The 56,086-nt window shown below is 69.3% G+C and carries 56 protein-coding genes, 1 tRNA gene and 1 pseudogene (1 of these 58 cut by a window edge); 28 read left to right on the top strand and 30 right to left on the bottom strand.

The annotated features are described in order from the left end of the window. Window positions 1–66: 66 nt before the first annotated feature. Window positions 67–360 (top strand): hypothetical protein, encoded by a 294-nt coding sequence (locus NRB56_RS31405; protein ID WP_153347923.1) that lies wholly within the window; start codon window positions 67–69, stop codon window positions 358–360. Here NRB56_RS31405 and NRB56_RS31400 read toward each other — a convergent pair. Both NRB56_RS31400 and mihF read right to left on the bottom strand, forming a co-directional pair. Then, window positions 326–410, bottom strand: a tRNA-Leu gene (locus NRB56_RS31400). The genes NRB56_RS31405 and NRB56_RS31400 overlap by 35 nt on opposite strands. A gap of 76 nt (window positions 411–486) precedes the next feature. Further along, window positions 487–801: an integration host factor, actinobacterial type gene (gene mihF / locus NRB56_RS31395; RefSeq protein WP_026342753.1), complete on the bottom strand. Its 315-nt coding sequence runs from the start codon at window positions 799–801 to the stop codon at window positions 487–489. 230 nt (window positions 802–1,031) lie between these two features. On the opposite strand from mihF, the gene NRB56_RS31390 reads away from it, so the two are divergent. Further along, the gene (locus tag NRB56_RS31390; RefSeq protein WP_153347922.1) at window positions 1,032–1,964 is read left to right on the top strand and encodes an LLM class flavin-dependent oxidoreductase; all 933 of its coding nucleotides are present in this window, start codon (window positions 1,032–1,034) and stop codon (window positions 1,962–1,964) included. Window positions 1,965–2,009: 45 nt separating this feature from the next. Beyond that, on the top strand, window positions 2,010–2,996 hold the full coding sequence (locus NRB56_RS31385; RefSeq protein WP_153347921.1) for a DUF2889 domain-containing protein: 987 nt from the start codon (window positions 2,010–2,012) through the stop codon (window positions 2,994–2,996). Window positions 2,997–3,033: 37 nt separating this feature from the next. Here the strand turns inward: NRB56_RS31385 and NRB56_RS31380 are convergent, their stop codons facing one another. Both NRB56_RS31380 and NRB56_RS31375 read right to left on the bottom strand, forming a co-directional pair. Then, complete coding sequence (locus NRB56_RS31380) at window positions 3,034–4,464, bottom strand: acyl-CoA reductase (protein ID WP_319943805.1); 1,431 nt, start codon at window positions 4,462–4,464, stop codon at window positions 3,034–3,036. Beyond that, window positions 4,461–5,810 (bottom strand): hypothetical protein, encoded by a 1,350-nt coding sequence (locus tag NRB56_RS31375; protein ID WP_319943804.1) that lies wholly within the window; start codon window positions 5,808–5,810, stop codon window positions 4,461–4,463. Before NRB56_RS31375 ends, NRB56_RS31380 begins: the two co-directional genes overlap by 4 nt. Before the next feature lie 117 nt (window positions 5,811–5,927). Here NRB56_RS31375 and NRB56_RS31370 point away from each other — a divergent pair, with 117 nt between their 5' ends. From NRB56_RS31370 to NRB56_RS31360, 3 genes are all read left to right on the top strand, one after another. Continuing rightward, window positions 5,928–6,581, top strand: a complete 654-nt coding sequence (locus tag NRB56_RS31370; RefSeq protein WP_153347918.1) for a TetR/AcrR family transcriptional regulator — start codon at window positions 5,928–5,930, stop codon at window positions 6,579–6,581. Window positions 6,582–6,613: 32 nt separating this feature from the next. Continuing rightward, the gene (locus tag NRB56_RS31365; protein WP_153347917.1) at window positions 6,614–7,492 is read left to right on the top strand and encodes an SDR family NAD(P)-dependent oxidoreductase; all 879 of its coding nucleotides are present in this window, start codon (window positions 6,614–6,616) and stop codon (window positions 7,490–7,492) included. Window positions 7,493–7,715: 223 nt separating this feature from the next. Beyond that, on the top strand, window positions 7,716–10,109 hold the full coding sequence (locus tag NRB56_RS31360) for an ATP-binding protein (protein WP_153347916.1): 2,394 nt from the start codon (window positions 7,716–7,718) through the stop codon (window positions 10,107–10,109). Here the strand turns inward: NRB56_RS31360 and NRB56_RS31355 are convergent. From NRB56_RS31355 to NRB56_RS31335, 5 genes are all read right to left on the bottom strand, one after another. After that, window positions 10,022–10,948 carry a CPBP family intramembrane glutamic endopeptidase gene (locus NRB56_RS31355; protein WP_194291055.1) on the bottom strand — a complete coding sequence of 309 codons (927 nt, stop codon included), beginning with the start codon at window positions 10,946–10,948 and terminating at the stop codon, window positions 10,022–10,024. The two genes, NRB56_RS31360 and NRB56_RS31355, sit on opposite strands and share 88 nt — an antisense overlap. Window positions 10,949–11,113: 165 nt before the next feature. After that, the gene (locus NRB56_RS31350; protein ID WP_319943803.1) at window positions 11,114–11,923 is read right to left on the bottom strand and encodes a thioesterase family protein; all 810 of its coding nucleotides are present in this window, start codon (window positions 11,921–11,923) and stop codon (window positions 11,114–11,116) included. Window positions 11,924–12,044: 121 nt separating this feature from the next. Next, entirely contained in the window at window positions 12,045–12,785 is a 741-nt protein-coding gene (locus NRB56_RS31345) for a class I SAM-dependent methyltransferase (RefSeq protein ID WP_153347914.1), read from the bottom strand. Window positions 12,786–13,016: 231 nt separating this feature from the next. After that, window positions 13,017–14,213 (bottom strand): ABC transporter substrate-binding protein, encoded by a 1,197-nt coding sequence (locus tag NRB56_RS31340; RefSeq protein WP_153347913.1) that lies wholly within the window; start codon window positions 14,211–14,213, stop codon window positions 13,017–13,019. Window positions 14,214–14,251: 38 nt separating this feature from the next. Next, window positions 14,252–14,986, bottom strand: coding sequence for an ABC transporter ATP-binding protein (locus NRB56_RS31335; protein WP_153347912.1), 735 nt, complete (start codon window positions 14,984–14,986; stop codon window positions 14,252–14,254). 130 nt (window positions 14,987–15,116) lie between these two features. Between NRB56_RS31335 and NRB56_RS31330 the strand changes: the two genes are divergently transcribed. After that, window positions 15,117–17,738, top strand: a complete 2,622-nt coding sequence (locus tag NRB56_RS31330; protein WP_153347911.1) for an ABC transporter permease subunit — start codon at window positions 15,117–15,119, stop codon at window positions 17,736–17,738. Between the two features lie 4 nt (window positions 17,739–17,742). Here the strand turns inward: NRB56_RS31330 and NRB56_RS31325 are convergent, their stop codons facing one another. Beyond that, window positions 17,743–18,432, bottom strand: coding sequence for a nucleotidyltransferase domain-containing protein (locus NRB56_RS31325; protein WP_319943802.1), 690 nt, complete (start codon window positions 18,430–18,432; stop codon window positions 17,743–17,745). 417 nt (window positions 18,433–18,849) lie between these two features. Here NRB56_RS31325 and NRB56_RS40575 point away from each other — a divergent pair, with 417 nt between their 5' ends. Continuing rightward, the gene (locus tag NRB56_RS40575; protein WP_153347909.1) at window positions 18,850–19,119 is read left to right on the top strand and encodes a DUF3761 domain-containing protein; all 270 of its coding nucleotides are present in this window, start codon (window positions 18,850–18,852) and stop codon (window positions 19,117–19,119) included. Between the two features lie 47 nt (window positions 19,120–19,166). Here NRB56_RS40575 and NRB56_RS31315 read toward each other — a convergent pair. Next, window positions 19,167–19,334 (bottom strand): annotated as a pseudogene (locus NRB56_RS31315) (UTP--glucose-1-phosphate uridylyltransferase); the annotation flags it as partial. A gap of 126 nt (window positions 19,335–19,460) precedes the next feature. On the opposite strand from NRB56_RS31315, the gene NRB56_RS31310 reads away from it, so the two are divergent. Next, on the top strand, window positions 19,461–19,997 hold the full coding sequence (locus NRB56_RS31310) for a TetR/AcrR family transcriptional regulator (protein WP_194291054.1): 537 nt from the start codon (window positions 19,461–19,463) through the stop codon (window positions 19,995–19,997). A 5-nt stretch (window positions 19,998–20,002) separates the two neighbouring features. Here NRB56_RS31310 and NRB56_RS31305 read toward each other — a convergent pair whose 3' ends face one another. The 4 genes from NRB56_RS31305 to NRB56_RS31290 all read right to left on the bottom strand — a co-directional run bounded on the left by NRB56_RS31305 (window position 20,003) and on the right by NRB56_RS31290 (window position 23,760). Next, window positions 20,003–21,619 carry an MFS transporter gene (locus NRB56_RS31305; RefSeq protein WP_153347907.1) on the bottom strand — a complete coding sequence of 539 codons (1,617 nt, stop codon included), beginning with the start codon at window positions 21,617–21,619 and terminating at the stop codon, window positions 20,003–20,005. A gap of 174 nt (window positions 21,620–21,793) precedes the next feature. Beyond that, entirely contained in the window at window positions 21,794–22,216 is a 423-nt protein-coding gene (locus tag NRB56_RS31300; protein ID WP_153347906.1) for an organic hydroperoxide resistance protein, read from the bottom strand. A gap of 2 nt (window positions 22,217–22,218) precedes the next feature. Continuing rightward, window positions 22,219–22,668, bottom strand: a complete 450-nt coding sequence (locus NRB56_RS31295) for a MarR family winged helix-turn-helix transcriptional regulator (RefSeq protein ID WP_319943801.1) — start codon at window positions 22,666–22,668, stop codon at window positions 22,219–22,221. Between the two features lie 84 nt (window positions 22,669–22,752). Next, entirely contained in the window at window positions 22,753–23,760 is a 1,008-nt protein-coding gene (locus NRB56_RS31290; RefSeq protein WP_153347905.1) for a LacI family DNA-binding transcriptional regulator, read from the bottom strand. A gap of 208 nt (window positions 23,761–23,968) precedes the next feature. Between NRB56_RS31290 and NRB56_RS31285 the strand changes: the two genes are divergently transcribed. After that, window positions 23,969–25,153, top strand: a complete 1,185-nt coding sequence (locus tag NRB56_RS31285) for an acyl-CoA dehydrogenase family protein (protein WP_153347904.1) — start codon at window positions 23,969–23,971, stop codon at window positions 25,151–25,153. A 123-nt stretch (window positions 25,154–25,276) separates the two neighbouring features. After that, window positions 25,277–26,272 carry an LLM class F420-dependent oxidoreductase gene (locus NRB56_RS31280; protein WP_319943800.1) on the top strand — a complete coding sequence of 332 codons (996 nt, stop codon included), beginning with the start codon at window positions 25,277–25,279 and terminating at the stop codon, window positions 26,270–26,272. Between the two features lies 1 nt (window position 26,273). Here the strand turns inward: NRB56_RS31280 and NRB56_RS31275 are convergent, their stop codons facing one another. Continuing rightward, complete coding sequence (locus NRB56_RS31275; RefSeq protein WP_319943799.1) at window positions 26,274–27,116, bottom strand: methyltransferase domain-containing protein; 843 nt, start codon at window positions 27,114–27,116, stop codon at window positions 26,274–26,276. A gap of 615 nt (window positions 27,117–27,731) precedes the next feature. Here NRB56_RS31275 and NRB56_RS31270 point away from each other — a divergent pair. Together NRB56_RS31270 and NRB56_RS31265 are read left to right on the top strand one after the other, a co-directional pair. After that, window positions 27,732–28,694, top strand: a complete 963-nt coding sequence (locus NRB56_RS31270) for a DUF4232 domain-containing protein (protein ID WP_153347902.1) — start codon at window positions 27,732–27,734, stop codon at window positions 28,692–28,694. Window positions 28,695–28,871: 177 nt separating this feature from the next. Then, window positions 28,872–29,672, top strand: coding sequence for a tetratricopeptide repeat protein (locus tag NRB56_RS31265; RefSeq protein ID WP_153347901.1), 801 nt, complete (start codon window positions 28,872–28,874; stop codon window positions 29,670–29,672). Here NRB56_RS31265 and NRB56_RS31260 read toward each other — a convergent pair. Next, window positions 29,669–30,406, bottom strand: coding sequence for a M50 family metallopeptidase (locus NRB56_RS31260; RefSeq protein WP_319943798.1), 738 nt, complete (start codon window positions 30,404–30,406; stop codon window positions 29,669–29,671). The two genes, NRB56_RS31265 and NRB56_RS31260, sit on opposite strands and share 4 nt — an antisense overlap. A gap of 130 nt (window positions 30,407–30,536) precedes the next feature. Here NRB56_RS31260 and NRB56_RS31255 point away from each other — a divergent pair, with 130 nt between their 5' ends. Further along, window positions 30,537–30,857, top strand: a complete 321-nt coding sequence (locus NRB56_RS31255; protein WP_153347900.1) for a hypothetical protein — start codon at window positions 30,537–30,539, stop codon at window positions 30,855–30,857. A gap of 6 nt (window positions 30,858–30,863) precedes the next feature. Here the strand turns inward: NRB56_RS31255 and NRB56_RS31250 are convergent, their stop codons facing one another. Both NRB56_RS31250 and NRB56_RS31245 read right to left on the bottom strand, forming a co-directional pair. Continuing rightward, window positions 30,864–32,417, bottom strand: a complete 1,554-nt coding sequence (locus tag NRB56_RS31250) for a succinic semialdehyde dehydrogenase (protein ID WP_319943797.1) — start codon at window positions 32,415–32,417, stop codon at window positions 30,864–30,866. A gap of 140 nt (window positions 32,418–32,557) precedes the next feature. Further along, window positions 32,558–33,184 carry a LysE family translocator gene (locus tag NRB56_RS31245; RefSeq protein WP_153347993.1) on the bottom strand — a complete coding sequence of 209 codons (627 nt, stop codon included), beginning with the start codon at window positions 33,182–33,184 and terminating at the stop codon, window positions 32,558–32,560. Window positions 33,185–33,299: 115 nt separating this feature from the next. Between NRB56_RS31245 and NRB56_RS31240 the strand changes: the two genes are divergently transcribed. The 8 genes from NRB56_RS31240 to NRB56_RS31205 all read left to right on the top strand — a co-directional run bounded on the left by NRB56_RS31240 (window position 33,300) and on the right by NRB56_RS31205 (window position 41,212). Then, window positions 33,300–35,936: a sensor histidine kinase gene (locus tag NRB56_RS31240; protein ID WP_319943796.1), complete on the top strand. Its 2,637-nt coding sequence runs from the start codon at window positions 33,300–33,302 to the stop codon at window positions 35,934–35,936. Further along, window positions 35,914–36,342 carry a roadblock/LC7 domain-containing protein gene (locus NRB56_RS31235; RefSeq protein ID WP_319943795.1) on the top strand — a complete coding sequence of 143 codons (429 nt, stop codon included), beginning with the start codon at window positions 35,914–35,916 and terminating at the stop codon, window positions 36,340–36,342. Before NRB56_RS31240 ends, NRB56_RS31235 begins: the two co-directional genes overlap by 23 nt. Window positions 36,343–36,355: 13 nt before the next feature. After that, on the top strand, window positions 36,356–36,727 hold the full coding sequence (locus NRB56_RS31230; protein ID WP_153347898.1) for a DUF742 domain-containing protein: 372 nt from the start codon (window positions 36,356–36,358) through the stop codon (window positions 36,725–36,727). Next, the gene (locus tag NRB56_RS31225) at window positions 36,708–37,307 is read left to right on the top strand and encodes a GTP-binding protein (protein WP_153347897.1); all 600 of its coding nucleotides are present in this window, start codon (window positions 36,708–36,710) and stop codon (window positions 37,305–37,307) included. Before NRB56_RS31230 ends, NRB56_RS31225 begins: the two co-directional genes overlap by 20 nt. Window positions 37,308–37,477: 170 nt before the next feature. Next, entirely contained in the window at window positions 37,478–39,850 is a 2,373-nt protein-coding gene (locus tag NRB56_RS31220) for a sensor histidine kinase (RefSeq protein WP_153347896.1), read from the top strand. Continuing rightward, window positions 39,828–40,253 carry a roadblock/LC7 domain-containing protein gene (locus tag NRB56_RS31215; RefSeq protein WP_319943794.1) on the top strand — a complete coding sequence of 142 codons (426 nt, stop codon included), beginning with the start codon at window positions 39,828–39,830 and terminating at the stop codon, window positions 40,251–40,253. The genes NRB56_RS31220 and NRB56_RS31215 overlap by 23 nt, the downstream gene beginning before the upstream one ends. Beyond that, on the top strand, window positions 40,250–40,624 hold the full coding sequence (locus NRB56_RS31210) for a DUF742 domain-containing protein (protein WP_153347895.1): 375 nt from the start codon (window positions 40,250–40,252) through the stop codon (window positions 40,622–40,624). The genes NRB56_RS31215 and NRB56_RS31210 overlap by 4 nt, the downstream gene beginning before the upstream one ends. Before the next feature lie 9 nt (window positions 40,625–40,633). Further along, window positions 40,634–41,212 (top strand): GTP-binding protein, encoded by a 579-nt coding sequence (locus tag NRB56_RS31205; RefSeq protein WP_319943793.1) that lies wholly within the window; start codon window positions 40,634–40,636, stop codon window positions 41,210–41,212. A gap of 4 nt (window positions 41,213–41,216) precedes the next feature. Here NRB56_RS31205 and mtnC read toward each other — a convergent pair whose 3' ends face one another. The 5 genes from mtnC to NRB56_RS31180 form a co-directional block, all read right to left on the bottom strand. Continuing rightward, entirely contained in the window at window positions 41,217–41,906 is a 690-nt protein-coding gene (mtnC, locus tag NRB56_RS31200) for an acireductone synthase (protein ID WP_153347894.1), read from the bottom strand. Further along, window positions 41,903–42,493, bottom strand: a complete 591-nt coding sequence (locus NRB56_RS31195; protein ID WP_153347893.1) for a 1,2-dihydroxy-3-keto-5-methylthiopentene dioxygenase — start codon at window positions 42,491–42,493, stop codon at window positions 41,903–41,905. The genes mtnC and NRB56_RS31195 overlap by 4 nt, the downstream gene beginning before the upstream one ends. A 30-nt stretch (window positions 42,494–42,523) precedes the next feature. After that, complete coding sequence (gene mtnA, locus NRB56_RS31190) at window positions 42,524–44,173, bottom strand: S-methyl-5-thioribose-1-phosphate isomerase (RefSeq protein WP_153347892.1); 1,650 nt, start codon at window positions 44,171–44,173, stop codon at window positions 42,524–42,526. Window positions 44,174–44,288: 115 nt separating this feature from the next. Further along, window positions 44,289–45,530: a KasA/KasB family beta-ketoacyl-ACP synthase gene (locus NRB56_RS31185; RefSeq protein ID WP_153347891.1), complete on the bottom strand. Its 1,242-nt coding sequence runs from the start codon at window positions 45,528–45,530 to the stop codon at window positions 44,289–44,291. A gap of 80 nt (window positions 45,531–45,610) precedes the next feature. Then, complete coding sequence (locus NRB56_RS31180) at window positions 45,611–46,462, bottom strand: glycoside hydrolase domain-containing protein (RefSeq protein ID WP_153347890.1); 852 nt, start codon at window positions 46,460–46,462, stop codon at window positions 45,611–45,613. Window positions 46,463–46,709: 247 nt separating this feature from the next. On the opposite strand from NRB56_RS31180, the gene NRB56_RS31175 reads away from it, so the two are divergent. From NRB56_RS31175 to NRB56_RS31165, 3 genes are all read left to right on the top strand, one after another. Then, window positions 46,710–47,282 (top strand): TetR/AcrR family transcriptional regulator, encoded by a 573-nt coding sequence (locus NRB56_RS31175; RefSeq protein ID WP_319943792.1) that lies wholly within the window; start codon window positions 46,710–46,712, stop codon window positions 47,280–47,282. Between the two features lie 112 nt (window positions 47,283–47,394). Further along, entirely contained in the window at window positions 47,395–48,246 is an 852-nt protein-coding gene (locus NRB56_RS31170) for a hypothetical protein (protein WP_153347889.1), read from the top strand. Window positions 48,247–48,281: 35 nt separating this feature from the next. After that, complete coding sequence (locus NRB56_RS31165) at window positions 48,282–48,722, top strand: SRPBCC domain-containing protein (RefSeq protein WP_153347888.1); 441 nt, start codon at window positions 48,282–48,284, stop codon at window positions 48,720–48,722. A 3-nt stretch (window positions 48,723–48,725) separates the two neighbouring features. On the opposite strand, the gene NRB56_RS31160 is transcribed toward NRB56_RS31165, so the two are convergent. Further along, window positions 48,726–49,490, bottom strand: a complete 765-nt coding sequence (locus tag NRB56_RS31160) for an ArsR/SmtB family transcription factor (RefSeq protein ID WP_153347887.1) — start codon at window positions 49,488–49,490, stop codon at window positions 48,726–48,728. A 92-nt stretch (window positions 49,491–49,582) separates the two neighbouring features. Next, complete coding sequence (locus NRB56_RS31155; RefSeq protein ID WP_319943791.1) at window positions 49,583–50,011, bottom strand: MarR family winged helix-turn-helix transcriptional regulator; 429 nt, start codon at window positions 50,009–50,011, stop codon at window positions 49,583–49,585. Window positions 50,012–50,098: 87 nt separating this feature from the next. Here NRB56_RS31155 and NRB56_RS31150 point away from each other — a divergent pair, with 87 nt between their 5' ends. After that, window positions 50,099–50,740 carry an MBL fold metallo-hydrolase gene (locus NRB56_RS31150; protein WP_153347886.1) on the top strand — a complete coding sequence of 214 codons (642 nt, stop codon included), beginning with the start codon at window positions 50,099–50,101 and terminating at the stop codon, window positions 50,738–50,740. Window positions 50,741–50,903: 163 nt separating this feature from the next. Here NRB56_RS31150 and NRB56_RS31145 read toward each other — a convergent pair whose 3' ends face one another. Both NRB56_RS31145 and NRB56_RS31140 read right to left on the bottom strand, forming a co-directional pair. Beyond that, a complete protein-coding gene (locus NRB56_RS31145) occupies window positions 50,904–51,896 on the bottom strand; it encodes an alcohol dehydrogenase catalytic domain-containing protein (RefSeq protein WP_227838462.1) in 993 nt (330 codons plus the stop codon). A gap of 3 nt (window positions 51,897–51,899) precedes the next feature. Then, window positions 51,900–52,646 carry an MmcQ/YjbR family DNA-binding protein gene (locus NRB56_RS31140; RefSeq protein ID WP_153347885.1) on the bottom strand — a complete coding sequence of 249 codons (747 nt, stop codon included), beginning with the start codon at window positions 52,644–52,646 and terminating at the stop codon, window positions 51,900–51,902. 154 nt (window positions 52,647–52,800) lie between these two features. On the opposite strand from NRB56_RS31140, the gene NRB56_RS31135 reads away from it, so the two are divergent. Further along, window positions 52,801–54,222: an MFS transporter gene (locus tag NRB56_RS31135; protein ID WP_227838461.1), complete on the top strand. Its 1,422-nt coding sequence runs from the start codon at window positions 52,801–52,803 to the stop codon at window positions 54,220–54,222. Between the two features lie 51 nt (window positions 54,223–54,273). On the opposite strand, the gene NRB56_RS31130 is transcribed toward NRB56_RS31135, so the two are convergent. Next, window positions 54,274–54,855, bottom strand: a complete 582-nt coding sequence (locus NRB56_RS31130; protein ID WP_194291053.1) for a TetR/AcrR family transcriptional regulator — start codon at window positions 54,853–54,855, stop codon at window positions 54,274–54,276. Window positions 54,856–54,948: 93 nt separating this feature from the next. Between NRB56_RS31130 and NRB56_RS31125 the strand changes: the two genes are divergently transcribed. Beyond that, a complete protein-coding gene (locus tag NRB56_RS31125) occupies window positions 54,949–55,758 on the top strand; it encodes an SDR family NAD(P)-dependent oxidoreductase (RefSeq protein WP_153347883.1) in 810 nt (269 codons plus the stop codon). On the opposite strand, the gene NRB56_RS31120 is transcribed toward NRB56_RS31125, so the two are convergent. Next, window positions 55,748–56,086, bottom strand: partial view of an amidase gene (locus NRB56_RS31120; protein ID WP_153347882.1) — the final stretch only. The gene runs 1,128 nt beyond the window's last position; 339 of the gene's 1,467 nt are visible here — the last part of the coding sequence; its start codon lies off the right edge, out of view; its stop codon occupies window positions 55,748–55,750. The genes NRB56_RS31125 and NRB56_RS31120 overlap by 11 nt on opposite strands.

Here is a 56,086-nt window from a genome sequence, read left to right as displayed (position 1 = left end):
GCGGATTCGCGACCTCGAATATCCAGCGGCCAGGTCGAGGCACTGATCGCGACCTGGACCGCACAGGTGCAACGCGAGAAGCAAGACATCGACGCCAGGATCGACGCCCTCCGCGCCGCCGACACGAGCAGACACCGGATGACCGCCGACGAGATCCAGAAAACAGTGGCGTCGCTGGGCGAGCTGATCGGCATCCTCCGGAAGGCCGACCCCGCTGACAAGCTGGAACTGTACCGCCGCCTGGGTTTGAAACTGACCTACCAAAACAGGACACGGGCGGCCGTGGCAGATTTCCTGCCACAACCGCCCGTGAGTGTCCCGATTGTGTCCGAGGGGGGACTTGAACCCCCACGCCCTTAAACGGGCACTAGCACCTCAAGCTAGCGCGTCTGCCATTCCGCCACCCGGACCGGTGATGCTCAGAAAGATTATCCGATTGATCGATGAGGACCAAATCGCTGGCATTGGGGCCGGTCCGGGTGGTTTTCAGGCGTTCAGCGCCTCCAGCAGGGCGGCGCGCTGGCGCGAGCCGAGGCCGCCGATGCGACGGTCTACCGGGATCTCCGCCTCGTCCATCAATTTCGCTGCCTTGACCGGGCCGATGCCGGGCAGGGCCTTGATGACGGCTGCGACCTTCGTCTTCTTGACCAAGTCCTCCTTGTCGGCGCGCTTGAGCACCTCGGCCAGTGAGACCGAGCCCTTGCGGATCTGCTCGATCAGCTCCGACCGGGCCTTACGCACCGCGGCCGCCTTGGCCAGCGCTTCGGAGCGTTGCTCGGCGGTCATGGTGGGAAGAGCCATGTCAACTACCTTTCACTCGTTCGCCGGTACCTCAACGGCACCGATTGAACATCACCGATGCCCGGGGCGTGCTTCGACACACCGCTCGAGAAAATCCGGGTCGTATGCGGGGCGGAGGGGGTTCGCGGGCGATTTGCCGGAATTGGTGAGGGGCTCGGATCGGCCGGGTAGAGGTGCGGAAATGATAATCTCGGGCTGAGAGAACATGGATCTCGGCGAGGATTCGGGTGATGGACGGGTTGGACGTCGGCGTCTATGTGCCGCAGTTGGGATTCACCTATCGCGACGTTCTGCATCGGGCGCTGCGCTGCGAGGAGTTCGGGATCGGGTCGGTGTGGTTGTACGACCATCTCTACGGGCCCGGGGCCGAGCAGTTGCCGTCGCTGGAGGGGTGGACGCTGGCCACCGCGCTGTTGAGCCGCACCGAACGGTTGCGGGTCGGACATCTGGTGTTGTGCAACCAGTTTCGGCATCCGGTGCTGCTGGCGAAGATGGCCACCACGCTCGATCAGGTGTCGGACGGGCGGCTGGAACTCGGGCTCGGTAGCGGGTCGATCGAGGACGAGCATCTGCGGGCCGGGCTGGCGTGGGGCGGCTTCCCGGAGCGGTCGCGGCGGCTGGCCGAGACGCTCGAGATACTGACCCAGGCGTTCGCCGACGGGGTGATCGACTTCGCGGGCGATCACTACGAGGTGCGGCGGGTGCCCGTCGTGCCGGGGCCGGTGCAACGGCCGCGGCCGCCGATCGTGGTCGGCGGAGTGGGGGAGAAATTCACGTTGCCGCTGGTGGCGCGGTATGCCGACGTCTGGAACGTGCCGACCTACGCGCTCGGGGAGATCGAGCGCAAGCTCGACGTGCTGCGGTCGCTGTGTGCCGATATCGGCCGCGATCCGGGCACGCTGCGGCTGTCGGTGGAGGCGGTGGCGGCGGTCGCACCGGACGACGCCTCGTTGCCGGAGGTGCGCGCGCTGGCCGAGAAACGTTTCGGGGCACCGGGTTTCGGGTTGCGCGAGGGTGGGCTGGTGGGGACCGCACCGGCGGTCGCGCAGCGGCTGCGGGAGTTGCGGGAGCTCGGATTCGATCAGGTCGTGCTGTTCACGCACGATCGCGCCTCGGACCGGACGCTGGAGCTGCTCGCCGATCGGGTACTGCGCGAGACGTGACGCGCCGGGAACGGATCCGTCGCAGCGAGAACGAGTGAGGACGCCATGACATCGCAGCAGCATCGAGCGGTTCCCGCGACCGCCACGCCGACGCGCCGGCCGGGTTCGGTCCGGCGGACGACCACCCACGATTCGCTGCGGCCGGACGGGCTGCTCGCGGCCGTGACGCTGGTCGCGCGCGGGCGTGATCTGCGCACCGAAATCGACGGTGGGCACACGGTTCTCGACGAGGCCCGGCTCGAGGTGGAGGTCGATTACCCGCGGCGGCAGGTGCGGAGGATCTCGGCCGACCCGGCGCATCCGAGGCTGACGGAACTCGTCGGGGTGAATGCTTCCTCCGGGTTCCGGGGTGCGGTAGCCGAGGCATTGCCGGGTGAGCGGGAATCCGGGTCGGTGCGATTCCAATTGCTCGACGATCTGCCGACGGCGTTGCTGGTCAGTGGGTACGCGATCTCGGCGGGGCAGGCGCCGTTACCGGCGCCGGTCCCCCGGCCGCGATCCGGACTGCAATATCCGGATCTGTGCGCGGGGTGGATCGCGGAGGGCACGTTGATGTCCCGGTTGACGGAGACCGGGGTGGTGCCGATCTCCGAGGGGCCGCTCGCTCCCGAGGTCGAGCCGGACGATCCGCTGGGCTGGCACGAGCACGAGCCGCTGCCGCCGCACGGCATGCGGCGCCGACGGCGGCTGGATGTGTGGCGCGACGGTGAGGTCGTGCGGGTGGAGGGGTTCTTCCGGGACAGTCACCGCAGTGGCGACGGCGTCGAGACCGTCGTGCACGAGTACACCGTGCACGCGACCGTCGACCCCGCCACCCGGCGGTTCGTGACCTCCGAAGCCGAGATCGGGGCGCTGCCGTGGCCGGAGTGCCCGGTCGCGGCGGCCAGTGCGGGACGGCTGGCGGGGCTGCCGCTCACGGGACTGCGGGCCGAGGTGCGCCGGAACTTCACCGGGCGCAGTACCTGCACTCACCTCAACGACACGCTCCGCGCACTCGAGGACGTCGGCGCGCTGCTGGAGCACGTGCGCTGAAACCCGGTGGGGCGGGCGCGAACCCGCCCCGGGCCGGTCACTGCGGGGCTTCCACCCCGTCCTCGTGTGCCATCCAGTGCACGAACCGGTGCAGCGGGTACATGGCGTCGTGCGGGTTGCCGATGGTGCTCGGTCCCGCCTCGCCCAGGTGGACGATGCGCTGGGCGCCGCCGCTGGCGAGGCGGTCGCGGTAGTCGGGCATCCGGTCGAACGGGTAGAAGCCGACGGTCTGGGTGGCGACGTTCACGTACTTCACCGCGTCGTCGAGCGAGTCGACCCGAACCACGTTGGCGGTCTTGTTGATCGGGTGGAAATCGACCGGTTCGTCGGAGCGGATCACCAGGCCGGTGCCGTCGGTCTTGCCGAACACCCGGAACTCGTCGTCGAGCAGGGTGAGCATGTCGATCTGCTCGCGCAGGTCCCGATCCAGCGGCCGGGTGTCGCCGGAGTCGGCGGCCTTGGCGACGATCCGGTCGTGCAGGCGCTGCCCGAACCGGTCGACCTCGTCCTCGCCGGCCTCGACGAAGACGAAACGGCTTGCGACACAAGCCTCCTGGTTGAGCACCATGACATCGGCGGCGGCCAGTTCGGCGGCGGTGTCCAGCGCCTCGTCGGAGTCGAACGCCTGGCGGCCGACCATCGAGATCGAGGTCTTCGGATCGAAGGACACCAGCTGGAAACCGGGACCGAGATACTTGATCACGTTGTTGATGGCGTCGCCGCCGCCCCACGCCACGATCTTGTCGAAGTACTGCGGCCGGTACAGGGTTCGCTCCACCGCGTCGTCGCCGCCGCGCCAGTACACCGCCGACATCGACTTCACGATGGCGTGCCCGGGATCGAGGTCGGCCATCGTGCGCAGGATCGCGACGGTGGTGAACGGATCGCTGGACGACATCTTGAACAGGTTGACCGCCTTCACCATCGCGCCCTGCGCGATCGACTTCACCGCCACCCCGGGCGAATTGCCGGGCAGCACGTGGATCAGTCTGGGCGCGAAGGCCCGCACGAAGCTCTTGCGACCGGTGAAGTCCCGCTTGGGGATCCACTCGTCCAGGGCCCGCGGATCGGGGAAGTTCTGCTCGACGATCGTTTCCAGCAGGCGCTTGTCCAGGAAGGAGGCCGCGCCCTTGACCTGGGCCTCCAGCACGCCGCGCGGCAGGATGTGGGTCGAGGACATGCGGTCGATGCAGTCCTGTACGAAGGGGTTGTGCGGATCGCGCAGTCGCTGGCCGGTTTCCACCAGGAAGTCGATGATCTCGGCCAGTGGCACGTTCAGCAGCGGCGGTACCTCGGTGCGGGGGTGCACCGCCTTGTCCAGGTCGATGGTCGGGGTGGCGAAGGTGACGCCGAGATCGCGGGAGCGATGGGTGAGGTCGTCGCGTTCGATCAGTTCACCGCGCAGGAAGAACGGGGCGGAGACGACCGCTTCGGCGGTCTCGGGATTGCGGGTTTCGGCAGTGGTCACGACAGTCCTCGCACATAGGCATCGACGGTGCCGGCGCAACCGATCTTGTCGTCGCCGGTGATGTCCGCGTAGCGGACGATGTTGTTGCGGATCGACGGGCCCGCGGCGCCGCAGGCGCACTGATCGAAGTCCAGCGAGATCTTGTCGCCGGTGATGACGCCGCCCCAGCGGCCGTCCAGGGACAGGTCGAAGAACCCTGCCCGGCCCTCGACCTCACCGGACTCGTGCGGCAGCAGCGCGTCGCCGGCCTCGTCCAGGACGAACGGCACCACCCACGGCGGCACGTGGTAGCGATCGCCCTTCTGGCACTTCGGCATTCCCGAGTTCAGCTCCTGCATGGAGTAGTTCTGGAAGTCCCGGTTGGGCGGGATGTTGAACGTCTCGTGCACGAACTGCTGGTAGTCCTCGGGCAATTGGGCCCGCTTCAGGCCGCCGCCGACGTAGATGCAGTTGTCGGGATGGAAATCCTTTGCCGCGTAGCCCTTTTCCCGGACCAGCTGCGCCACCTGGTACAGCGCGTTCCACATGCCGCCGATGTAGAGCTTCTCGCCACGGAATTCGATCATCGCGTCCGCGGCGGCGATCAACGCATTGTCCAGTGTGGCCTGACGCTCCTTGGAGGTGCGTTCGAAATCGGCCAGTTCCTCCGGCGCGGCGGTGCCGTCGGCCATCTTCTTGCGCAGCACGACCATCTTGGTGAGCGCGCCCACGGTCAGCGGCGGGATCGGCAGCCGGAACCGCTGCTTGCCCGGATCGCCGAACGCGGCCTCCTGCGCCTCGCCGCTGATCAGGTTCTTCGGCACCGCGGCGGTCGGCGCGATGCCGACCATCCGCCGATCCCGCGCCGGGACGACACCCGAACCCCAGGCGAACACGTTGACCGTGTCCTTGCGGGACCAGGCCATGTCCTGTTCGGAGGCCAGCAGCATCGCGGATTTGCCGGTGGTGCCGCTGGAACAGGACACGTAGTGGCCCTTCGCCTGCAACCGGGAGATCCACTCGTCGATCCCGTCGATGTCGGCGGTCTCGATCGGGGCGATCGGGTACGGGGAGATGGTGCCGAGCCATTTGCCCAGCCGGTCCCAGCGCTCGTCGATCAGGAAGCTCTCGGGGTAGCTCTTGTACGCGGTGTGCGGGAACAGCAGCGGCACCACGTCGTCGAAGTCGCGCACCTCGGTGACGCCGGCCTCCGAAGCCCGGTGGCCCAGCAGTTTGATCCGGTCCTTGCGGTCCTGGAAGCGCTCGTTCACGGCCTCGATCTGGATCTCCCGCAGGTCCGCATGGGAGTGGTCGAAGCGGTCGTCGGCGTCGACCAGCCGCGTCAATTTTTCTCTGGCTGAGCTCACGGAGGAGCGTCCTTCCTGCACGGCCGTCACGGCCTCGACAAATAGCAACCCGTGCGTATCATTATTCGTGGTTCGGGTCACAATGCAAGTGGCAGTCGAAAGGACGAGGTCAGCGAGTTGTCTGGAGCACACGACGCCCCACCGGCGCGCCGCGGCGCGGGCCGGCCCACCCGGGAACAGGCCGAGGCGCGGCACGAGGAGTTGATCGACGCCGCCCTCGACCTGTTCCTGGAACACGGTTTCGAGCTGGCGACGGTCGAGATGATCGCCGCGCGGGTCAACATGACCAAGCGCACCGTCTACGCCCGCTATCCGGACAAGGCTTCGCTGTTCCGGGCCGCGGTGCGCCGCGCCACCGAGCGGCAGATCGTGCCGAAGGATGTGCTGGAGCGGATGGACGACGGCGATCTGCCCGGCACCCTGGAACAGGTCGCCCGCCTGCGCATCGGACAGGTGATGACCGTGAACGGCCTACGGCTGCAACGGATCATCAACACCGAGAGCTATCGGTTCCCCGAGATCTTCGTGGAGAACTACACCCTCAGCGCCGGGCCGGTCGTCGAATTCGTCGCGGGGGTGCTCGACCGCGCGATCGTCGCCGGCGCGCTGGCGCCGACCGACACCGACCAGGCCGCGCGCGCGTTCATGACGCTGGTGGTCGGCGGGCAGGTCCGCGCGATCGTCGCCGGTCGCCCACCGACCGCGGAGCAGCTCGAGGAGCGGGTGCGGTTCACCGTGCGGCTGCTGCTCGACGGCCTGCGGCCGCGCTGAATCCCCTCAGTTTCCGAAAAGATTGCGAGACAATGACTTCCACATTCGACCCCGCCCGTCCCGTCGCGGTCGTCACCGGCGCCAGTTCGGGCATCGGCAAGGCGACCGCGCGTGAACTGCTGGCCCGGGGGTGGCAGGTGATCGGCGTGGGCCGCGACCCGCAGCGCAGCGCCGCCGCGGCCGCCGAACTGGGCGGCGACTTCGTGATGCTGCGCGGCGATTTCACGCTGATGGCGGAGGTGCGCCGGGTCGCCGACGAGATCCTTTCCCGCACAGAGCGTCTCGATGTGCTGATCAACAACGCCGGTGGCGTCCGGGACCGCCGGATCGTCACCGCGGACGGCACCGAGGCCACCTTCGCCGCCAATCATCTGGCCCCGTTCCTGCTGACCCGCGAACTGTGGTCGTCGCTGGCGGTGACCGCGGCGGCGCGACCGGCCGGCGCCGTCCGGGTGCTCGCCGTCTCGTCGACCGCGCACCGCAGCAGCCGGGGCCTGGACTGGGACGACGTGCAGAGCCTCGGCGTCGAACACCCCACCGTCGCCTACTGCCGGGTGAAGCTCGCGAACATCCTGTTCACCCGCGAACTCGCCCGCCGCGGCGCCGCCGAGGGCATCATCGCCCAGGCCATGCACCCGGGCGTGGTGGCCAGCAACTTCGCCACCCACGGCGACGCCGCGATGCGGGCCCACATGGCGGCCGCCGACACGGTCTCCCCCGACGAACCGGCCGAGACACTGGTGTGGCTGGCGACCGATCCGGAAGGCGGCCACACACCCGGCCGGTACTTCCACCGCCGCGCCGAGGAGGCGCCCGCCGAGCTTGCCCTGGACGACGAGGCGGCGGCCCGGCTGTGGGTGGAGAGCGAGAAACTCTTGGCCGCACTGGGTTTCGCGGCGGCGGTGCGCTGAGGCAACGCGGCCGGAGCGGATCGCCGGATCCCGGACCGACTCGGCACCGCATCCGGTCCCTGAGCGAGATCGGGTGCGGCACTGCGGGTCCGATCATGCCGGTGCGGGATGGGCTCGGATCGGCTCCCGCTCCCGGATACAATGACCAGGTCGGCGATCACCGCGGGCCGGTGGGCGATTTCGTCGCGCGGAAGGCACTGCGGCGCCTGCGATGGAGGGTGCGATGGCTCTGCGTGGTCGGCCGGCGGTCATGGCGCCCATCTTCGCGACCGCCATCTGCACGACCGGCCTCGCGGTCGCGGTCAACTACGCCACCTCGGTCGATCGCTCGATCTGGCTGTGGCCCATCGTCGTCGGACTGACCCTGCTGGCGGTCGCCGCGACGGTGTGGCAGCACCGCGGGCAACTGCCGGCCGCGCTGTCGAGAGGTGCGAGCGAGGTCGCGGTGACCGGCGGATCCGGGACCGGCGACGCCGATGAGACCGGAACGGCGGTGCCGCAACAGGTCACGGACGGGGGCCCCGCGCCGCGGGGCGAAATCGAGGTGGCGGTGCCGCACCAACTGCCCTTGCGGTCACCGCATTTCGTCGGCCGTGAGGCGGAACTGCGCCGGCTCACCGCCGTGCTGGACGACCTCGACGAGACCGTGCCCGTGGTGATTTCGGCGATCGAGGGCACGGCCGGAATCGGAAAGACCGCCCTGGCGGTGCATTGGGCGCACCTGGTCGCCGATCGTTTCCCGCACGGACAGCTGTACGTCGACCTGCGGGGGTTCGACCCGGCCGGACCGCCGGTGGCGCCCGCCGAGGCGATCCGCGGCTGCCTGGACGCACTCGGCGTGCCGCCGGATCGGCTCCCCATCGAAGTGGACGCGCAGTCCGCGTTGTACCGGCGCCTGGTGTCGGGACGTACGATGCTGCTCGTCTTGGACAATGCGCGTGACAGCGACCAGGTCCGGCCCCTGCTACCGGGCACCGTGTCGTGCCGGGTGGTGGTCACCAGCCGCAATCAACTCGCCGACCTCGTAGCCCATCACGGCGCGCATCCGATCACCCTCGACGTGCTGGCCACCGAGGACGCGGGCGCGCTGCTGGCGCGTCGGCTGGGTCACGAGCGGGTCGCCGCCGAGCCTGTCGTCGCCACCGTGCTGATCGAGCAGTGCGCTCGGCTACCGTTGGCGTTGGCGATCGTCGCGGCGCGGGCCGTGTTGAATCCGTCTGTCCCGCTGCGGGTTCTGTCGCAGGAACTACGCGACGAACAGACCCGGCTCGACGCGCTGGACGCGGGCAATCCCGCCACCGACGCGCGCACGGTCTTCTCCTGGTCCTATCGGCAACTCGCCCCGGCCGCGGCCCGGATGTTCCGGCTCCTGGGATCGCATCCGGGCCCGGACATCTCGGCTCCCGCCGCCGCGAGCCTGGCCGGAACCGATGTGCGACAGGCTCGGCAACTGCTGAACGAACTGATCCGGACGCATCTGGTCGCCCAGAGCGCCGCGGGCCGCTTCGGGTTCCACGACCTGCTGCGGGCCTACGCCGCCGAACTCGCTCGCACCGTCGACGCCACCGAGCGCCGCGCCGCGCGGCAACGAATGCTGGATCACTATCTGCACACCGCGTACGCCGCCCAGACATCGATGCACCCCCGCCTGCCGCCCCTGCAGCCGGGGGTCCACGCTGCCGCGGTCACGATCGAGCCGATCGAGGACTCGGCGGCCGCGCTGGCCTGGTTCGACGCCGAGCATGCGGTCCTGCTCGCCGTGCTGCGACTGGCGGTGGCATCGGGACAGGACGCGCACATCGTCCAACTTCCCCACATGCTGGTCGAATTCTTCAGCAGGCGTGGGCATTGGTGGGACTGGGCGGACACCCAACACCTCGCTCTGGTCGCGGCCCGGCGCGGCGCCGAGATGTCCACGATCGCGCAGGCGCATATCGGTCTCGGACGTGTGAGCGCCTATCTGGGCGACTACGCCGCCGCCGAAACCAACCTCGGCGCGGCCCTCGAACTCTTCCACCGCATCGATGACCGCACCGGCGCGGCCTTCACCCACCGCGAATACTCGACCCTGTACGAATTTCAGGACCGGCACTCGGACGCGCTGCGCTCGACCGAGAACGCGTTGCGCCTGTTCCACGCCACCCACGATCGTCGCGGCCAGGCGATGGCCCTCAACAATCTCGGCTGGTTCCACGCCCTGCTCGGCGACTATCGGCAGGCCGTCTCCTGCGCCGAGTCGGCTCTCACGCTCAACCGGGAACTCGGCAACCGGCGCAGCGAGTCGCGCACCCTCGACACTCTGGGCTACGCCTTCCACCACCTCGGCGACCACAACCGGGCGATCGAACACTACCGGCTGTCGCTCGCGGTCAACCGAGAACTCGGTGACCGCTACCACGAAGCGACGGTTCTCGACCACCTCGGCGAAAGTCATTTCGTGCTGGGCGATTTCGGCGCCGCTCGCGACGCCTGGGCGGAGGCCCTCGACAACCTGGACGATCTGGCCCTACCGGGACAGCAGGGCTTCGGCTACGCCGACGCCGACCGGATCCGCGCGAAACTTGCTGAATGCGAACGGGATTCGGGACGGCCCGGCCCGATCGGCGCCGGGCCGTGACCTTCTCGGCGGTGAGCTCGGCGAGGTCGAGCCGGTGGGCGCGGACCCCTCCGCCGCACCGTCGTCACACCGGCGGCCACGAGTACGGCGGCGATCGCGACGAATACGATCTGTGGCCGGTCCGAGGTGTCGTCACCGGCGAGTAGATACCAGGCGATGTTGATCAGCCAGTGCCCGATGGCCGCGACCAGCACGCGCTGGCGGAAGCTCCCCTCGGCCGGCGATCCGAGCACGGCGGCGAACGCCAGCACCGCCACGAAGAAGCTGATCGCGATCGGCGCGCCCGCCGTGAACGCCTGGACATGCCACAGCGCCCAGGCCGTTCCGGTCACGCATATCGCCGCGAACCGGGACATGCGCGATTGGAGCAGTGGTTGCATCAGCCCTCGCCAGCCGATCTCCTCGCCGGTGGCGCCGAGCAGTTGCAGCAGCAGGAACACCGCGAAGGGTACGGTCCCGACCGCGGCGGGACCGACCGGGGTGACGCCCCACACCACTGCCCCGGCCGTGATCAGCAGCCAGAACGACACGCATGCCACGGCCATCGTGGCGACATTCGTCAGGACGCGCCGGACGGGTACGGCCGAGAACGGCAGCCCGGTAACGGTTTTCCGGTACATCGACCAGGTCGCCAGCGCACCCAGCACCGGGCCGAACTGGACCAGGGACAGGGCCGCGCTGTCGATCCCCGAACGTGGTTGCGCCACAAGCAGAGCGGCCGAGGCGAGGACGGTGGACAGCACGTAGCACCCCAGCGCGGTCCGGACCTTCGCCCGGACCGGCGACCGATCCGAAGGTGCCGCGCCGCGCGTGGATTCGCCCGCATCGGTGGGATTCACGCTGTCCACCCTTGCGCTCCGAGGCCGCCCGCACATCACTCTGCGGTCCTGCTCGTCGGTCGTACCGGGGTATCAGGCGGCCGGCCCGGGAGTGACCCGGCGGAGCGAGGTCGCGTGATGGGCGAAGCCGGTCGGCCGTCCCGAACGCACCTGCCGGTCCGGCGATCAGGGTCGCGCCGTGACGTGTTCGGCGGTGAGGCGGGCGAAGTCGAGCTGGCGGCGGGAGTTGGAGACGGCGGTCACGACGCAGGTGCCGAGGCGGCCGAGACGGTCGTAGAGGGTCGCGGTGCCGATCGAGATCCCGTCGTGGGCAAGGTGATCCGCGGCCTGCAAGCCGAGTTCCGGGCCGACGGGCAGCCGGGACAGGGTGAGCGTCATGTCCGAGTTGATGTACCCGACGCCCTGGGAACCCCAGTTGCACACCATGTTCGTGGTGTCGCCGACGATGGCGGCCCGCTGGAAGGGAGAGGTCTGCTCCCCCGCCACCAGTGGCGGCTGATGTTGCCAGATGGTCTTGCGCTCGGCGTTCTGGCAGGCGCCGAAGTCCATGGTCCAGTCGTCGGCGCCGGTCCGCACCCACAGTCGCATGTTCCGGTCGGTGGGATCCGGCGGGTCGGGCAGGCTGTGCGGCGAGCTCCAGATCTCGCCGGGTGGGGTGTCGGCGGTCTTGAGGAACACCGCCGTAGCGCGGGTGCGGACCTTGCCGTCCTGCTCGACGCGCGCGTCGGCGACGACGATCCGGTTACCCCGCCGCACCACCTCGCTCACCACCGTCAGCGGTTCGGCGACGACGGGGCTGAACAAGTCCACGGTCAGCCGGGCGGGCACGAATTCCGGGTCGGGACAGTGCTTCTCCAACTCGCGGGCCAGCAGCCCGCACACCGCGTGCCCGCCGATCTGCTTGGCCGACCACCGTGCCACCGCGAACGGCGACGCCTGGTACCGGCCGTCCACCTCCGTGAAGAACGCGACCACCGCGCCGACTCCCTCCGTCGTACCCCGATCATGATTAGAACATGTTGCAGCTACGGTGCGGCATCGGCCCCTCGGTACCGTCGCCGGCCGATTACGCCGTCCGGGTGTGACGGGCTCGGAGTCAGCGGATGGCGACGATGACCGCGTCGGTGACCGAGCGCCACGGCACGCCGGTTTCGGCGAAGCCGGCAGCGCGCAGGTGGTCGCGGTGCCAGGTCAGCGACTGCGGTTCGCCGGGGGTTCGGTTGTCGAAAATGGCTCGGCTGGCGGCGAATTCGCTGGACAGTTCGGGGGCCTCGGCGACGTCCGACCACCACTGCTCCCAATCGCGGGCGCCGTCGGCCCGGCTGCGTTCCTGATGGGTGCGCTGGACGATCTCGTCGAGCGCGTTCAGGCGCGGCGTGCGCGGATCCGGCATGTGGTCGGCGTTGAGGAGGAGGCCGCCGGGGCGCAGCAGCGGCAGCAGGTCCCGGTACAGGCGATCCAGCCGGTGCGGCGGCATCCAGTGGGTGGCCGTGGCGGTGAGCACGGCGTCGAACAGGCGCGGGGACAGGCCGGCGGTCCAGCCGGGTTCCTCGAGGTCGGCGACCACGAACTCGATCCGGGCGTCGCCGTCGAACGAGCCCCGCGCGATCGCGAGCAGCGTCGGATCACGGTCCACCGCAACCGAACTCGCCTCGGGCAGCCGGGCGAACAGGCGGCGGCTGAGGGTGCCCGTCCCGCAGGCCAGGTCGAGCACGCGGGGTGACTTCCCGGCCGCCGCCTCGACCAGATCGAGCATCACGCGGAACCGTTCCTCGCGGTCGGGCAGATACAGCTCTTGCTGCCGATCCCAGCTCTGTTGCCACGCCTCCCAGTCCATCGAGTTCCTTTCTTCGAGACCCGTGCCCGGGTCACCGTCGCCGACCGGATCGGCATCGATTCTTCCGGGAACTCGCCTGACACCTGCCCGGACACGCAGGGCACGCCTGATCGGCCGGCGGCGGTGGTCGCTAAGCGCGCGGAGCGGGGCGTATCCGGCGCGCCGACCAGTACACCGATATCGCCGAGCCGAACCGGCCGGGCCGCGCGCCGATACCCGCGGCCCGGGAGCTCAGGGCGCCGGCTGTAGGACCTGGTGGGTGCCGGTCTCGTAGAGTTTGCCGTCCCAGCCGGCGGCGCCGTTGACGACGTGGACCACGGTGTACGCGGGGTTGTAGATGGCTCCGTACGGCAGCGGGGTCTTGGCGGCGAACGAGATGGCGGGGGTGAGGCCGCCGGTCTTCACCGCCGCGAGCTTGTGCAGCCCGTCGAGCACCGAGGCGCGATCGACCGTCGGCAGGGTGCCCGCGACCTGTGCGAACATCTGCACACCGAGCCAGCTGCTCAGCGCCAGTTCGGTCAGCTTGCTTTGCGGCGCATAGGCTTTCATGTCGTCGTTGAACTGCTTGCCGTACGCGGTGGAGGTGTCCCAGGCCGGCGGGAAGACCAGGCTGAGGGTGACCGGGCCGCCGGATCCCATCGACTCCATGCTCCGCTTCTCGAACGCGGCGCCGGCGACGGCGACCGTGCCCTTGAATCCGGCCTGCCGCAAGGCGTTCACCGCCACCGGGGTCTGCGCGGTGAACGACAGCCAGATGATCGCATCGGGATTGCCCGCGATGGCCTGCTGCACCGGGGCGCTGAGGTCCGCGGCGGTGGCCGAAAGCCGGACGTCGGCGGTCACCTGCACGCCGGCGGCGGACATGATCTGCATGATGGACTTGCGGTTCGCGTCGGAGGTCGGCAGGTCCAGGGTCACCAGGCCGACCTTCTTCGCGCCGCTCGCGACGACATCCTGGGCCATGCCGGGGAATCCGACGACGGTCGAGCCGTTCACGTTGAAGGCCAGCGGATTGGTGACGTCGAAGGTGGACACCGGCCACTGCCCGATCACCGGCATCTTGGCCGCCTCGAGCTGGGCCTTGTCGGCGTCCAGGAATATGTCGGAACCACCGGCGAGGGCCACGATCTTCTTGTCCGCCAATATCTTCCGCACGCAGTTCGCGGATTCGGTGGCGTTCTGGTGCATGTCGCAGGTGTTCAGGTGCAGTTGCCGGCCGTTGACCCCGCCGTGCGCGTTGATCTCCTGCACGGCGGCCTGCGCGCCGTCGGCGTACTCCGGGTTGGCGCTGACCCCGCCGGACAGTGCGGCGATCGCGGCGATCTCGAGCGGTCCGTCGCCGCTCGACGAGCTGTTGCCGCTGCACGCGGTCAGGGCCAGGGCCAGTGCGGCCAACGGCGCCAGCAGTTTCGCGATGGAACTCGACATGGACGAACCTCTCGGGGACGAGCGATGAGAAACGATGGTCACGACAGATACAGCGCCGCGAGGTCTTCGAGGCGCGGCAGCCACTGCGCCGCGGGACGCTCGTCGACGAGCTCGCCGCGGCGCAGCACGTGGGCCCGGTCCGCGCGGGCGAGAACGGCTTTCGCGTTCTGCTCGACCAGCAGGACCGCGACGCCGGTGTCGGCGGTGGCGCGGACCGCGTCGAGCAGTCGCTCGCGCACCTGCGGCGCCAGGCCCAGGGACAGTTCGTCGATGAGCAGCAGCCGTGGCCGGCGGGCCAGCGCCAGGGCCAGCGCGAGCATCTGCTGCTCGCCACCGGACAGCAGGCCCGCGCGATGCCGCATCCGCCCGGTCAGCTCCGGGAACAGGTGCAGCGCAGTGTGATCGGCGCCGACCAGGCGCAACGACTGGCGCACGGTCAGGCCGGGGAAGATGTGCCGCTCCTCCCCCAGGAACGACACGCCCCGGCGGCAGCGCCGGTAGGCGGGCAGCCGGGTGCAGGTGTCGCCGAACAGCCGGACCTCGCCGGCGGTCGGCCGCAGATAGCCGGCCAGCGTGCGCAGCAGCGTGGTCTTGCCGGCGCCGTTGGGGCCCAGCAGCGCCACGACCTCGCCGGGCCGGACGGCCAGATCGATCGCGCGCAGTACGTCCACCGCGCCGTAGCCGGCCGCTAGTCCGTCGGCCGCGATCGCGGCCGGAACATCGTCGCCGGTCTCGGAGGCGGACGAAACGTCCACTCCCGCACTGTCACTCATCGGCATCCACCGTATTTCCGCAACCGCCCTGTTGCCCAACCCTTGCGAGTAGGTGCTCACAAACATACAGTCGGCACGGGCGCTTCGCCAAGAGGCGCCGGCAACATCGGAATACGGCGAAGGGGTCGTGATGGACCTGACCCTGCGATTCGCGCTGCTGGGCCTCGGTATCGGCGGCGTGTACGCGGTGAGCGCGGTGGGGATCGTGGCGATCCACCGCGGCTCCAGGACGATCAATTTCGCCCACGGCGGCATCGCGCTCTGGGGTGCGCTGCTGTGTTACCGGCTGCGTGACGACACCGGCCTGCCGTTCGCGGCGGCGGCCGCGCTGACCCTCGCCGGCGCGGCGATTTTCGGGGCGCTGATCTACCTGGTGGTGATCCGGCCGATCCGCAACCGCACCCAGCTGTCACGGATGGTCGCCACGCTGGGCCTGCTCGGATTCCTGACCGGGCTGGCGCACACCGTCTTTCCCGATGTGCCGCGGGTGCCGCGCAGCGCGCTGCCGTCGTCGACGACCCGCGTTCTCGGACAACCGATTCCGACCGAGCGGGTCGCCATCCTGGTGATCGCGGTGCTGGTGGTCGCGGTGCTGGCGGGCTGGTCGGCGTGGGGCCGGCTGCCGTTGATGACCAAGGCGATGGCCGAACACGAGTCCGCCGCACAGGCATTGGGCGCCTCACCGCATGTGCTCGGCGGCCTGAACTGGGCACTGGGCTCGGTGCTCGCCGCGGCGGCGGGCATCCTGGTCGCCCCCATCGTCGGCCAATTCGACACCACGATGCTCACGGTGACGGCGTTCGCGCTGGCCGCCGCGCTGCCCGGCCGGTTCGACGGCTATCTGTCGGCGCTGGCCGGTGGCCTGATCCTCGGGGTCGGCGAAAGTGTGGTGACACATCTGGTTTCCGATCACGTCCCGCGACAGTGGCAGCTGGGCTGGCCGCAGACCGTGCCCTTCGTCGCCGTGCTGCTGATCCTGGTGCTGCGCCGCGACCGGGCGAGCAACCGGCTGCCCGCGGTGCCCGCACAACCGGTGGCCGCTGGGCTGTTCCGGCCGATCCCGGTGGCGATCGCCGTGGCGGTGGCGGTCGCGGTGCTGTTCCTCGGCACCCCGGACTGGCGGGACGCGGCGACGGTGTCGATTGTGTTCGCGATCCTGGTGCTGTCGCTGGTGCTGCTGGTCGGCTACGCCAACCAGATCAGCCTGGCGCAGATGACCGTCGCCGGCCTCGGCGCGTATGTGGCTGCCCGGCTGGACATCTCGTTCGGGCTGCCGTTCGTGCTGGCACCGCTGGTCGGCGCGGCGGTCGGCGCGCTGGCCGGGCTGCTGGTCGGCCTGCCGGCGCTGCGGGTGCGCGGCATCAATCTGGCCATTCTGACCATGGCGCTGGCGATCGCGGTGTCGGTGGTGCTGTTCGAGAGCAGCACCTTCACCGGTGGTCTGGTCGGACTGCAACCGCACCCGCCGGCCCTGTTCGGATTCGAGATCGACGCGGCGCTGTATCCGGAACGGTACGGGCTGTTCGCGCTGTGCTGGCTGGTGCTCGCGGGCCTGGTGGTGATGCTGGTACGGCGTTCCGCGCTGGGCCGCCGGCTGCTGGTTGTCCGCACCAACGAGCGCGCGGCCGCGTCCGTCGGAATCAGTGTCACCCGAACGAAACTCGCGGCGTTCGTGGTGTCCTCGGCACTGGCCGGGACGGCCGGCGTACTGCTCGCGTTCCGCAGCTCCACGGTCACCTTCGGCCAGTTCGCGTTCATGGAGTCGATCAATCTGGTGAGCCTGGCGGTGATCGCGGGCGTGACCTCGGTGTCCGGCGGACTGCTCGGCGGCGTGATGGCCATGGGCGGACTGGTGTATCTGGCCATCTCCGATCTGAACATCGGCTGGCTCACCGAGAACTACGCCACCGTCTTCGGCGCCGGACTGGTGGTCACCGTGCTGGTCCACCCCAACGGGGTGACCTGGCGCAAGCGTTCGCAGTTCGACCCCGCGCCGCTGCCCGGCGGGGTGCAATCACCGCGCGCCGGTGCGGAATTGGCGGCCGCGGACGTCTCGGTGCACTTCGGTGGCGTCACGGCCGTCCGGTCGGTGACCATGGCGGCCCGGCCCGGCGAGGTGACCGGCCTGGTCGGCCCGAACGGCGCCGGCAAGACCACACTGCTCGACGCCCTCGGCGGCTTCGCGCCGATCGACGCGGGCGAGGTGTCGCTCGGCGAGCACGCGCTGACCGGCCGCAGCCCGGACGCGCGGGCCCGCGCCGGACTGGGCCGGGTGTTCCAGGGCGGTGAACTGTTCGAGGATCTCACCGTGGCGCAGAACCTGCGGGTGGCCGCCGAGAACGCCGGGCACACCGACGGCCGGCTGCCCGAACCGGCCCAGGCGGCGGTCGAGAAGTTCGGCCTGACCGACGATCTCGCGCGCCTGCCCGCCGAACTGTCCATGGCGAAACGGCGTTTCACCGGCATCGCCCGCGCGCTCGCCACCGACCCCGCGGTCGTACTGCTGGACGAGCCGGGCGCGGGCCTGTCCATCACCGAGATCGGCGCACTCGCCACGGCGCTGCGCGATCTCGCGCTCGGCAGCGGCCTCGCGGTGCTCGTCGTCGACCACGACATGGCCCTGGTCATGTCGGCCTGCGACCGCATCGTGGTGCTGCACCAGGGCGCGGTGATCGCCGACGGCACCCCGGCGGAGATCCGCGCCGACGCCGCCGTGCAGGAGGCGTATCTTGGCCTGGCCCTGGTGGATTGAGCGTTCAGCACGCCTCGAGGTGGGCGCGCCGGACCCGCTGCAGGAAATCCTCCAGCGGCGCCTCGTCCGGCGCGGCGGGCAGCACGGCGGTGGCAGCGGCGAAGCGGGACTCGTACTCCGCCATCAGGTTCCGGGCCGCCAGCGCCTCCGGATCGGTCATCACCTGCTCACCGAACGCGAAATACACCTCGGGATCGGGCACCCGGATCGGCAGTACGCCGGTGGTGTAGAGCTGGAAACCCTGCCACAGCAACCGCCGGACGTGCCGGGCGTGCTTGGCGCGGCGCGGATCCCCGAGCCGTGGATGCCGGGACAGCGCCTGGAGTTGCGCGGTCGCGTACCCGAAGAACGCGTTGCGCACCCGCGGCGCGGACAGGAAGCAGCCGCGCAGCGACACCAGCTCCGCGCCGAACGGGGTGAGCAGCAGATAGTCCTCCAGCCACAGCACATCCATCGCGGTCGGATTGCACGCCAGCATCAGCCCCATCGCCTTGCCCACCTCGTGGTAGGTGGCGTCGGCCCCGTCGCGGCCGGTCCGGGTGGCGCGGTGCCGATCCGGCGGATGCAGACCGAGGAAACTGACCGTCGGCTCGACGAAGATCCCCGCGTAGTCGGTATCGCTCGACGGCGTGCTCAACCCGTAGGCGGTGGACCCGACCACACCTTCGAGCAGTAGATTTCTGGTCCTGTTCACGGTGCCCTCCCCGGCGGAACACGGTGCACCACAGCGGTACCCGATGTTCCGTCCCGTCGCTGTGGAATCGCTCTCCGCCGGTCGCGGGTGAGCCCATCCTGTGTACCACCGCCGATCGAGTACGAGCCAGCGAATTTCGGCCGCACCGAGTGGTTTCGGGAATGCCGGGCGCGGCCCCGAGAAGGTCACCAGGGTCGCCCGCGGCGGTACTGTCATCCGATACCGGTCGCGCAGCCGTGTGTGGGTAGCGCCGACAGTCCGGCCGGTAACGCGACGTCCGGTAACGCGACGTTGTTCGCTGGAACATCCGGTGACTGCGGAAACGCCGGGCGCTTGCCGGGACGCAGGTCGTATCATGGTTGACAGCACTCGTAGGTCTGGTCGCACCGTCAGGACTCCACCCGCTCGGAGGTCGCGATGACCAGCACGTTGCGATGGTTCGTACAGCTTGCCTGCATAGCGGCGATAGTCGGCGGCGGAATCTCGGTCTCGCCGGCCACAGCGCACTCCGACCGGTGCCCGCCCGATTTCTACTTGAACGTTCACAACGTATGTGTGCAACGCCCCGAACAGACCACCAAGCCACCACCGGGCGCGACGACCCGATGCCACGACGGCGCGTCCGTGTTCAGCCGCGATCTACCGAACGCCTGCTCGGGCCACGGTGGCGTCGGACAGGGGCCGTGACCGCGGAGACGGTCCGCGCCGGGGCCGTTCCGGCGAGCCGGCGATGATCAGGCGGCGGTGAGGCGACCGCGCAACCAGCTTCGCAGGGAGTCCGCGTACTCCTCCCGCTGCAACGCGAAATCGATTGCCGCGCGCAGATATCCGGCCGGGTTGCCGATATCGTGGCGGGTGCCGCGATGGACCACGACGTGGACCGGAGGCCCCTCGGCGATCAGCCGGAATCGGCTGTGTGAGCCACCGAATCGGGATCGCGGGTCGCCGGTGCGTATGCCGGCTGTGACAACTTTACGCGGTGGCCGAACCGTGTTCCGTACGGGATGCGCCGCCTTATAGTCGGGTGTGTGACGCACGACGCCCGGCCCGAGCCGCGGGCCGACCGCACCCTCGAGCACGTGCTCGCCTGTGCCCAGGCGATCCTGGTCACCGAGGGTCCGGAGGCGGTCACGTTCGCCGCCGTCGCCCGCCGTTCCCGGGTGTCGCGCAACACGCTGTACCGGCACTGGCCGTCGCGCGATCAGCTGCTGACGGACGCCGCGCTGCGGTACTACCGCGTGCGGGAGGCGCCGCCGGGTACCGCACCGGGGACCGTGCTGGAATTCCTGCACGCGCTGCGCGACAGCCTGGCGGTGCCGGGCACCGCCGCGGCGTTCACCAGCCTGGCGGCGCACGCCGACCACGATCCGGTCGCGGGCGAGGTGCTGCGCCGGATCACGGATCTGCGCCGCGACCGGCTCGCGGAGATCACCGGCCCGCTGTCCGACGCGGCGTTCGCGCGCATCGTCGGGCCGCTCTACTTCCAGGCGCTGGTGGCCCGCCGCCCGGTCGACGACTCCTTGCTGGCCGACCTGGCCGCGCAGTGGCGGCCGGTCGGCCGGTAACGCGGTCAGAAGGTGGCGCCGCCGGTGGCCGGGGTGCGGCCGTGCCGCATGAACAGCGCGACCAGCAGGCCGATCACCGAGGTGACGACCGCGAACCAGAATCCGAGCACGTAGCCGTGTTCGCCGAACACCTGCGGGATGGGCGCGGTGCGGGTCTGCCCGGCCACCGACACCTCCGCGTGCAGCGGGTTGTTGTTCAGGAACGCGGTGATCGCGGCGGTGCCGATCGCGACGCCCATGCTCTGCATCACGCCGAGCACCCCGACGCTGATGCCCTGTTGCTCCTGTGGGACCGCCTCCACCACCAGGGTCGGCGCGGCCGCGTAGTAGAGCCCGAACGCGATGCCGAAGAACCCGCTGGTGAGCGCGAACCATCCCCACTGGTGCGGCAGGAACACCTCCGCGATCCCGACGCCGGCGAGGATCGCCACCGACGCGATCAGCGGGTACCAGGGACCGAAGCGGCGCGCCACCAGGCCCGCGATCAGGCCGAAGATCATGCCGAGCAGACCCTGGATCAGCGCGATCCGCACGGCGAACTGCAACAGCGTGAGCCCGTTGCCGTAGCTGTAGGACGGATCGATCACCACCCGCACGGCCTGCGGGAGCAGATGCAGTTTGTACTGCTGGGCGGCGGTGTCGATGGTCGTGTTCACGATGGTGCCGCGCAGCGCGCCCTCGCTGGGTGTCTGCACCATGTAGGCGATCGCGTAGCCCTGGATCCCGACCATGCACGAGGTGAACAGCGCGGTGATCAGCACCAGGCTGACCCGTGGATGCGCCAGCAGCCGGATGTCGACCACCGGGACCCGCACCCGCAACTCGACCAGGACGAACGCCACCAGCAACAGCAGGCCGGCGATCAGCCACAATAGCGTCAGCGGCCGCCCCCAGCCCCAGTCCTGGCCCTTGTCGATGTAGATCAGCACCAGCGCGGTGCCACCGGACAGTAGGGCCGCGCCGGTGATGTCGATCGATTCCCGTACGCGCAGTGTGGATTCCGGCACAACCAAGGCCACGATCGGCAGCATCAGCACGGTGAAGCCGAACAGGAACCAGAACATCGCCCGCCACTGGTAGTTGTCGACCAGCCAGCCGGCCAGCAGCGGCGCCAGCGCCGCGGAGAAGCCGAAGCCGGTCGCGGTGAGGCCGAGCCCGACGGGAACGAGTCTGCGCGGCAACAGGTCCCGGATCAGCCCGTAGGCGACCACGGCCGTCGCTATCGCGGTGGCCTGCAAACAGCGACCCGCCAGGAACACCCACCAGTTCGAGGTGAGCACCGACAGCAGACAGCCCGCGGCGAACAGCACGCCCATGGCGAGGAACAGCTTCTTCTTCCCCCAGACGTCGCTCATCTTGCCGATCAACGGCGACGCGGAGGCGCCGACCAGGCCGAACGCGATCATCGTCCACGTGATGTTGGCCCCCACGCCGGGGAACGACGGCGCGATCTTCTGCAGCGCGGCGGCGACCATCGTGTACTGCGTCGGCGCGATCTCGCTGAACAGAACTATAACAAGTAGCACCGACCAGATCCGGCGCGGCGAGGCCCCGTCGAGCCGGCCGGTGTCGTCCGGCGAATCGGACACACCGGCGCCCTCGACGGTGGAAGCGGTGGACATGGCAACCCCTTTCGGGATTCGAAACGAACTCGAGTGCCGTGAAGCATGACACCGATTCGCCATTGCCGTGACCGTTTCACCTGCGCCGGTGGCAACTTTTTTGCAACGTGTTCCACATGGCTCGGCGCGTCGCCCGAGCCGGGCGACGCGCCGAGGTGGACCGGATCGCGAAGATCAGTCGTCGGTGACCACGATGTGGACCGGGATGTTGCCGCGGGTGGCGTTGGAGTACGGGCACACCTGGTGGGCCTTGTCGGCCAGCGCCTGCGCCTCGTCGTGCGGGAGGTGCGGCAGGGTGATCTCGAGCGTGACCTCCAGCGCGAACCCGCCGGCGTCGTTGGGGCCGATGCCGACCTTGGCGCCGACCGCGGAATCGTCGATGTTCGCCCCGTCCTGACGGCCGACCAGCCGCAGCGCGGAGTGGTAGCAGGCGGCGTACCCGATGGCGAACAGCTGCTCCGGGTTGGTGCCCTCGCCGGTGCCGCCCATCTCCTTCGGAATCGCCAGGTCCAGATCCAGCCGGCCGTCGCTGGAGCGACCGTGACCGTTGCGGCCGTCGCCGGTGGCCAGGGCCTCGGCGGTGTACAGGACTGCCATGATCAGTTCTCCTTCGGGTGGGTGTGGGCCGTGAGTGCCCGGGTGAGGCGCTGCAGCGCGTCGCGCAGCGTCTCCATGTCCTCCCGCGACATGCCGGTCGACTCCGCGATCCGTAGCGGAACCTCGCAGGCGTCCGCGCGCAGCCGCCGGCCGGTGTCGGTGAGGGTGATCCCGACCCGCCGCTCGTCGTCGGCGCTGCGGCGGCGTTCCACCAGGCCGGCCGACTCCAGCCGCTTGAGCAGCGGCGAGAGGGTGCCGGAATCCAGGGACAGCGTGGTGCACAGGTCACCGACGCTGCGGCCGTCGCGCTCCCACAGCGCGAGCATCACCAGATACTGCGGATAGGTGAGGCCCAGCGCGTCCAGCTCGGTGCGGTACACCGCGGTCATCGCCCGCGATGCCGCGTAGAGCGGGAAGCACAGCTGATTGTCGAGCGCCAGCGGGTTGGTCACACCGGACACTGTAGTGCCAAATTAAATTGTGCGCAATAGAAATGCCCGGCGGCCGCCCGAGGCGACGGATCGCGTGCGGTCGGCCTACCGACGGCCGGGATCGGTCGAGCGGCGGACCACGAGTTCCGGCATGAAGACGACATGCTGGTGCCGGTGGGTGGCGTCGCGGTCGGCCTCCTCCAGCAGCAGGCGGGCGGCGCTGCGGCCCAGCTCCTCGCGGGGTTGCCGCACCGAGGACAACGGCACGGCGGCCGCCGCGGCGAAGTCGATGTCGTCGTAACCGATCACGGCCATGTCGCCGGGGACCGAGAGACCGGCCATGATCAACGCCTGCAAGGCGCCCAAAGCCAGTAGATCGTTGGCGCAGAACAGGGCCGTCGGGCGGACGTCGGCGGCGAGCAGCGCGACCGTGGCGTCGCGGCCGGCGGTCACGGTCGGGGCGTCGGTGGCGATGTGGTCCAGCCGGGCGCCCGTGCCCCGGGCGACGTCGGCCGCGCCCTGGAACCGGTCGGCGACCTGGGTGACCGAGAGCGGACCGCCGACGAATCCGAGGTGGGTGTGCCCGAGCGCGAGCAGGTGCCGGGCCGCGAGCCGGCCACCGAGCACGTCGTCGACGGTGACCGAGCAGCGATCCGGGCGCGGACTGCCCCGGTCGACCAGTACGGCCGGAATATTCTGGGCCGCAAGCAATTCCAGCGGTTCGTCACCGGAGCCGACCACCGGGGTGAGCAGTACGCCGCGCATCCGCTGCTCGGCGATCTGCTCCAGATGCCGATGCTCGCGGCGCTCGTCGGCGCCGCTGTTGCACAGCACCAGCATCGCGCCGTGCCCGGCGGCCTCCTCCTCGGCGCCGCGCGCGACATCGGTGAAGAACGGATTGGCCATGTCCAGCACCACCATCGCCAGCGTGCGGCTGCGGCCCGCCCGCAGCTGGCGCGCGGAATCGTTGCGCACATAACCGATGTCGGCGATCGCCTGCCGCACCCGCTCCCGGGTGGCCGGGGCGACCTGATCGGGCCGGTTGAGCACGTTGCTGACGGTGCCCAGCGACACACCGGCCACCCGGGCCACGTCCTTGATGCTCACCGCCATACCGGATCCGCTCCTGTGCTCCCGCCGGCTGAGCCGGATTCCGACGATCCCGCGCCGGTCCGGAGACTACTCCGCCGCCGGGTCGGCGCCGCATCCGAATCGCGTCCCGGTGAGCGGACATTCGACCGTGGGCGGCAGGGGCGCGACCTACCGTCGGCGGGACAACCCGGTGACGGAGACGGCCGGCTCGATGGTTCGGAGGTACGCGATGACGCACGAGGTGGTTGCCCGGGTCGAGGAACTCGCCGCGAAACTGGCCGGGACGGCGGACGAGACCGAGCGGCTGGGCCGGTTGTCGGACGAGAGTGTCGCACTGGTCCGGCAGGCCGGGGTGATGCGGATGTTGCAGCCGGTCGAGTTCGGCGGATACGCCGCCCATCCGCGCGATTTCGCCGAGGCGGTGATGGCGGTGGCGAAGGTGTGCGGGTCCACCGGCTGGGTGTGCGGGGTCGGCGGTGTGCATCCGTGGGAGATGGCCCTGATGGATCGCCGGCTACCGGCCGAAGTGTGGGGCGAGAACCCCGACACCTGGATCGCCTCGCCGTACGCGCCGCAGGGCCTGGCCACCCCCGTCGACGGCGGCTACACCCTGAAGGGGCGCTGGAACTTCTCCTCCGGCACCGACCACTGCGACTGGATCTTCCTCGGCGCGCTGGTCGCCGGCCCGGACGGCACACCGGCCCAGCCGGTGCGCAGCCTGCACGTGGTGCTGCCGCGTGCCGACTACACCATCGTCGACGACTCCTGGGACGTGATCGGATTGTCGGGTACCGGCAGCAAGGATGTGATCGTCGACGGCGCCTTCATCCCCGCCTACCGCACGATCGACGCCGGCGCGGTGGCCGAGGGCGCCGCGGCGGCGGAGCGGGCCGGTCGCACCGAGACCGTGTACAAGTTGCCGTTCTGGACGATGTTCCCGCTCGGGATCACCGGAGCGGTGATCGGCATCTGTGAGGGCGCGCTGGCCGCGCATCTGGACTATCAGCGGGCCCGGGTCGGCGCGATCGGCGGGCCGGTCCGCAGCGATCCGTACTCGCTGTACGCGATCTCCGAGGCGGCCGCCGACATCGCCGCCTCCCGGACCCAGCTGCTCGACGGCATCAGCCGGCTGTACGACCGGATCGAGGCCGGGGGCGAGATCGGCTTCGAGGATCGATCCCTGGTGCGGCGCAACCAGATTCGCTGTGCCTGGCGGGCGGTGACCGCGGTCGACCAGATCTTCGCCCGCTCGGGCGGCAACGCGGTACGGCGCGGCACTCCGTTGCAGCGGTTCTGGCGGGACGCGCACGTCGGGCTGCAGCACGCGATCCACGTCCCCGGGCCGAACTACCACTCCTCGGCGCTGTCGCTGCTGGGGGTCGAGCCGGAGGGGGCGTTGCGCGCGCTCATCTGATCGGTATCGATGATCGGTTCCGGTGCGCGCGGCGGTTGCGGGATCGGCGCCGGATCGGAACAGTGATTCCGGGACCGCGGCCTCCGCTGCGGCCCGGTACCGATCACGGGTGAAGGAGACGGTGTGCGTTACGGCATATTCATTCCGCAGGGCTGGCGGCTGGATCTCGTCGGCATCGACCCGGCGGGGCAGTGGCAGACCATGCGGGATCTGGCGCAGTACGTGGACGCCGGGGACACCTTCGAGTCGATCTGGGTGTACGACCATTTCCACACGGTGCCGGTGCCCACCGAGGAGGCCACGCACGAGGCGTGGACGCTGATGTCGGCCTTCGGCGCGTCCACCTCGCGGGTGCGGCTCGGTCAGATGTGCACCGCGATCAGCTATCGGAATCCGGCCTATCTGGCGAAGGTGGCGGCCACGGTCGACATCGTCTCCGGCGGCCGGGTGGAGATGGGCATCGGCGGCGGCTGGTACGAACACGAATGGCGCGCCTACGGTTACGGTTTCCCGTCGGCGGGCGAGCGGCTGGGCCGGTTGGACGAGGGCGTGCAGATATTCCGGCAGGCGTGGACCACCGGGGAGGCCACTCTGGACGGGAAGCACTACCAGGTGGACCACGCCATCGTGCGGCCGTTGCCGTTGCAGGAGGGCGGAATTCCGATCTGGATCGCCGGCGGCGGCGAGCAGAAGACGCTGCGGATCGCGGCGAAGTACGCGCAGTACACCAATTTCGCGGGCGCCACGGACGTGTTCGCGCACAAGTCGGAGGTGCTGCGTAAGCATTGTGCCGAGGTGGGCACCGATTTCGACGCGATCGTGCGCAGCTCGAACTTCAACGCGGTGATCGCCACGACCGACGCCGAGGTGGAGCAGCGACTGGCCGAGCTGACCGCGCGCTACGAGTCGATCGTCGGCGCCGATATCGCGCGGGGTTACGTGCAGAATCTCCTGCGCGCCCCAGGCCAGGCCATCGGTACCCCGGAACAGGTGGTGGAACATCTGCGGCGGCTGCGGGATCTGGGCCTCGGCTACGCGATCCTGAACTTCCCCGAGGCCGCCTACGACCGCTCCGGCATCGAACTGTTCGAGCGCGAGATCGCCCCCGCCCTGCGCTGAATCATCGTGCGGCCGGGCCGGTTCGGACGGTCCAGTGCTCGGCCCGGTCGCGCAGGTTCCACCAGGACACGAAATCCGGATCGGCGCCGGCGAGTTGCCAACCGGCGCCGAGCATTTCGAAGAACGCGTCGTCGCCGGTCCGGCCGCCGCGCGGTTCGCCGATGTAGATCAGATCGGTGCCGCCGGCGGCCCGGAAGGTGGCCAGCGCCCGCGAGGCCATCGGCGCGCCCCAGCCCGGCGGCCAGCACAGCAACAGGACGCTGCCGGACCACTCCCCGGCCAGTTCGTCCGGGTGCGCGATCGGATGCCAGGCCACCGGCAGGCCGGACACCGCCGGGAACGACGGATTGTCCTGCCACTGCGGCGGTTGCGAGTCGGCCGCCACCACCTCGAGGCCCCGCCGGGCCAGCTGATGGGCCCAATATCCGCGCCCCGCACCGATTTCCAGGATCGGCCGGCCCGCGCACACCGTCGCGACCCAGGTCAGCGTCTCGGGCGCCGGGACGGCGTAGGCGTACGCGGCCTGCAGTACCGTCTGCGCGTAGCCGAGCCGCGCGCTCCCGGCGGGTGCGCCGCCGGTGATCGTGCGGCGGCGCCCGTCTCCCACGGTGATCGCGGGAGCGACGATGTCCCAGTAGGGATTCGAGCTTTCGCCGCCGGTCAGGTAGTGCAGCATCCGCAGATCGAACTCGTGGTCGGCGGCCTCGTCGCCGCTGCCGTTCAGCCGCGGCGACACCGCGAGATAGTCTGCGGCACTGGGATATTCGGCACCGAACCGGACACCGTCGGTCAGCAGCGCCGCCAGTTCGGCACGGCGGTCGGGCGGCAGTCGGAATCCGGTCACGGCTACCATTCTGCGGGCGCGCCGCCGCGGCGGCCGGACCGGCGGTCGGCGGGTTGCCCTCGGCCGTGATCATCGGCACCGCCTACCGATTATCCAGCTCTCACTCTTGCACTCTACTGGCTCGAGTGCTAAAAATTATCTCTGTCAGATGACAGAGGTTATCTGAACCCTTGGCTGCCGGTTTCGCGCCGCCCGAACGACCCATCCGATCGACAACCTTGCGGAAACCTGATGACCACCACCGACACCGCCTCCGCCGCAACCACCGGCGAATCCGACACCCACATCGGGTACCGGCCCGAACCCCGCCGCCTACGCCCCTGGTGGGAGACCGTCATGGGCCCGGCCATGCCCACCCCACTCGCAGCACCTCGATCTCCCGACCCGCGGCATCCGCACGCCCGTAATCCCCACCGCACAGGCGCGTACCCGAACGGCATTCGCAGAACGCGGCGGGCCGGCTCCCCGGCACCGGCACGCGGGGCGAGCAGGTAGCAGTTCACGATCCGACCTTCTTCGCGCAACTCGCCGGGAAACGAACCCGGACCTGACATTTCACCCGTGGGTTTCGCCCCGGGATGTCACTATGAGGTGACTCGAAGAGGAGGACCGCCGGTGCGGAACGTGCACCTCGTCCGGTCGGCGGTCGCGGCCGCACTGCTGCCCGTGGTCGCCGTCGCCGTGGTCGCCTGTTCCGGACCGCCCGGCGCCGAGACCGATACCCGGTGTCACACCGGCGATCTCAGCGCCGCGGTGGCTGCCACCAGTTCCGCCGGCCGCTCGAACGCCCTGCTGGTGACGGTGCGCAACACCGGGATTCGCGATTGCGTGGCGACCGGATTCGCCGATGTCGAGCTGTCGGATCTTCCGCAGGTCGCGATCGGCAAGGCGGCCGTCACGCCGCGCCCGGTGGCGCTCACGCCGGGCGGTACGGCCGAATTCGTGGTCCGCGTCGAATATGCCGGCGATGCGGTGCTGGGCTGCCCGGAGCCCGGCACCGCCCGGGTCACGCTGCCGGGCGAGACGACCCCGTTGACCGCCGCGGTCGCCGACGGCGGCGCGTCGGCGGACGAACTGCACGTGTGCCGCGGCGACCGGCTGGTGGTCCACCCGCTGACCCGCCCGGCCTACGCGGCCGGCACGGAAGTGGATCCGGCCGCGGTCCTCCCCCGCTGCCACGCCGGCGACTTCACGGCACAGGCGTTCCACAGCATGTCCGGAGACGGCGCGGGGCATCGCGGGGTCCAGGTGTGGCTGATCAACCATTCCGACCGGGAGTGCGCGCTGCGCGGCCGGCTGCGCGTGCGGCCCGACGACGGGAACGGCGGCGCGGACTGTGCGGGCTGCCAGCCGGCGCCGGACATCGCGCTGGTGGTGCCCGCCGGTGCGGTGCTGGCCGCCGACGGCCGCGCGGTGACCGGCACCGGAATCGAATCACCTTGCGGCACAGACGAACCGATGCGCGCGGTGGGGGTGGCGGTATTCCTGCCCGACGACCCTGCGCCGGTGTCCGGACCGTTCGGCACCGCGCTCTATTGTCACGGCAGCCTGCAGATGAACGGTTTCGGGCCGTTGTGAATTGCCCCGATCGGGAATATCGACCGATTTTCATGTTCGGTACGTTCCGAGCCGAATTCGATCCCGGGAAATAAGCGGCGAATCGGACCGCGAAACAATTCCCGAGTTTTTCCGGCGCGGGACGCGATACGGTAATGCCGCAGCCATCGAATCGGCTCTACCGAAAGGCGGACCACGATGACCCGGCCGTCCACGATCGGCGCGTACGACGAGCCGGCACTCGCGCAGCGATATGCCGGAGCCGACCCGGTCGACTGGTACGGCGCGACAGTGTATCCGTTGTATTCCGAATCGCTGGGTGAGGATCCGGTGGTGGTGAGTCTCGCCCTGCACGAGAGTTCGCCACCACCGGGCCTACTCGGCCTCGGCATCGGATTGTCGGTGATCGGAGGCCATGTCGCCCTGGGGGAACGGCGTTTGCTGGGCGTCGACGTCTGGTCCGACGCGATCGCCGCGGGGATTTCACTGGACGTGTGCGCGGCGAGCCCGGAAGCGGCGATCACACTGACCCCGGTATGGATGGAGTCCGGCGGCGAGGTGATGTCCTGGGCGGGAAATTACGGGGTTGTGATAGATCGTAGTTCTACGGGGAATCCGTTGTTGCGCTGCAGTGTCGGCGTGGGCCCGGTGAGTTTCGCCGATCTGGTCGTGGAGGTCGCCGTCCGGATCGTCGCGACGGACGCGAGTCGTTATCGCAGTGCGCTGTACGAGCTCGGTGCCGCGATGCACGGGCGCGGCGACATGGATCAGGCGTGCGAATTGTGGACGCAGGCCGCCGCGCGCGGTCACGCCGGCGCCGCGTACGACCTCGGGGTGCTGCGATATCGCCGCGGCGAGTTACGGGAGGCCGAACACTGGTGGCGGGTGGCCGCCGACCACGGCGACGTGCGCGCGATGGCCGGCCTCGCCGCGGTGCTGCGCCGCCAGGGCAACCTCGTCGAGGCCCAGGCGTGGCGGGACTACGCCGGCACCGTCTAGAGGGTGCCGATCGGCGGCCAGGCCCCCAGCAGCAGCCGCCCGCCGAACGCCAGTGCCGCCACCGCGACCAGCCCGAACAGCAGCACCCACAGCAGCGGCGGCACCCGGGTCAGGCCCGCCAGCTGATCGGCGTCCGAACCGTCACCGCGGGTGTGCACCCGCTGCAGTTCGATCACCGCCCGCGCGCCGCCCAGCAGCAGGAACCAGGTGGCCGCGTACCCGAACACGCTCTGCGTCACCGGCGAACCGAACCACGACACCAGGAAGACCAGCGCGCCCGCGCACACCACCGCGAGCAGCCCGAACAGGTTGCGGATGAACACCAGCAGCACCACCAGCGCGCCGACCAGCAGCCACAGCATGAGCGTCAGCCGCCCGGCCGCCACCAGCGCCGCGCAGCCCACCCCCAGCGCCGACGGCGCCGGATAGCCGGCCATCGTGGTCAGGATCATGCCCAGTCCGTACGGCTTACCGCGGGAGACGGTCACCCCCGAGGTGTCGGAGTGCAGCCGCACCCCGCGCAGTGTCCGGCCGGTGAGGACCGCCACGATCGCGTGCCCGATCTCGTGCGCGATGGTCACGCCGGTGCGCAGCACCCGCCACACCGGCGGGTAGCCGACCAGCAGCAACGCCGCGAGACCCGTGACGATCACCACCCACAGCGGGGGCGGCGGGGACACGGCGGTCAGGTGATCGGTGATCTGCGAGAGATCCGGCAACTGCGAAGCGTTCACGGCCCCGAAGGGTAATGGTGATCGCTGTGCCGCGCCCGGCTGCCGCGACGGCCCGAGCCGGGAACCCGGCACCGGCCGCACACCTTAGGCTGGTGACCGACAGTCCGGACGAACGAAGGAGAACGCTTCGATGAGGTTGCTGCGCTGGCCCACGGCGGGCGTCGCCGCCGCGATCGTGGCCGCGGCACTGCTCACCGGGTGTACCGACGTGAAGCAGGCACTCAACAAGGGTGGCGATACCCCGTGCGGCGATTACGTCAAGCAGGACCAGGACACCAAGCGCATGACGATCACCAAGTTCGTCAAACAACAGACCGGCGATCAGCACGAGCCCGCGGGCACGACCGTCGACGCGACCCTGGTGTCGGTCGACTTCCTCTGCGGCACACAGCGAAACGCGAGCACCCCGATCAAGAACGCGGATGTCGCCGGGATCTTCCTCAACAAGTGAGCCGGCCTACCGGCCGGGCAGGAACCGGATCGCCCGCGCCATCGCCATCAGCGCGGGCTGCCAGGTGGACTGCGAAATGCCGTACGGCGCATCGAGATTGAACAGCCGGGTGGTCACGATGTTCTGCGCCTCGGTGAACTTCAGCAGGCCGTCGGGGCCGTGCCGGCGGCCGACGCCGGAGATGCCCATGCCGCCCATCGGGGCCGCGGTGGTACCCCAGGCCGGCGCGTAGCCCTCGTTCACGCACACGGTGCCGGTGCGCAGCCGCTGCGCGATCGCCTCGCCCTCGGCGGCGCTGCCGGTCCACACGCTGGCGTTGAGCCCGTATTCGGTGTCGTTGGCGCGGGCGATCGCCTCCTCGACGTCGGCGACCGGATAGATCGACACCAGCGGCCCGAAGGTCTCGTTGCGGCCGCACTCCATCTCGTCGGTGACATCGCCGAGCACGGTCGGCTCGAAGAACAGCGGGCCGAGGTCCGGCCGGGCGTTGCCGCCGACCAGCACCGTCGCGCCCTTGGACACCGCGTCGGCGACGTGCTTGGTCACCGTCTCCAGCTGGGCCTCGGAGATGAGGCTGCCGATGTCGGCCGAGAAGTCGTACGCCGCACCGAGTTTCGCGGCACGGACGGCGGCGGTGAACTTCGCGGTGAACTCCTGCGCCACCGGCTGCTCGACGTAGAGCCGCTCGATCGAGATGCACAGCTGCCCGGCGTTGGAGAAGCAGGCCCGGACGGCCGCCTTCGCCGCCTTGCCGAGATCGGCGCCGCGCGTGACGATCATCGGATTCTTGCCGCCGAGTTCGGCGGCGAAGCCGATGAGCCGACGGCCGCACTGCTGCGCCAGAGTGGCTCCGGTGGTGGAGGATCCGGTGAACATCAGGAAGTCACAGGAGTCCACGATGGCGCTGCCCACGACCGAACCGGGCCCGGTCACCACCTGCAACAACCCCTCCGGCAGACCGGCCCGGCGCAGCAACTCCACGTTCACCAGCGCCGAATAGGGGGTCTGGCTGTCCGGTTTCACCACCACGGCGTTGCCGGCCAGCAGGGCCGGGACGGCGTCGCCGATGGCCAGCAGCATCGGATAGTTCCACGGCGCGATCACGCCGACGACGCCTTTGGGCTGGTGCCGGACGGTCGCGCGGTTCAGAACCGGGAAGGCGCCCGGAACCTTGTGCGGCGCCAGCAGATTCGGAGCAACCTTGGCGAAATACCTGGCGGCGAAGATCATCCCGATGATCTCCTCCTGGGCGGCCCAGCGCGCCTTGCCGGTCTCGGCCTGGATGATGTCCATCAGGCGGTCCCGCTCGGCGACCAGCAGCGCCCGGTAGCGCTCGAAGATCGCGGCCCGTTCCCGCACCGGCCGGGCGGCCCACTGCGCCTGCGCGGCCCGGGCCGTCTCGACGGCCGCGGCGACGTCCTCGGCGGTGCCGACCGGGACGGTGCCCAGGGGCTCGCCGGTGAACACCGCGGTGATCGTCCGGGTCTCCCGGTCGGCGCGCGACCGGATCGACGCATGGGAACTCAACCGTTCGAACGTGGCGGCATCGGGTGCGGGCACGGTTGGGCCTCCTGTTATCGGTAACCGACGGATACAGACAATCTACCCCGTCGCCCTGACGCCCGATCCTGATTACCCGCCACCGGGTCGGCCGTGCCCGATTGTGGCCGCGCACAACCGCGGCCCCGAACAGGTACGTCTCAGTGCGAGGCGAGCGCGATCCGCAGGCCGAGGGCCACCAGCACGGTGCCCATGGCGGCGTCGAGGGCGCGCCGCACGCGGGTGCGGGTGAAGAAGTGGCGCAGGGTCGCGATGCCCAGTGCCAGCGCCACGAACCAGCCCGCGGTGACGACGGCGGTGAGCGTGCTCAGCTCCAGCGTGTCGGTGAATGCCGGTGCGGCGGGCAGGAACTGGGGCATCAGCGCGAGGAAGAAGACCGCGGCCTTGGGGTTGAGCAGGTTGCTGAGCAGTCCCTGGCGGAAGCCTGTCGAGACGCCCACGGGCGGCGCGGCGGAGCCGTCCGGCGCCTCGTAACCACCGCGGCGCGCGGCCAGCAGCGCGCGAATCCCGAGAAACATCAGGTAGATTGCGCCCGCCACCTTGACGATCGTGAACGCCCGCGCCGAGGCGGCCAGCAGGCCCGCGACGCCGAATCCGCTCAGTGCCGCCCAGACGAAGACGCCGAGTCCGATTCCCGCTGCTGAAGATACGCCCGCGCGACGACCGGATAACATGGCGTTTCTGGTCACGATCACGAAGTCGGGGCCGGGTGCCATGGCTCCCAACAGCATTGCGCCACCGATACCGAGCATCTGCGCCGTCGACATCACCGGATCAGTCTACAAGCGACGCTCCGGCAATCCCGGGACGGGGAAACTTCGCAGGTAACGAATTAATCGGACGAGAATGACATATAACGCAGCGTGTGGTTACACTTCGCCGGTGCAGAGAGTCAGACTATCCGGGGTTCGAACTCGGATTCTCGCCATCGCCTTCGTCCCGAGTCTCGCACTGTTCGGAATCGGCGTCGGCTACACCATCTACCTCGAGGATGAGGCCAGCCACGCCGAGGACTTCTCGCGGTCCATGGCGGGCAGCCTCTCCTTCACCAAGGAATTGATGGCGTCGGTCGAGGACGAACGCCTGTTGTCCATCGCGCAGCTGTCCGGGCAGGACGCGGATCCCAAGGCACTGACCGCCGCTCGCGCGCGCGTGGACAGGGCATTGGGCGGACTCGGTTCCACCGGCCGATCGATGCAGCGGGTCGGCGGCTCCGGCATGGACGAGAAGGTCGCCGCCTTCAACAAGCTGGTGACGGTGCAGCTGCCCGGCCTGCGGACCGGCGTCGATGCCGGCGCGGTGCAGATCCCCGACGTGTATGCGTTCTATACCGGACTGCTCGACGGTGTCGACAAGGGCAGCAAGATCGTCGGGCAGAACGCCCCGACCATCAGCGCCGCGATCGACGAGATGATCTCGCTGAAGCTTTTCCAGGCCGTCGAGGCGAATTCGCGGGCCAACGCGCTCACGTCCCCGGTGGCCGGTGGCGACCTGCCGCCGGCGCTGATGGCCGAGTACCGCAACAACGTCGGTCTGTACCATTCGCTGCTCACCCAGCTCAGCAACGATCTGGACGACGCCGACGCCAAACTGGTCAAGGATCTGCTGGCCGGTCCGGCGCTGGCGCAGGTGACCGCGATGGAGGATGCGCTGCTGCATCCGGCGCCGGGGAAGAACGGCGCCCCGGCGCCGCCTCCGATGACGGTCGAGGAGTGGCGGACCGCCGCGAACTCGGTCAGCGAACAACTGTTCAACGTGGCGATCCAGCAGAACGCCGCGGGCATGAACAGCGCCGCCGATCTGGCCCATTCCCGGTCCCGGGCGGTGCTGGTCAGTGGTGGTAGTGCGATCGCACTGGCGATCGTGGCCTTCGCCATCGCGGTGTTGCTCGCCAACCGGATCATCAGCCGGTTGCGCCGGTTGCGTTCGGAGACACTGGCTCTGGCGGAGGTGAAGTTGCCGGAGACCATGCGCAAGATCGACGCGGGCGAGCAGGTCGATCCCGCGGCGGAGGCGGCGGCGCTGGATTTCGGGAACGACGAGATCGGTGAGGTCGCCCAGGCGTTCAACCGTGCGCACACCGCGGCGGTCTCCGCCGCTATCACGGAGGCGCGAACCCGTGAGGGTGTGCGGTCGGTGTTCTTGAATATCGCGCATCGGAGTCAGATCGTGGTGGCGCGGCAGTTGGAGTTGCTGGATCAGGCGGAGTCGAAGCAGGAGGATCCGGCGTTGCTGGACACCTTCTTCCGTCTGGATCATTTGGCTACTCGGGAGCGCCGGAACGCGGAGAATTTGATCATTCTCGGTGGTGGTAAGCCGGGGCGGCAGTGGCGGCGTCCGGTGCCGTTGATGGAGTTGGTGCGGTCCGCGGTGGCGGAGACCCTGGATTATGCGCGGGTGAACACGCATCGGCTGCCGCGGGTGTTCGTGCTGGGCAATGTGGTCGCGGACCTGATGCATCTGCTGGCGGAGTTGGTGGACAACGCGACCGCGTTCTCGCCACCCCAGTCGCGGGTGGATGTGACCGGTAACAGTGTCGGTAAGGGTGTGGTCGTCGAGGTCAGCGATCAGGGCATGGGGATGCCGCCTGACGAGCTGGAGCGGGTCAACGAGATGTTGCGTAACCCACCGGATTTCGGTCTGGCGACTCTGTCGGCGGATTCCCGGCTGGGTTTGTTCGTGGTGGCGCAGTTGGCGACCCGGCACGGGATCTCGGTGCGGCTCACCGATTCCGATTACGGCGGTATCCGGGCGATCGTGCTGATCCCGGTCGGCCTGATCACCACCGACGCCCCCGTCGCCGATCACCTGCGCGACCGGGCCCCGGTCCGCTACGCCCCCAGCACACCGGCCGCGGTCACCGGCTCGTACCCGCTGCCGTCGCTCGAATCGGCCCCCGCCGCACCCGAATACGCGCCGGAACACGCGCCGCAGCCGGAACCGGCCGAACCCCTCGCATTGCGGGACGAGTCCGAGTTCGGTTTCGACCGAGCGGTTTTCGATACCGGCCGGCATCATGTCGCGCCCACCGAACCGCCGTATCAGCCTCCGCAGCCGGAACGTCCCGCCTACGAGCGTCCGGTCTACCAGGAGCCCGCCGATACGTCGTACCTTCGGCCGGTCACGCCGCCCGATTCGTCGTATTCTCGGCCGGTGCCCCCTGTCGATCAGCCCGATACCGCGTACCTGCGGGCGATTTCGCAGCCCGAACCGGAGGCTCGCCCGGCCACCCGCCCGACCCCGTCGGCACCGCCGAGTGGCAACGGTGGCACCCGGCCGCCGCTGCCGCGCCGCCGCCGGCAGGCCAGCCTCGCGCCCGAACTCGCCGAGGATCCGCGTGCCGAGGAATACCCCTCGGAGCCCAGCCGTAGTGCCGATCAGGCTCGTGACCTGATGTCGGCGATCGAGAACGGTACTCGTCAGGGTCGGCGTGCTCGTCCTGAGCCGTATCCGACGTCGGCGAATCCGGTGCTCCCGAACGAACAGGAAGGCGAAGGTGACTTCTTCTACCGCAGGTGATCTGAACTGGCTTCTCGACGACCTCGTCGACCGGCTCGCCGGTGTCCGGTATGCCGTCGTGCATTCCACCGACGGGCTGCTGCTGGGCCGATGCACCAAGATGACGCGGGAGGACGCGGAGCATTTCGGGGCGATGTCGTCCACGCTGTACGGTCTGGCGCGCAGTGCGGGGACGCGGTTCCGTGGTGGTGCGGTGCGCCAGGCGGTGATCGAGCTGGAGACGGCGGTGCTGTTCGTGACCGCGGCGGGGGCGAACGCGTGCCTGGCGATCCAGGCCGACGACAACGCCAACCTCGGAATGGTCGCCTACGAAATGAACATCACCGTGCAGCGGCTGGGCACCTACCTGTCCACCGCACCGCGCACCCGTGGCCTGGCCGGGCAAGTACCACCACGAATGCCGTAACGAGCGGGACACCATGAAGCACGACGACACTTCCTGGTTCGACGAAGACGCCCCGCTGCTGCGTCCCTACGCGGTGACCCGGGGTCGCACCGTCGGTGCTGGTCATGAACTCGACATGCTCACCCTCGTGGTGTGCGCCCCCCGTGCGCCCCGGCTGCGACGAACCGAGCCGGAGTACACGGACATCATGCGGCTGTGTCAGGTGCCGCAGTCCGTGGCGGAAGTGTCCGCCGTGCTGCACCTTCCGCTGGCCGTCACCAAAATCCTCGTCGGCGATCTGATCGGCGAGGGCTATCTCGATTTCCGGGCACCGATGCAGACCGACATCGGCCCCAACGACGTGAACCTATTGCGAGCGGTACTCGATGGCATTCGTAGACTCTGACCCCGCGGCCGGGAACACCCAACTGGCCGCTTCCGTGAAGATCCTGATCGCCGGCGGATTCGGGGTCGGTAAGACCACCATGGTCGGCGCGATCAGTGAGGTGGCGCCGCTGCGCACCGAGGAGATGATCACCGAAACCTCTGTGGGGGTGGATGATCTGTCCGGTGTGGAGGGCAAGAAGACCACCACCGTGGCCCTGGATTTCGGTCGTATCACCATCGACCGGAGTCTGGTGCTGTACCTGTTCGGTACTCCCGGTCAGGACCGGTTCTGGTTCCTGTGGGACGAACTCGCCCGCGGTGCCCTCGGTGCGGTGGTCATTGCCGACACGCGCCGGTTGGAGAGTTCGTTCGCGGCGATCGACTTCTTCGAGAAGCGCGGGGTCACCTTCGCGATCGCGGTCAACTGCTTCCAGGGCGCCCCGATCTACACCACCGACGAGGTCCGCGACGCCCTCGACCTCGACGGCCACACCCCGGTCGTGTTCTGCGATGCCCGCGAACGCAATTCGGTGAAGGACGTTCTGATGACGTTGGTGGAACACCTCATTGCTCGAGCGTCTGCTCAGGCATTGCCGTGATCGGTGGCCGCACACTCCGATCGGTTTGCGCACAATTCTGAACGGTTCTTGCACAACGAAATCCAATGAATCGAGGATTCGTCTGTGCCTGTTCCCAACCCTCCGTTGAGATATGTCTCAAATACCGAATTTCGGGTCCGTTTCCGACTGGTACCGGTTACGGTGTGCCGATGTTCAAGCGGACGACCGGTATGACGGTGGGCATTCGGGCGCGGGTGCTCGTGATCGCCTTCGTGCCGAGCGTGGCACTGTTCGGAATCGGTGTCGGTACAGCCGGTTACCTGCTGAACGAGAGCCGTGACTCGCACGACTGGTTGCAGGTGCTCTCCAATGCCACCGACACCAGCCGTGAGCTGGTCGGCGCGTTCGAACAGGAGCGGATGCTGTCGTTGTGGCAGCTGGCCGGTGAACAGCCCGATCCGGTCGGACTGGCGCAGGTCCGCAAACGGGTCGACGCGGTCCTGCGCGCGATCGAGCCCACCCAGAAGGCCATCAACAACAAGTTCAACGACAAGATGGCTTACGACACAGGCAGTTTCGACACCCTGCAGAAGATGCTGCCCAATATCCGGGCCGCGGTGGATTCCGGGGCCATGGCCGTTCCGGACGTCTACAGTCTCTACACCCGCATCCTCGACGGCGTGGTGACCGGCAGCCAGGTCGTGATGAAGGATTCGCCGAGCGTGGCGGCCACCCTGGAGACCGACAAGGGTGTGCGGGTGCTGCTGGCGATGGAGTCGATGGCGCGCAGCGCCTCGCTCACCGCCGCCGTACTCAACGGCCTGACGCTGCCCGCGCCGCTGATGGCCGAGTATCGCGACAACGTCGGCTTCTACCATGCCGAACTGCCCCGGCTCGTGCACGAATTGACCGGCGGGGAAAGCCGATCGGCGGCCGCCATCATCGCCTCGCCGGCCTGGCAGCAGCTGGCGGCGATGGAGGACTACATCATCCACCCGCCGGCGCCGGCCAAGGCGGGCGGGACGACGCCGCCCCCGCCGCTGAGCGTGACCGATTGGCGCGCGGCCTACGACCAGCTCACCAGGCAGATCCTCGATCTGTGGCTGAAGCAGGCCTCGCGGGGCACCGACGCCGCCCTGATCGCCGTCAACCGGACCGCGCAGAACTCCACCCTCGCCGGCGGTGGCGCGCTGCTGGTCTCGCTGGCCGCCTTCCTCGTCGCGCTGTGGCTGGCCAACCGGCTCATCCGGCGGCTGAAACGGCTGCGCACCGAGACCCTGGCGCTGGCCGAGGACCGGCTGCCCGAACTGATGCGGCGGCTCGCGGCCGGCGAGCACATCGACATGGAAGCCGAAGCGGCACAACTGGATTTCGGCTCCGACGAGGTCGGAGCGGTGGCGCGCGCGTTCAACCGGGCGCACACCGCCGCCGTCTCCGCCGCGATCACCGAGGCCCGCACCCGCGAGGGCGTGCGCGCGGTCTTCCTGAACATCGCGCACCGCAGTCAGGTGGTGGTGCACCGGTTGCTGGAGATCCTCGATGACGCGGAATCGCGCCAGGAGGATCCGGCCATGCTGGACACGCTGTTCCGGATGGACCATCTGGCCACCCGCGAGCGCCGCAACGCCGAGAATCTGATCATCCTCGGTGGCGGTCAGCCCGGCCGGCAGTGGCGGCGGCCGGTGCCGCTGGTCGAGCTGGTCCGCAGCGCCGTCGGCGAGACCCTCGACTACGCGCGGGTGCGCACCGCGCGGATGCCGGCGGTGCACATCGTCGGCGCCGGCGTGGCCGACCTCATCCACCTGCTCGCCGAACTGATCGACAACGCCACCGCCTTCTCGCCGCCGGAGTCCCGGGTGGACATCACCGGGGCGGTGGTGGGCCGGGGCGTGGTCATCGAGATCACCGACCAGGGCGTGGGCATGCCGCCCGACACCTTGCAGCGGTCGAACGAAATGCTCCGTCAGCCACCGGATTTCGGTGTCGCAACCCTGTCGGCGGACTCCCGGCTCGGTCTGTTCGTGGTCGCCCAGCTGGCCACCCGGCACGGTATCTCGGTGCGGCTCACCGACTCCGACTACAGCGGCGTGCGCGCGATCGTCCTGGTGCCGACGCCGCTGATCGCCTCGCCGGACGCCGTCGTCGATCATCTGCCGGATCGCTTCACCCGAATCCCGGATCCGCCGATGACCGGCGAGATGCCGGCGGTGGCGGCCCGCGCGCCGCGGCCCGCCGTCGCATCCGCGCCGGCCGCCCGCCCGTTCGCCGGTCTGCCGGTGGCCGAGCCGATCGCGGCGCCCGCGCCCGAACCGCCCAGGCGCGCACCGATGATGCCCCACCACGGGGCGCCGACCCGGCCGCCGCTGCCGCGCCGCCGCAAGCAGGCCAGCCTCGCGCCGGAGCTGTCGCAGGAACAGCGCGCCACCGAATCCGGTTCGGAGCGGCCACGTTCGGCCGAACAGGCCCGAGATCTCATGTCCGCCATCAACAACGGCACCCGGCAAGGCCGGCGAGTCATCGAGGACTCGGCCGCTCGACCGGAAGAACAGGAAGGCGAAGGTGACCTCTTCCAACGCAGGTGATCTGAATTGGCTGCTCGATGATCTCGTCGATCGCCTCGCGGGAGTACGGTTCGCGGTGGTGCATTCCACCGACGGACTGCTGCTGGGCCGGTGCACGTCCATGAGCAGGGAGGACGCGGAGCACTTCGGTGCCATGTCGGCGACGCTGTACGGATTGGCGCGGTCGGCGGGCAACCGGTTCGACGGCGGTGGCGTGCGGCAGGCGGTGATCGAGCTGGACCGGGCGGTGCTGTTCGTGACCTCGGCCGGCGACAACGCGTGTATCGCCTTGCAGGCCAGCGAATCCGCGAATGTGGGGATGGTGGCGTACGAGATGAATCTGACGGTGGCGCGAGTGGGCCCGTACCTGTCGACGGAGGCACGCGGCGGTCTGGCCGAGCACGCGGAGCCGCGGACGTCATGACGCGCTTCGGTCAGCCGTGGTTCGACGACGAGGCGGGGCCGCTGGTCCGCCCGTACGCGGTCACGCGTGGCCGCACGCTCGGCGCTGGGCGGGAACTGGACATGCTGACGGTGGTGATGACCAACTCGTCGGCGGTCTCGTTGCGGCGGCCCGAGCCGGAGTACCCGGAGATTCTGCGTCTGTGCCACGTGCCGCAGTCGGTCGCCGAGGTGTCGGCGGTGCTGCGACTACCGTTGGCGGTGACCAAGATTCTCGTGGGTGATTTGATCAGTGACGGGCATCTGAACTTCCGGACGCCCGACCGCACCGACGCGGGTGCCGGTGACATCACCGTCCTGCGTGCCGTACTCGACGGAATCCGAAAGCTGTAGAAACACACCGTGTCTGAACCCACCTCCGCGGCCGTGCTGGCCGCCTCGGTCAAGATCCTCATCGCCGGCGGTTTCGGCGTCGGGAAGACGACCATGGTGTCATCGATCAGTGAGGTCGCGCCGCTGCGCACCGAGGAGATGATCACCGAATTGTCCACCGGCGTCGATGATCTGGCGGGGGTGGAAAGCAAGAAGACCACCACCGTCGCCCTCGACTTCGGCCGCATCACCATCGACGACAGCCTGGTGCTGTACCTGTTCGGCACCCCCGGGCAGGACCGGTTCTGGTTCCTCTGGGACGAACTGGCGCGCGGCGCCCTCGGCGCGGTGGTCATCGCCGACACCCGCCGACTGGAGAACTCGTTCGCCGCGATCGACTTCTTCGAGCGCCGCGGCCTGTCGTTCACCGTCGCGGTGAACTGCTTCGCGGGCGCGCCGATCTACACCCCCGACGAAGTCCGCGACGCCCTGGACCTCGACGCCCACATCCCGGTGGTGCTGTGCGACGCCCGCGACCGCGTCTCCTGTAAGACCGTCCTCACCACGCTGATCGAATACCTCATCGCCCGCGCCGGCGCCCGGGTCTGAGGGATCAGAACGCCGCGGGGTCCAGCTCGGCGAACGAACCGATCCAACGGTGCGGCGGCCGTGCCGAATTCGGCTCGCCGGGCCGGGTCACGCCGACGGCGTGCCAGCCCGCCGACACCGCGGCGTCGACCTCGTCCGGATGGTCGGACAGGAACAGGATCCGGTCCGGGCCGGCGCCGATCGCGCCCGCGATCTTCTCGTACGAGGCCGGTTCGCGCTTGGCGCCGGCGTTGTTGAGATCGAACCAGCCGCCGATCAGCGAGGCCAGCTCGCCGCCGCGGGCGTGCGCGAACCAGTCCTGCTGGTTGCGCACCGACCCGGACGAGTAGACGTACAGGGCGATCCCGGCCGCGTGCCAGGCCCGCAGCGCGGGCGGCGCGTCGGGGAAGAACTCCCCGTGCAGCGCCCCCGTGCGGAAGCCCTCCGCGCAGATGACGCCCTGCGCGGTCTTCAGCGGTTCGGCCTTCACATCGGAGTTCAGCCAGCCCACGAGGATGTCCGCGACCTCGGCCGCATCGGCGTCCGGCCGGTTCGCCAGCTTCCGGGTGGCGGCGATCACGTCGACGGCCGCGCCGTCGCGGTCGGCCGCCAGCCACTGCGGAAGCCGTTGCCGCGTATAGCCGTACAGGTCCTCGCGGACCGCGGCCGTCGGGCTGGTGGTGCCCTCGATGTCGACGACGATCGTCGTGATCATCGGCCGGCGGCGGTGCCGGCGACCAGTTCGTCGAGGGTCGGGAACTGCTCGCCGATGGTGTCACCGGTGAAGTCGCCGATCCAGCCGTCCTCCTCCTCGAAGAAACGGACGGCCACGAACGCCGGCCGGGCACCCATGTCGAACCAGTGCCGGGTACCCGCGGGCACCGACACCAGATCGCCGGCGGAACACACCGTGGCCAGGACCTCGTCACCCAGGTGCAGGTAGAAGCAGCCCACGCCCGCGGCGAAGAACCGCACCTCGTCCTCGGCGTGCCGGTGCTCGGCGAGGAACTTCGCGCGCGCGCCCGCGGCGGTCGCGGGCCAGTCCGGGTTGCTGTCGTCCGGGTGGATGCGGGCGATATCGATGTGCTTGTAGCGGCCGTCGGCGTTGAGCTCGGCGAGGCGGTCCGCGTAGTCCGCGAGCAACTGCTCGTTCGTGGTCGCGGCGGTCACGCTCTCCAGCGCGGGCCAGCGATCGAAAAGGATTCCGCGCCGGGACAGTTCGGCGCCGATGACCTCGGCGTCGGTGGTGCGCAGCCGGACGTCACCGGCGTCGGTGTCGGACATGATCTGCAGCAGCGTCATGGTCAGTGCTCCTCGGGAACGGCGGGTGGATCAGATCTCGCGGCGGCCGGTGAGCGTCACCAGCTCGCACATCGCCTCCAGGCATTCCGCGCGGTCGCGGGCCTGGGCGAGGCTCGCTCCCCACGCGGTGATGCCGTGGCCGGCGATGAACAGCACCGGCGGCGCGTCGGGGTGCTCGATCAGGTAGCGCTCGATGTCGGCACCGATGCGCGGTACGTCAGGGTGATTGGCGAACACCGGAATGTCAATGGTTTCGCTCGTCCCGAGCCCCTTGATGAGCTCGTAACCGGTGAACCGCAACGATTCCGCGGCGCCGGCGGAGCGCGCGGTGGCGTGCGGCGGATGCACGTGCACCACCGCGTCCGCGCCGGTGGCCCGGTAGACCGCGGTGTGAATCGTGGTCTCCGCGGACGGTTTCCGCGTCCCGGACACCGCGGCAGAGTCGGTGACACGCACCCCGACGACGTCGGCGGCGGTGAGTTCGCCCTTGGACAAACCACTTCCGGTCACGACGGCGGTATCGCCCTCGCGCACCGAGATGTTCCCGGCGGTGCCCGGCATCCAGCCCTGCGCGTACAGCTCTCGGGCGATCCCGGCGATCCGGTCACCGGCCGAATCGGCCTCGCCCGCAACGGCACTCGATGCGACAGTGCGGTCGGTGCCGGATGCGACACTGCCGTCGGTGCCGCGCGGTGTTCGCACGCGGCCGACCACCCCGTTCTCGGTCACGACGGCGGTGACCAGTTCCGGTGGCGTCACGTCGAAGGCGGGGTTGAACACGGCCGTACCTTCCGGCGCTGTGGCTACTCCGGCCACATGGGTGATCTCCGCCGCGGCGCGCTGCTCGACGACGATCTCGGCGCCGGTCGCGGTGTGCGGGTCGCGGGTGGACTCCGGCGCCACCACGACGAACGGCAGGCCGTGGTGGTGGGCGGCCAGCGCCAGGCTGTAGGTACCGATCTTGTTCGCCACCGAACCGTCGGCGGTGACCCGGTCGGCCCCGACGATCACCGCGTCGACCTGCCCGGTCGCCATCGCCCACGCCGCCGCCGAGTCGATCGTGAGCCGGTGCGGGATGCCGGCCTCGGCCAGCTCCCACGCGGTGAGCCGCGCGCCCTGCAACAGGGGCCGGGTCTCGTCGACCAGCACCGTCTCCAGCGCCCCGCGCTCGTGCAGCACCCGCAGCGCGCCGAGCGCGGTACCGAAGGCGGTGGTGGCCAACCGTCCGGTGTTGCAATGGGTGAGAATCCGCAGTGGGCGCCCCGGCAGCAGCTGTTGCAGCAGATCGGCGGCGTGCGCGGCGGCGGCCCGGTTGACCCGGCCGTCCTCCGCGAGCATCGCCAGCGCCTCGTCCAGCACCGCCTGCGCGCCCTCGTCGAGCCGGCTCAGCGCGCGCCGCACACCCCAGGCCAGGTTCACCGCGGTGGGCCGGGCCGACGCGATGCGCTCGGCCTCGGCGCGTACGGCGGCCGGATCGTCCGGGAACGCGTGCGCGGCGAGCACCACACCGAACGCCCCGGACACCCCGATCGCCGGGGCGCCGCGGATCGCGAGGGTCTGGATGGCGTCGATGACCTGGTCGACCGTGGTGATCCGCAGCGGCCGCAGCTGTTGCGGCAGCGCGCGCTGATCAATGGTTTCCAGGGCACCATCCACCCACGCGATCGACACTTCACTCATCGGCTACCTCGGGATTCGACACGACTATCTACGGAAACCGTATCGAATCGCGCCGTCGCGGCCCGCACCAGGTTTGCGTTCACCGCGATTCCGGCGCAGGTCGGGGCCGCGTGAATCAGGCGCGGCCGAAGGCGAGCGCCACGTTGTGCCCGCCGAAACCGAACGAGTTGCTCAGCGCGTGATCCATGCGCTGCGGCCGGGCCCCGCCGTGCACGATATCGAGGTCGACGGCGGGGTCGGGGTGTTCGAAATTCAGGGTCGGCGGGATCGCCTGATCGCGCAGCGCGCACACCGTGAGGATGGCTTCCAGCGCGCCCACCGCGCCGATGGAATGGCCCAGCGCCGACTTCGGCGCATACACCGCGGCGCCGGGACTGACAGCGGTGATGGCGTTCGCCTCGGACGCGTCACCGACCCGGGTGGCAGTCGCATGTGCGTTCACATGCCGGATGTCGGCGCCGCTCAGCCCCGCCGATTCGATCGCCTTCCGCATCGCGCGCGCCGCACCCGCGCCGTCCGGCTCGGAGCCGGTGATGTGGTAGCCGTCGGAGGTGATACCGGCCCCGAGCAACCGGCCGTGGACGGTGGCGCCGCGCGCGGCCGCGCAGCGCTCGGACTCCAGCACCAGCAGCGCTCCCGCCTCACCGAAGACGAAGCCGTCCCGGTCGCGGTCGAACGGCCGCGAAGCGCGGGCCGGTTCGTCGTTGCGGGTGCTCATCGCGCGCATCATGGCGAAACTGGCGATCGGCACGGCCTCGATGTAGCCCTCGACGCCGCCCGCGATCACCACATCGGCCTCGCCGGTGGCGATCAGCCGCCAGCCGTGCGCGACCGCCTCGGCCCCCGACGAGCAGGCCGAGGTCGGCGCGTAAACGCCTGCCCTGGCGGCGAATTCGAGCCCGACCCGGGCGGCCGGGCCGTTCGGCATGACCATCGGCACCGTCAGCGGCGGCACCTTGCGATAGCCGCCGGTGCGCATCGCGTCGACCGCGGTCACGAAGGCGTCGCCGCCGCCGAGCCCGGTACCGATCGCGACCGCGAGGCGCTCCCCGTCGACCTCGGGCGCGCCGGCGTCCTGCCACACCTCCCGGCCGAGCACCAGCGCCAATTGCTGCACGAACGAGTGCCGCCGCTGCTCGACCCGGGTGAGCCGGTCCCCCGGCGACTGCCGCAGCTTGCCGCCGATCCGCACCGGCAGGTCGTGGGCGGCGACGAAATCGTCGTCCAGCGGCCCGATTCCGCTCTGCCCGGCCAGCAGCGCGGCCCAGGTCGCCGCGAGATCCACCCCCAGCGAGGTTGTCGCGGCCATTCCGGTCACGACGACACCGCGGGTTTGTGAAGCAGTCGTTACAGTCATGCGGTCAGGAGTACCTGTAGCGATCGCTACAGTCAAGCGGCGCGCCGGTCGAACCAGCGCGCCGCCATCGGAACTCGGGCTCAGGCCCGGCCCGGATCGAAACCGGGGAGTTTCAGCGCCTGGCCGATCTCCGCGATCGCACCGACGATGGTGCGGCCGCCGAGGGCCGGGTGCCCGGTCATCTTCTGATCGGGTGGCAGCGCCGTCCGCGAACCGGGGCCACCGAGTTCGTCCACCGTGAGATCGGCGTGAAAGCTGATCCACTTCAGAATGTCGCCGACCGTCACCGGATTCCCGTATGCATCGGTCAGGGTGTCCGTCAACTGCATCTCGCCTCCCTTGCTGGTTTTCGACCATTGCCCGAAATCGTCTGTGCGAGCCTCGTTCACGTCGCATTGCACGCCGCCGACGCGGACGAACCCGATGCGCTGATACAGGTTGATGCGCGAATCGGTGTTTCCGCCGGACCAGGCCCCGGTCTGCCATGCCCACCTGGCGGTGCCGTGATCCAATGCCCTCGAGACGGGCCAATATCCGCCGTAGATACCGACATTCGACGGGTGCAGCACCGAACCGGCGCCGCGCAGGTAGTCGTCGATCGGAATTTGTTGTGCGGGTGTGGCATCGAAATCGGCGGAGAAGTAGATCGGCCGTTCCGCGCTGCCGCCGCAGGCCAGGGCCTGGGCGCGGGCCGCTTGCGCGTCCCGGGCGCCGGCGTCGTACCCGTCGAGCATCCGCGACGCCGTGGTCTCCCAGTTGGAGACGATGTCGATATTGTTGGCGCGCAGGTCATCCGCCTCGGCGGGGGTGAGCAGTTTGCCCGGTAGGCCGGGCCCGCCGTCGCTGAGGTAGCGGACGACGAATGTGTATCCGGCGGCGGCGATGGCGCCACCACCGGGCCGACCACCGGCATAGTCCAGTCCCAGCCGCATGACGGCCTCCTTCGATGGGAAGTGTGGAACGCAGCGACAACCGGAGCGCGCATCGAGGGATTCGACCGGACTCGGCGAACGCGAGGCGGAACCGGTATACGACCGCCACTGCAGGAGTTCTTTTTTGGTACCGCATTTTCGGGCGGACGGCGAAAGGCCGTTCCGGTCAGCGATTTCCAGTGTAGCCCATCTGTAACCCTCGCCCCGCGTGTTTCGGCGCGTCGTGGAGCATGGCTACAGTCGACGGGTGCCCAGGCCCCTCGACCACGCCCGCCGCGCCGAACTGCTGTCCGGCGTCATCGGTTATCTCGGTGAATACGGATTGACCGAATTGTCGCTGCGCCCCCTCGCGGACTACCTCGGCACCAGCTCCCGCATGCTGATCCACTACTTCGGCAGCAAGGAGCAGATGCTGATCGCGGCCCTGGAGACCCAGCGCCCCGACATCGCCGGGATGTTCGCCGGCATCCCGGATCTGGCGACCCTCCGCACGGTCATGACCGAATCCTTCTGCGTGAACACCACCGCCGACTGGATCTCCAGTACCCGGGTACTGCTCCAGGTCCTCGGCGTCGCCTCGATCCCCGGCAGCCCCTTCCGCGGCTACGCGCAGGACGCCGTCCACGTCCTGGTCGAAGCGCTCACCACCACCCTGTCCCGCTTCCACCCGACCGTCGCCGACCCGGAATCCACCGCCACCGTCCTGATCTCGGGAATCCGCGGGTTGCTCCAGGACCGGCTGGTCACCGGCGACTACGAGCGGGTCGATCGCGCGGCGCGACTGCTCATCGAGCGGATGCTGACCGCCGGTGCGAAGTAATCGAATAATCGAAAAATGAATATACGAAATCGCGGTTCGTGAATTCGCAATAAATGCGGACCGGACGGTCGACAATTTTGACAGAACTTTCCTTGTGGATAAAGTGCCCGTTATGCCCACACTTCTTCACGAGTCGTTCGCGGATCTCCTACGGGAAACGCCGACTCTGACCGTCGACCTCCACAGAATGCACCGGCGTGATTCGCTTCCGAGCTACGACGATGTCCGACGGGAATCGGGGGACTTCCCCGATATCGACCCGACCGAATATCGGTCCGACGGCGTGGTGGTCCTGACGTTCGGATCGGAACCACGTCTGGCCATCGTGATCGAGATCCAGTTACGACACGACCCGGACAAGGCGTGGACCTGGCCGGTCTATCTCACCACCCTGCGCAGCCGTTTGCGCTGTCCTACTCTGCTGCTCGTCATGTGCCCGACCGAGCGAGCGGCACAACATTGCCGCGAGGCGATCGAGATCACCTCCGGATGCACTTTCGTACCGTGGGTGATCGGTCCGAGCGATCTACCGGTCGTCACCGATCCCGTCGTCGTCGCCGAGAATATTCGATTGGCCGCGATATTCGCGATCGTGCATCGCAGGAATCCGCAAATCGAGGCGATCCTCCGCGCATTGGTCGACGCAATCGGTGACGACGAGAAGTATCTGCGATACATTGACCTGGTCGGCGCGAACATGCCGAAGCCGACCCGACGCTACCTGGAGAATTTGATGAGCAGCAGTGAGCACAAGTACAAGATGGCCTACACGCGGCACTTCTACAACGACGGAAAGATCGACGGGGAGGCCGAGTCGCTCTTGCGGGTATTGCACCGCCGCGGCTTCGAGGTGACCAAGGATGTGGTGGCGAAGATTCGGGCGTGCACCGATCGGCAGACGATCGAGGCGTGGATCGACCGGGCCGTCGATGCCCGGACGCTGGACGCTGTATTCCTCGACTGAGAGCTTGTAGAACAGGTTTCAGTTAGGGTGCGGGTATGGGATTTGTGATCGAGGAGAGTGCCGAGATCGGGGCGAGCGCCGAGACCGTCTGGCGGGTGCTCACCGATTTCGCGGCGTACGGGGAGTGGAATCCGTTCGCCCTGGAGTGCCGGACGACGTTGCGCCCCGGGGAGCCGATCGACATGCTGGTGCGGCTGACCGGGTCGCAGCCGCGGAAGCAGCGGGAGTTCATCCGAACCCATACGCCCGGAACGGAATTCAGCTACTCGATGAAGCCGGTCCCGCTGGGTGCGTTGCACAGTCTGCGCACCCAGACCGTCACGCCGATGGGCGAGGACCGGTGCCGGTACGACTCGCATTTCGAACTCGCCGGGTGGTTGCAGCCGGTGGTCGCGGCGTCGCTGGGAGCCGCGATGCGGCGGGGGTTCGCGGGTATGACCGCCGGATTGCGGGAGCGGGCAGAGAAATTGGCGTGACGGTCAGGCGGGGAGCGCGACGCCGAGTATCCGATGCAGTTCGTCCGCGCCGCGGTCGGTGAGGCGCAGCGCCCGCCGCGAATCCTGGCGAGCGACCCAGCCCGCCGACTCCATTCGGGTGAGCATCGCCGCACCCAGCGCGCCACTGAGGTGGTGCCGCTGTTCGCTCCAGTCCACACAGAACCGCAGCAGCGGGCGTCGACCGCCGCGCGCACCGGCGAGGTCGATCCCCAGATCCGCGAAGACCGGCTCCGCGTTCGGACCCAGCCGATACGGATGCTCGGACATCGGCGCCGAGATCGGATCGCCCTCGGACCGTTCGTTTCCCGCGAGACCGTCGGTGCGAACCAGAGCCTGCCGGCTCAGTAGCGCGGCCGTCACCGCCACACCCAGCCGACCGGCGAGGTGGTCGTAACAACTGCGGGCCCGGCGCAGCGCGGCGGCGCGGGTGGATTCGCGCAACGATCGCACCGGCCGGTCCGGAGCCAGCACCGCCATCGCCTCGACCGCCGCCGCCACCTCAGGGCTCGCCAGCCGGTAATACCGATGACGGCCGGACCGCTCGACCACGAGCAGACCACCACCGACCAGCCGCGACAGATGCTCACTGGCCGTCGAGGCCGCCACCCCGGCCTCCGCGGCCAGCACCGAAGCAGGCAGAGCCCGCCCGTCGGCCAGCGCCGCGAGCACCCGCGCCCGCGTCGGATCCGCCAGCAGCGTCCCGACAGCGGCGATATCGGCGTACCCGTGCAGAATTCGATCGGACATACTCCGAGTCTGCCGCGCGGACACTTCGGCGCCCACCGAAGTGTCGTCGTAATGAACTGCACCACGTTGAGTCAGGTGAAGCCGTGACCTGATCACGGTCGGGGTCCGTTGATATGGGTGGTGAGGCGGGTCAGTAGTGGTACGCAGTCCCGCAACTGCTGCCGCTCGTCGGCGGTGAGTGTGTTGCGGATGGCGCTGTCGAGTGATGTGGCGCGCTGGGTACGTTCGCGTCGCAGGCGGGCGCGGCCGGCATCCGTGATGTACAGCAGGTGTTTGCGGCCGTCGTCGGGGTGGGGGGCGGTGCGCACCAGGCCGGCGCCCAGCAGTTCCTTGACGGACTTGGCGGCCGACTGGTGCGTCACGTTGCGCCGCTGCGCCAGTTCGACGGTGGTGTGCGGGCCATCGCGGTCGAGGTGGCTGAGGATGGCGGCTTCTCCGGGCGGGATGGTGTCGATGACCCGCACGGCGCGGACCAGCGCGCCGATCGCGTGCCGCAGATCTTCGGCGAGTTCGTCGTTCACCGCTCCACCCTATCCCGATCACGCAACCTAGGTGTACAGTTAAGTTGTACATATTGGTTGTATTTTTCGGGAAGTCTGAGGAGCGTCATGCAGCTCACCAAGTTCGGTCATGCCTGTGTCCGTGTCGAAATCGACGGCCGTCGGCTGGTGATCGATCCGGGCGGCCTCACCGATCCGCAGGCGTTGGAGGGGGCCGACGCGGTCCTGGTCACCCACGAACATTTCGACCACTTCTCCGAAGCGACGCTTCGCAAAGCCACCCAGCAGAATCCGGCTCTGCGGATCTGGACCAACACCTCCGTAGCTCGACAGCTGGACGGCTCGAGTGCGCGAGTCACCGCGGTCGGCGCGGGTGAGGTGTTTACCGCGGCCGGCTTCGAGGTGAAGGTGTACGGCACCTGGCACGCGGACATCCACCCCGACATCCCGCGGGTCGGCAACATCGGGTTCTTGATCGACGACGCCCTGTTTCATCCCGGCGACGCCCTCACCGTCCCGGACGTCGCTGTCGACACCCTGTTGCTGCCCGTGCACGGGCCCTGGTCCACCACCGGCCAGCTGATCGACTACGTGCGGGAAGTGGCCCCACGCCAGGCTTTCGCCGTACACGACGGCGCACTCAACGACATCGGCGCCGCGATGGTCGACGGCTTCCTGGGCGACAACGGCCCCGGCGTCGGCGCCCCGTACCGTCGGATACCCTCCGGCATGTCCGCCGAAATCGCCTGAAATCACTTGCAGCACAATCGCAGACAAGTCGTGCCCATCCGCTCGCGGAATTGTCGCTTGCCGACCATCCCGTGTCCGCACCCTGCCGCACAGAATTCCGGGGGTCGGCGGGGACGTGCCGTCGTGACCGCGTTGTGTGTTCGGAACACACATACTCCGCGCTTCAGTCGAGCACGACGACGTGTTTTCCCGGGGTGGTGCCGGCTTCGAGGTCGCTGTGGGCTTGCCGCACTTGTTCGAGACCGTGGTAGACGGCGGCGAGGGTGGGGGTGAGGCGCCCGGCGGCGATGCCCTCGAGTTGGTGGGCGAACACCTCGGCGGGTAGATCGCTGGCGTTGCCGCCGTAGCAGGTCAGGCGGACGCCGATGGGGATGAAACCCAGTGGGCCGAAGTTCTCGATGGTCCAGGTCCCACTGAGTGCGCCGGTGAAGCATCCGGTGCCGTGGGTGCGGACCGCGGCGAGGGTGTCGGAAAGCGTTGTCATTCCGACCAATTCGAGGGCGGCGTCGACACCGCCGGGGACGATCGCCCGCACTGCGCCGGCGATGTGGCCGTCGTCGAGGAGAGGGTGGTCGATGCCGCGTTCGCGGAGCCATTCGATCCGGTTCGGATTGCGGGTGGTGGACAGGACGGTGGCACCCATGTCCTTGGCGAGGGTGGCGGCGGACAAGGCGACGGTCGAGGTTTCGCCACGGATGAGCAGGTTCTGCCCCGCGCGCAGGTCCAGGCCGGTGGTCAGCGAGCCGTAGGCGGTCTGGAACATCTCCGGCAGGGCGCCGACGATCTCCCAGGGAAGGTCGGTGTCGAAGGGGATGACCTGCGCGGCGGGGACGAGGGTGTATTCGGCGTAGCTGCCGTCGATCGAGCGACCCATGCCGCCCATCATGGTCGCTACCTTCTGACCGGGCCGCAGGCCACTGTCGGGGTCGGCGGCGTCGACGATGCCGACGCACTCGATGCCCAGGACGCGGGGGAAGGTGAAGTCCGCACTGGATTCGCCTTTCCTGCTGGTGATTTCGGACTCGTTGACGCCGAATGCCTTGATCCGGATCCGCACCCAGCCGGGTCGAGCCTCGGGCTTGGAGATTTCGGAGGGCGCCAGCGCGTCGAGGCTGCCGGGACCGGAGAGCTTGATCGCTTGCATCGTCTCGGTCATGGACTATTTCCTCCGTAGTGCGCCTCGGCGGACCAGGTCGTAGGAATCGTGGACCAGTTCGGTCACCAACTCCGGGGTGACACCGCGTCCCGCGCCGATCGATACCCAATGGTGTTTGTCCAGGTAACGGCCGACTGTCACCGACGGGAAACACTCGCGCAGCAGCTGTCCGCGCTCCGGATCGGCCTTGACGGTGATGATCTGCTCGTCGGGATCGTCGGTGACGATCAGAAACACCTTGTCGCCGGTCTTGTACACCTCCAGCTTCTCCACGAACGGTCGCCCGTGGCTGACCCCGGCGAGCGAGTTCGCGATGCGACGAGCCGTGGACTGGAGGCGTGTCCCGGTCAGGCCGCCCCGCTGCGCCGGGCCGGGCCGGGCTCGGCGATCGGAGTTCGCGGGCCGGTCCGCGACGGGCAGACCCGACACCACGTGGCGATGTGAGTCGGTCACCAGCTCCCGGACCAGCCGCGCCGAGATCCCGTCACCAGCGGTCACCGTGATCCAGTGCCGTTTGTTCATGTGGTATCCGGGCGTGATCTCAGGGAATTGGTGGCGCAATGCGATCGCGTCATCGGGATCGGCCTTGACGATCACCATCGACTCGCCACGTACCTCGGTCACCAGCATGAAGACCTTGGCGCCGACCTTGTACACCTGCCAATCCGGGCCGAACGGCTGTTCCGAAACCGCTCCGGGCAACCGCGCCGCCGTCTTCTGCGCGACCGAAAGCAATTGTTGCGCACGCATGATCAAATCCCTTCCTGGTCGATTTCCCGCATCTCGGCGAGGGTTCGGGAGCCCGAACCATATTCGATAGTCGTCCGGCTCGCGGGTCCGGCAGCCCGGAGGTCGCGGGCACACTTCGGCGCGCACCGAAGCGATCGCGGGCAACACTGCGAGCATGGTTTCCTCGATTTCGCAGCGAACGCCGTCCCGGCAGCGCGTACTCGCGGTCATGTGCGCCGGCATGTTCCTGGTTCTGCTCGATGTCACCATCGTCAACGTCGCGCTGCCCGGCATCGCGCACGGGTTGCACGCCGGGGTGGCGACGCTGCAATGGGTGGTGGACGGCTATGTGGTCGCCATCGCCGGGCTGCTGCTCGCCGGCGGCACGATCGGCGATCGGATCGGCCACCGGCGGGTGCTGGTCACCGGATTCGCCCTGTTCGGCGCCGCGTCGCTGCTGTGCGCGCTGGCGCCGGAGGTCTCGGTTCTGATCGCCGGGCGGGTGGTGCAGGGTGTCGGGGGCGCATTGCTGCTGCCCAGCACGATGGCCGTCATCGTCGACGTGTTCCCGGAGCGTACCGAGCAGGCGAAGGCGATCGGTGTCTGGGCGGCCTTCTCCTCGCTGGCGCTACCGGTCGGGCCGCTTGTCGGCGGGATTCTCATCGACCAGTTCGGCTGGCGACCGGTCTTCTGGATCAACGTTCCGCTGACCGCCGTCGCGATCGCCGCCGCCCTGTGGACGGTGCCGGGCCGGGCCGGTGACCGCGGCGGCCGTCTCGACCTGTTCGGCCTGGCCGGATTCGTCACCGGGCTGAGCGGGCTGGTGTTCACCGTGATCGCCGCCGGGCACGGCGCGAGCCCGACCACCCTCGTGGTGACCGGGACGGTCACGGTCGTCGCGCTGCTCGCCGCCGGTTGGTCCGCGAACCGCAGCGAGAATCCGATCCTGCCGCTGGACCTGTTGCGCCGCAGGACCTTTCTGAGCCCCAACGCCGTCGCCCTGACCGGCAATCTGATCTTCAACGGGATCCTGTTCGTCGGCACGCTGTATCTCCAGGACGTGCGCGGACTTTCACCGACAGCGGCCGGAGCGACGATGCTGCCGTTGGCGGTTCCGCTCGTGGCCCTCGCACCGGTCGCGGGGCGCTGCACGGCCCGCTGGGGTGCGCGGGGTGTGGTGAGCGTGGGCTGTGTCGTCGGCGCGATCGGCGCGCCGATGCTGACCGGACTGACCCGCACCGCCGGATTCGGCTGGCTGCTGGCCGGATTCACGTTGCTCGGATGCGGCGCCGGATTGATCACCGCGGCGGTGGTGGCCGCCGTCGTACAGGCGACGCCGCCGGGCCGTTCGGGTCTGGCGACCGGAGTCTCCAACACCGCCAGGCAGATCGGCACGGCCAGCGGAGTGGCGATCTTCGGCGCGGTGGCCGGCGGCCCGACCGGGCCGCATTTCCTCGCCGGGCTGCACACCCTGGCGATCGCCGCCGCCGTCGCCCTCCTCGGCGCCCTCGCCGTCACCCGCTTCGGGATCGCTGCTCCCCCACGCACGCCGGACGAGAACCGTCCGGCGAAAACCGTTGCTGCGGAGGCGAACTGAGTGAGCAGGCACCGCGGTCAGTGATCAGCGCCGAATTCGCGGTCCGGCGGCTCATCGGTCGGCTGCCGGGTTGGGCACGACCACCGCGCTCAGACCCCGGACGGCCAGGTCGATCCGGTGTCGTACGGCCGCGGGGTCGGGAACGAGTTGGACGATGCGCGCCAATGCCAGGAACTGGTAGGCGATATCGGTCGCGGTGACATCGGCGGCCAGGGTGCCGTCACGGGCGGATCGCTCGATCGCGGCGTGGCCTACGGCCGTCATGTGCCGCAGGCATGCCTCGAATTCCGTTGCGGTGGGGCGACTGTCGGCGAGCAGGTCGAGCAGTGCGCGGTTGCGGGCGAGCCGGGTGAGGGTCGCGGTGAAGAAGAGGCGCAGCGCCTCCAGTGCCACGGTGTCCGGCGGCAGTTCGAGCGCGGCCATATCCCGCAGGTCGGCATCGGTGATCGCGCGCAGCAGTTCCTCCCGGGTGGGGAAATGCCGGTAGAGCGTGCCGACGCCGAAGCCGGCCGCCCGTGCGATGGCACGCATATCGGCTCGCAGGCCCTGTTCCTCGAATACCGCTGCCGCCGCCTCGACGATCTGCGCGCGGTTGGCGGCCACGTCGCGGCTCTGTCGCGGCTTCCCGGTCATGGCCCCCAGCCTATCAGTGCGGAACATGTGTTCCGTTAAGCTGGCAATCATCGGAACGCATGTTCCGATGTCGGCGACAGTGAGGAATTCGAGATGCGGACCGTGATCGTGACCGGCGGTACGGACGGGATGGGCGCCGCGCTGGTGCGGCATTACCTGGAGGCCGGTGATCGGGTGATCGTGGTGGGCCGCAGCCGCGAGAAGTTCGACGGCCTCGTCGCGTCGGCCGGCGGCGGCGAGCGGGCGCGGTTCGTGGCCGCGGATCTCTCGTCGATCGCGGAGAGCAGGCGGGTGGTCGCCGACATCGTGAACGACCACGATCGGATTGATGCGCTGGTGCTGGCCGCGTCGTACATCCGGCAGCGGCGGCACGTCACGGCCGAGGGGCACGAGGCGTCCTGGGTGCTGTTCTTCGTGTCGAAGTACCTTCTGGTGACCGGGCTCGCCGAATTGCTCTCCGCGGCACCGCGACCGGTGATCGTGAATGTCGCGGTGCCCGGGACGAAGCCCGGCGCGATCGACGTCGACGACCTCGAATCGGAGCGCGCTTTCAGCTTCGCCGCGTCCAATGCGCAGCAGCGCCGGGCCAACGAACTGCTCGGCATCGCCGCGACCGCCGCCGACCCTCGGCTGAGCTACCTCACCTGGGGGCCGCGCCGGGCGGTGCGATCGAGTTTCGCGGGCGACTACACATTCGCACTTCGACTCGGCGCCACGGTGTTCGGGCTCATCGGTGAGTCGCCCGCCGCCGCGGTGGCGCCGCTCGTCGCCTTGATCGAGAATCCGCCGGCGGCCCGGCACGCGTATCGGGGCGCGAAGCCCGTCCCGCTGGTGCCCGGCCCCGACGACGCCGCAGACCTCGCCCGGCTGCTCGCCGCGGTCGACGAATCCCTCAGTCGCTGAACGGGTTCGGTGGAGCCCGGAAGCCGCCGAGCTCCGGTTCGAGCAGTTCGGCCAGCCGCAGCGGGGTGCGGTCCTCGAACATCGGTCCGATGAGCTGCACGCCGACCGGCAGGCCCTCGGGCGACGGTCCCGTGGGCACGGCGGTGGCCGGGAGGCCGGGCATGGTGGCCAGGCCGGGCCAGACGAGCTGGTCCGCGTACGGATAGCCGACGCCGTCGATGTCGACCTGTTGTTCCGCACGGTCGGAACCGTGGTCGTGCGGGAACGCGGGAACCGGCGTGATCGGGCACACCACGACATCGAATTCGGCGAAGAATCGCCGCCAGCG

The sequence above is a fragment of the Nocardia aurantia genome (genome assembly GCF_009604425.1).
Classification (GTDB): domain Bacteria; phylum Actinomycetota; class Actinomycetes; order Mycobacteriales; family Mycobacteriaceae; genus Nocardia; species Nocardia aurantia.
The sequence above is the reverse complement of the archived record's forward strand: the minus strand, read 5'-3'. Positions and strand labels throughout refer to the sequence as shown.

Bases quoted from the DNA above. Each gene is read 5' to 3' on its own strand.
- NRB56_RS31160 (WP_153347887.1), bottom strand. From the start codon at position 49,490: ATGTCCGATCGAATTCTGCACGGGTACGCCGATATCGCCGCTGTCGGG.
- NRB56_RS31225 (WP_153347897.1), top strand. From the start codon at position 36,708: ATGGCATTCGTAGACTCTGACCCCGCGGCCGGGAACACCCAACTGGCC.
- NRB56_RS31220 (WP_153347896.1), top strand. From the start codon at position 37,478: ATGTTCAAGCGGACGACCGGTATGACGGTGGGCATTCGGGCGCGGGTG.
- NRB56_RS31165 (WP_153347888.1), top strand. From the start codon at position 48,282: ATGGGATTTGTGATCGAGGAGAGTGCCGAGATCGGGGCGAGCGCCGAG.
- NRB56_RS31150 (WP_153347886.1), top strand. From the start codon at position 50,099: ATGCAGCTCACCAAGTTCGGTCATGCCTGTGTCCGTGTCGAAATCGAC.
- NRB56_RS31290 (WP_153347905.1), bottom strand. From the start codon at position 23,760: ATGGCGGTGAGCATCAAGGACGTGGCCCGGGTGGCCGGTGTGTCGCTG.
- NRB56_RS31255 (WP_153347900.1), top strand. From the start codon at position 30,537: ATGAGGTTGCTGCGCTGGCCCACGGCGGGCGTCGCCGCCGCGATCGTG.
- NRB56_RS31185 (WP_153347891.1), bottom strand. From the start codon at position 45,530: ATGACTGTAACGACTGCTTCACAAACCCGCGGTGTCGTCGTGACCGGA.
- NRB56_RS31145 (WP_227838462.1), bottom strand. From the start codon at position 51,896: ATGACCGAGACGATGCAAGCGATCAAGCTCTCCGGTCCCGGCAGCCTC.
- NRB56_RS31340 (WP_153347913.1), bottom strand. From the start codon at position 14,213: ATGTCGAGTTCCATCGCGAAACTGCTGGCGCCGTTGGCCGCACTGGCC.
- NRB56_RS31365 (WP_153347917.1), top strand. From the start codon at position 6,614: ATGACTTCCACATTCGACCCCGCCCGTCCCGTCGCGGTCGTCACCGGC.
- NRB56_RS31125 (WP_153347883.1), top strand. From the start codon at position 54,949: ATGCGGACCGTGATCGTGACCGGCGGTACGGACGGGATGGGCGCCGCG.
- NRB56_RS31360 (WP_153347916.1), top strand. From the start codon at position 7,716: ATGGCTCTGCGTGGTCGGCCGGCGGTCATGGCGCCCATCTTCGCGACC.
- mihF (WP_026342753.1), bottom strand. From the start codon at position 801: ATGGCTCTTCCCACCATGACCGCCGAGCAACGCTCCGAAGCGCTGGCC.
- NRB56_RS31180 (WP_153347890.1), bottom strand. From the start codon at position 46,462: ATGCGGCTGGGACTGGACTATGCCGGTGGTCGGCCCGGTGGTGGCGCC.
- NRB56_RS31390 (WP_153347922.1), top strand. From the start codon at position 1,032: ATGGACGGGTTGGACGTCGGCGTCTATGTGCCGCAGTTGGGATTCACC.
- NRB56_RS31210 (WP_153347895.1), top strand. From the start codon at position 40,250: ATGACGCGCTTCGGTCAGCCGTGGTTCGACGACGAGGCGGGGCCGCTG.
- NRB56_RS31135 (WP_227838461.1), top strand. From the start codon at position 52,801: ATGGTTTCCTCGATTTCGCAGCGAACGCCGTCCCGGCAGCGCGTACTC.
- mtnC (WP_153347894.1), bottom strand. From the start codon at position 41,906: ATGATCACGACGATCGTCGTCGACATCGAGGGCACCACCAGCCCGACG.
- NRB56_RS31195 (WP_153347893.1), bottom strand. From the start codon at position 42,493: ATGACGCTGCTGCAGATCATGTCCGACACCGACGCCGGTGACGTCCGG.
- NRB56_RS31330 (WP_153347911.1), top strand. From the start codon at position 15,117: ATGGACCTGACCCTGCGATTCGCGCTGCTGGGCCTCGGTATCGGCGGC.
- NRB56_RS31300 (WP_153347906.1), bottom strand. From the start codon at position 22,216: ATGGCAGTCCTGTACACCGCCGAGGCCCTGGCCACCGGCGACGGCCGC.
- NRB56_RS31230 (WP_153347898.1), top strand. From the start codon at position 36,356: ATGAAGCACGACGACACTTCCTGGTTCGACGAAGACGCCCCGCTGCTG.
- NRB56_RS31245 (WP_153347993.1), bottom strand. From the start codon at position 33,184: ATGTCGACGGCGCAGATGCTCGGTATCGGTGGCGCAATGCTGTTGGGA.
- NRB56_RS31265 (WP_153347901.1), top strand. From the start codon at position 28,872: ATGACCCGGCCGTCCACGATCGGCGCGTACGACGAGCCGGCACTCGCG.
- NRB56_RS31170 (WP_153347889.1), top strand. From the start codon at position 47,395: ATGCCCACACTTCTTCACGAGTCGTTCGCGGATCTCCTACGGGAAACG.
- NRB56_RS31335 (WP_153347912.1), bottom strand. From the start codon at position 14,986: ATGAGTGACAGTGCGGGAGTGGACGTTTCGTCCGCCTCCGAGACCGGC.
- NRB56_RS31285 (WP_153347904.1), top strand. From the start codon at position 23,969: ATGACGCACGAGGTGGTTGCCCGGGTCGAGGAACTCGCCGCGAAACTG.
- NRB56_RS31385 (WP_153347921.1), top strand. From the start codon at position 2,010: ATGACATCGCAGCAGCATCGAGCGGTTCCCGCGACCGCCACGCCGACG.
- NRB56_RS31305 (WP_153347907.1), bottom strand. From the start codon at position 21,619: ATGTCCACCGCTTCCACCGTCGAGGGCGCCGGTGTGTCCGATTCGCCG.
- NRB56_RS31130 (WP_194291053.1), bottom strand. From the start codon at position 54,855: ATGACCGGGAAGCCGCGACAGAGCCGCGACGTGGCCGCCAACCGCGCG.
- mtnA (WP_153347892.1), bottom strand. From the start codon at position 44,173: ATGAGTGAAGTGTCGATCGCGTGGGTGGATGGTGCCCTGGAAACCATT.
- NRB56_RS40575 (WP_153347909.1), top strand. From the start codon at position 18,850: ATGACCAGCACGTTGCGATGGTTCGTACAGCTTGCCTGCATAGCGGCG.
- NRB56_RS31140 (WP_153347885.1), bottom strand. From the start codon at position 52,646: ATGCGTGCGCAACAATTGCTTTCGGTCGCGCAGAAGACGGCGGCGCGG.
- NRB56_RS31345 (WP_153347914.1), bottom strand. From the start codon at position 12,785: ATGGACTGGGAGGCGTGGCAACAGAGCTGGGATCGGCAGCAAGAGCTG.